We start from the raw sequence: 57671 nt of genomic DNA, 5'->3' as shown, positions 1-57671 counted from the left end.
CTGAGCCCCTGAAAGGCTGTCACCGGTCTTCCCGAACACCACGGCCCGCCAACCTTAGGTGCCGCCCGTCAACCGCTGCAAGCCTGCACAGTTGCGCAGGTATCGAAGATCACAGTGCCGCCTGGAAGAATGCCGTCATGCATCTCGTCCCCGCCGACCGTGCCGACCGGCGCACCATCGACGGCCACCGGGTCTGCGACGCCGTCGCCGCCATCGGCGAGCCCGCGGCCGTACGCGCCTGGGCCGACCGCTTCTCGCTGCTCGCCGACCCCGGCAGGCTGGCGCTCCTGCTGGCGCTGCACCGGGCCGGGCCCCTGGCGGTGTCCGACCTGGCGATCGCGACCGGCATGAACGACCCCGCCGTGTCGCAGGCGTTGCGCCTGCTGCGGACGGCCGAGGTCGTCGTCGGCGAGCGGGAGGGACGCGTCGTGCGGTACCGCCTGACGGACGGGCCGGTCGCCGCGCTGCTGGCGCACTGCGGTACGGGTATCGCCTGATTCCGGACGTGCTTCCGCGAGCCGTGCCGCAAGGAGAGCTGTCGCGGACCGTGTCGCTGTTCGGCCGAACGGGTGACCATGGGTAAGAATTGCCTGGTGCAGACAACCATGGCGAGCCAGGGCGGGGATGGCCAGTGAACAGCCACGACGTCACCGATGAACAGTGGGAAGGGCTCGCCCAGGTCGTTCCGTTGCGCGGCCGGGACGCGTGGCCGTCGGCCGTCGGCCACCGGTCGATACCCGAGGCCCCGACCGAGGCGCGGCGCCGCTTCGTGGTCCTGCGGGTCAACGTGTTCGCGGACGCCCGTGAGGTCGCCGAAACACTGATGGGCGGCACCCCCGTGCTGCTCGACCTGACGGGCGCGGAGACCGATGTCGCCAAGCGGGTACTGGACTTCAGCACGGGCGTGGTCTTCGGCCTGGCGAGCGGGATGCACCGGGTCGACCGGAACGTGTTCCTGCTGACGCCGCCCGGTACCGAGGTGCAGGGGCTGATGGAGAGCGCGGGGGTCCCCGGGCTGTGACCGGGGGTGACGTCCCCGGGGTGGCCGGCGTCCCCGGGGACGCCATCAACGGGCGTGATCCCTCGAACGAAGGAAGATCGCCCGGCCGGAACGGTTCGCCTGGCGGCGGAGTCCTACCGTCCGGATATGACCGCGTCACCTCTGCCGCCGCTGCCGGCCCCGTCACCCTTGCCGGCCTTACCGTCCCCGGCGTCCCCCGCGTCCCCGGCGTCCGCGCCGTCCGCGCCGTCCGCTGAGCATCGGACGTCCGCCGGACACGGCACGGATGCCGGACACCGCACGTCCGCCGGACACCACACGGATGTCGAGGCCCGCCCGGATGCCGGGGTGCGCCTTGGCACCGGGGCTCGCCCGGGCGTCGGGGTGCGTCCGGACACCGGGGCCCGCCCGGATGTCGGGGCCCGCCCGGATGTCGGGGCCCGCCCAGGCACCGGCGTATGTCCGGACCGGCCCCTCGGCGCGGAGCCGGACACATGGGAGCGCGCTGCCGAGCCGGAGAGGCGGGAACGGGTTCCCGAACCGCGTGCCGCGGCCCCCGGGATCCTCGCAGCGCCCGTGGCGGCGCCGGGTGTTCCCGAGACGGCGCCGCCCGCGCCGAGAGCCCCGCACACGCGGCCGGACCGGCCGAGCGCGCCGCCCGCGCCGAGCGCCCCGCACACGCGGCCGGGCCGGCCGAGCGCGCCGCCCGCGCCGAGCGCCCCGCACACGCGGCCGGACCGGCCGAGCATCACGCGCCTCCGGCTCTCCGCCTTCGCGGGACACCGCGGCGCCGCCTTCGAGCTCGGGCCGCTGACACTCTTCGCGGGTCCCAGCGGCAGCGGCAAGTCCACGGCGCTGCGGGCGTACGAGGCACTGGCGCGGCTCGGCGGCGGGGCCGAACTGGGCGAGGTGTTCCCGGACCCGGCGGCCTGCGTTCCCGAAGGGGTCCGCCCGGACGCCCAGCGCCGGCGCGGTTTCCGTATCGGCTGTACGGCGGACGGTCCCGAGGGCCCCGTCCGCCTCGACCTCGCCGTACAGGCCGAGCCCGAACTGCGCATCGTCGGCGAACGGCTGACGGCGGGCGGCCTCGTCCTGCTGGAGACGGCGCTGCGGGATCCGAGCCGCTCCGTCGTCCAGGCGGCCTGGCACACGGCGGGCGCGTCGCCGGTCACCCGGGGCCCGCTCCCCGACGACCGCCTCGGTACCGCGCTGCTGCCCCTGCGGGTCGCGGGCAAGACCGACGGCCAGCGCCAAGTGCTCGCCGCCGCCGAGCAGATGGTGATCGCCCTGCGCTCCGTCTTCGCCTGCGACCCGCAACCCCCGTCCATGCGCGCACCCGTGCCGGCCGGCGGCGGGCGCCTGCTGCGCGGCTGTGACAACGTCGCCGATGTCCTCTGGCGGACCAGGACCGAATGCGCACGGCGCCACGGGCTGCTGGTGGCCGCGGTCCGGGCCGGCTGCGCGGGCCCGGTCGCCGAGCTGCTCGCCGAGCCGCTGCCCGACGGCGGGGTCCGCGGGCTGCTCGACCGGGGTGACGGCCGCCGCACGCACCTGGGACTGCTGGGGGACGGCGAGTTGAGGTATCTCGCGCTGGCCCTGGTGCTGCTCACCGGACCCGGGGTGCTGGAGGTGGACACCGCCGGAGAGGTCCCGGCGGCGCTGCAGACGCTGACGGTGCTGGCCGACGGCTTCGACCGTTCGCTTGATCCCCGGCAGGCCGGGGAACTCCTGCGGCTCGCGGCGCGGATGTGCGAGAGGGGACACATCCGGCTGGTGGGGGCCGTGAGCGACGCGTCGGGGGCCGCGGAGGTGGTCGGGGCCACGGTGGTAGACCTGGGGGCGTGACGGAACTGGACGTGTCGTACTTGCAGCGCCGGCTGGCCGGGTTCGCGGCCGCGCGGAACTGGCAGCCCTACCACACCCCCAAGAACCTGGCCGCCGCGCTCAGCGTGGAGGCGTCCGAACTGGTCGAGATCTTCCAGTGGCTGACGCCTGAGGAGTCGGCCCGGGTGATGGACGACCCGGACACCGCGCACCGCGTGAGCGACGAAGTCGCCGACGTGCTCGCCTATCTGCTCCAGTTGTGCACGGTGCTCGGCGTGGATCCGCTCGCGGCACTCGACGCGAAGATCGACCGCAACGAACGGAGGTTCCCGCCCCCGGAGGGCCGCTGACTGGCTCACGGGCCTTCACGCCCCACTCCGTCAATCACTCTCAGTAGTGGTCAAGTTGTCCACAGCCGATTCTGTGTCCACAGATTTCGGGCTACCTCTGGCTTTTCGTCCCGCGTGCCCTCACTCTGGGTAGTGGACGGCGGAGTTCGGGCAGACGTGCGAGAGCGCGTCGGACAGACGGGGGCAGCGCATGGATGCGATGCGGCTCATCGTGACGAGCAGGCGTGCCCTGGCGGGAAGCGGCGAGGTGCCGGAGATCATGAGGGAGGTGTGGCAGGCGCAGGCCCTGGCGCAGGCGATCGGCAGTCGCCTCGCCGTGTCCGGTCCCCCGGAATTACGCGGTGAGGCCCTGGGGCTCACGGAGTTGGCGGGCAGAGGCTGCGGCGTCCTGGACGCGCCGTCGCTCGGCGTGGGTGACCTGCGGGCCGCCCGGCTCACCGACCTGGGCGATGCCCGGCAGACCCTCCTCGATCTCGGGTGTCTGCTCGGCGAAGTGGGCATCGCGCTCGTCGGCATCGCCTGCGCGGCCGACGACGAGGGGACGTACTGGCAGTGCATGGAGGCGATCGACGCGGCGGACGAGTCCCGTGACCGGGTGCTGGAGATGCTGCGGCGCCTCGCGGTCCGGGAGGAGGAGATGGTGGAGCGGGACCGCGCGGCGGGATGAGGGGCCGGTGCGGCTTGCCGGCCGGGGCGGGGCGGGAGGTCTCCCCGGCCAGTAGCCCCGGCGGGCGGGCCGCCGGGAGTGACGCGCCGGTGACGGGTGCCCGGCGGTCCGGCTCCGCCCGAGCCGACGATCACCGGCGAACCGGGTCGCTGCCGCGGACCCGCACCGCACCCGGGGCCGACCGGTTCTCACCCGGCCGGGGGCGGGCGCGGCCGGCGGGACCGGCGGAGTCGGCCCCCCCGTTCGACCGTGCAGGATGGAGGCATGGATCTGCGCATCTTCACCGAGCCCCAGCAGGGCGCCACCTACGACACGCTGCTCACTGTCGCCAAGGCCACCGAAGACCTCGGCTTCGACGCCTTCTTCCGCTCCGACCACTATCTCCGCATGGGCGAGGCCGACGGGCTGCCCGGGCCGACCGACGCCTGGATCACCCTGGCGGGGCTCGCCCGCGAGACCAAGCGCATCCGGCTCGGCACGCTCATGACCGCCGGCACCTTCCGGCTGCCCGGCGTGCTCGCCATCCAGGTCGCGCAGGTCGACCAGATGTCGGGCGGCCGGGTCGAACTGGGCCTGGGAGCGGGCTGGTTCGAGGAGGAGCACAAGGCGTACGGCATTCCGTTCCCGAAGGAGAAGTTCGCCCGCCTGGAGGAGCAGCTGGCGATCGTCACGGGACTGTGGGCGACGGAGGTCGGCGCGACCTTCGATCACCACGGCACGTACTACGACCTCACCGGCTCGCCCGCGTTGCCGAAGCCGGCGCAGGCGAAGATCCCCGTGCTGATCGGCGGCCACGGCGCGACCCGCACGCCGCGCCTCGCCGCGCAGTACGCAGACGAGTTCAACATCCCGTTCGCGTCCGTCGAGGACAGTGAGCGCCAGTTCGGCCGGGTGCGTGCCGCGGCGGAGCGGGCCGGGCGCGAGGCCGGTGACCTGGTGTACTCCAACGCGCTGGTGGCCTGCGTCGGTAAGGACGACCAGGAGGTGGCGCGGCGCGCCGCCGCGATCGGCCGCGACGTGGACGAGCTGAAGGCCAACGGGCTGGCGGGCTCTCCGGCCGAGGTCGTCGACAGGATCGGCCGGTATGCGGAGATCGGCGCCGGGCGCATCTACCTCCAGATCCTCGACCTCGACGACCTGGACCACCTCGACCTGATTTCGGCGCAGGTGCAGTCGCAGCTGACGTGACGGCCTCGGCGCGGGCGCCGGTCCGGCGCCGGTTGTCCGCCTGGTGAAGCGGATATAGGGGGACATGGCGCGGGGGGCCGGCCCAGGGCCGAACTGGATGCATGCCCATGGACGGGCGGTTCCATCCGCGCTCCGCTCACGTTGGCCGAAGTGTGCCGACGAGGCTGCGGACGCGGGTAGAGGGCGGGGCGTCAGCGGCCGGCGGGAAGGTGACGGACCGCGCATTTCCGTAGGTGCCTGCTCCCGGGGCAATTGCCTGATGGGCAGGCCTGGTTGGAGGAGGCGTCAGGTCCGCTTCCGCTTGGGTCACTCGGCTCTCGTTACTGTCCGTTCGTGACCAGGTTGCGTGCCGCATCGCACATTTCAGCTCAGTTCGCAAGACGCAGAGTTTGAGTCAAAGAAGGCTGGCGATCTTGGCCGAGATGGATCGATAAGACGACAATCCTACAGACGGTCTGCCTGGAGGCGGAGAACCACTGCCGAAGGACGTCCCTCCACACCCGAACGGTCGTGGGGGCAGCGCGGAGGAGGGGTTGTGCAGCGGTACTTCACCACGAGATGGCACGAGGATCTGCGCCAGCGGGTACGCGAGTTCGCCGAACGCGAGGTGCGGCCCCGCATACCCGAGATGGAGGCGTCCCGGACCGTGGCGCACGAGGTGTCCCGGCTCATCGCCCGGCAGGGCTGGATCGGCGTCACCGTCGACCGGTCGTACGGCGGAATGGGGGCCGGCCACCTGGCCAAGACGATCATCATCGAGGAACTCGCCCGGGTCAGCGGGGCGATGGGTGCCATGGTGCAGGCGTCCCAGCTCGGCGTCGCGAAGGTCATCCACTATGGCAACGATGTCCAGAAGGCCACCTGGCTGCCGCGCATCGCCGCCGGCGACTGCCTGCCGACCATCGCGACCACCGAGGAGGAGTCCGGCGGCCACGTCCTCGCCATCCGTACCACCGCCGTGCGGGACGGCGACGACTACATCCTCAACGGGCACAAGGTCTTCGTCGGCAACTCCCACGTCGGAGACCTGCACGGCGTGATCGTCCGCACCGGTGAGGGGTCGCGGGGACTGTCCGCGTTCCTCGTCGAGGCGGACCGCCCCGGCTTCTCGCTCGCCGGACAGCAGCCCGCCATGGGACTGCACGGCTTCAGCTTCGGCAAGCTGATCTTCGACAACTGCCGTGTCCCCGCGGCGAATCTGCTCGGCAGGGAGGGCGACGGGCTCGCGGTCGCCTACTCGTCGAGCGTGCTCTACGGCCGCCCCAACCTGACCGCCGTCTCCCTCGGCATCCACCAGGCCGTCCTGGAGGAGACCACCGCGCTGTGCATCGAGCGCGAGCGGTACGGCGCGTCGCTCGGCGCGCTCAACAACATCAAGCTCAAGCTGGGCCGGATGCAGCACCGGCTGATGACCGCGCGGCTTGCGGCCTACCACGCCGTACACCAGCTGGACCAGGGCAGACCCTGCGACGCGGAGCTGATGAACGCGAAATACCTGAACGTCGAGTCGGCCATCGAGTCGGCCCGGGACGGCATGGAGATCCATGCCGCGAGCGGGCTGTTCACCGACCGGCCCATCGAGCGGTACCTGCGCGACGCCCACCACATCTACGCCCCCGCGGGCACCTCCGACATCCAGCTCCTGCGTCTGGGCGAGGTGGCGCTCGGCACGGCGAAGGGCGAGTGGTCCGAGCGGCTGGCCGACGTGGTGCGGCTCGGTCCGACGGACCACCTGGAAGAGGACGACCGGCTGGAGACGGCCGGGGTGTGAGAGCGCGGGGAGCCACGGACACAGTGCCGTGCCCGCGGCTCCCGTCCCTGATCCCGTGCCGCCGGGGCCGCCGGCCGCCGGGAGCGGCGCTCAGTGCCCGCCCCGCTGCTCCTCCATCTGACGGAGCCGGTCGACCATCGCCTGCGCGTTCGCCTTGATGATCTCCAGACCCTCCCGCCCCCACGGGCGGGTCTCCGGGGCGATGACGCAGATCGTGCCGAGGGCCATTCCCGAGTTCCAGTCGATCAGCGGCGCCCCCAGATAGGAGCGGATGCCGATCTCGTCGACGACGGGATTCCCGGCGAACCTCGGGTAGTCGCAGACGTCTTCCAGCACCAGGGCCTTGCGGCGCACGACGACGTGCGGACACCAGCCGTGGTCGCGCGCCATCACGCGGCTCGTACTGGCCTGCTGCGGCTCCAGCTCGACCCCGGGCTGGCCGTCGGCGGGCGTGTAGAGACCGGCGAAGAACTGGCGGTTCTCGTCGATGAAGTTGACCATCGCGTAGGGGGCGTTGAGGGTCCGGGCCAGATTGCGGGCGAACTCGTCGAACTCGGGGACGGGGGCGTTCCCGATGCCGAGCTCGCGCAGCCGGGCCACCCGGGCCGGGGCGTCCTTGTCCTCGGGCGTCACCAGCATCTGGCCGGTCGGGTCGTACTGCGTGTAGGGAACAGGCGCGGACATGCAGGCTCCATTCGGGGGCGCTGAGCGTGCGTCAGTGCAGCGGGGTGGGCTCCGCGGCCGACATGCCGGGAGCCGGGGTGAGCAGGTGCTCCACGAGTGCGATCAGCACCCGGGTGCCGGAATTGCACTGCCGGGCGTCGCACATCACCACGGGGATGTGGGGCTTGAGGTCGAGCGCGGCGCGGACCTCGTCGGGTTCGTAGAGATAGGCACCGTCGAACTCGTTGACGGCGACGACGAAGGAGATGCCGCGCCGCTCGAAGAAGTCGACGGCGGCGAAGCAGTCCTGGAGGCGGCGGGTGTCCGCGAGGACCACGGCTCCCAGCGCCCCGTTGGACAGTTCGTCCCACATGAACCAGAACCGCTCCTGCCCCGGCGTGCCGAAGAGGTACAGGACCTGGTCCGGGCTGAGCGTGATGCGGCCGAAGTCCATCGCCACGGTGGTGGTCGTCTTGTCCTCGACGCCGACCAGGCTGTCCGTGCGGGCGCTGACCTGCGTCAGCAGTTCCTCGGTGCTCAGCGGCGCGATCTCGCTGACCGCTCCGACGAAGGTGGTCTTGCCGACCCCGAATCCTCCGGCGATGAGGATCTTGAGGGCGGTGGGGAAGGGGTCAGAGCCGCTTGCGTAGGCCATGCAGCACCGCCTCCAGGAGGTTTCGGTCGGTCGGGGAGGCCGCCTCGATGGGGCGGGGCGCCCGCGTCGTGAGCGCCTTGTGCGAGACGAGGTCGGACAACAGGACTTTGGTGATGACGGCCGGCAGCCGCATGTGGGCGGCGACCTCCGCCACCGACAGCGGATGACCGCCGCACAGGCTGAGGACCTGGTCGTAGTCGGGGCCGAGGTAGGTGCTCGGCCTCGTGCCGGTGGCCATGACGAGGGTCAGCAGGTCGAAGTGGGCGGTGGGACGGGTGCGCCCGTTGCTGACGGCGTACGGCCGGACTAATCGTCCGGCCTCGTCGTCCAGCCACGAGTCGTCCTTCGCGTCCGACATGCTCAGCGCCCCGCATCACGCGGCACGTGGGTTCCCTGCTGCCGCGGAGCCGTGACGAGGTAGGGCCGGACGCTCTTGACCAGCATGGCCATCTCGTAGCCGAGCACCGCGGCGTCGGCCTCGCGGCGGGCCAGGACGGCCAGGACGGCGCCGGAGCCCGCCGAGGACACGAAGAGCAGGGAGGTGTTCAGCTCCACCACCACCTGGCGTACCTCGCCGCCACCGTCGAAGCGGTGGCCGGCGCCGCGGCCGAGCGAGTACAGACCCGAGGCCACGGCGGCCATGTGGTCGGCCTCGTCGGCGTCGAGCCCGTACACGGCCTTCTTCAGCCCGTCGGAGGACAGCAGCAGTGCGCTGCGGGTGTGGGGGACCTTCTCGACGAGGCCCTGCAGGAGCCAGTCGAGATTCTGGTTCGAGCTGGTACGGGTGTCGCTCACCATGGTGGTGCTCTTTCTCCTTGGGGGGTGAGTACGGGGCCTGCTAGCGAGAGTGGTCAGCGGGGTCCTCGTCCGACACGGCGTCGGCGAGGCTGACCCCTCTCTGGAACGCGGCCATCAGTCCCGGATCGTGTTCGCCTTCCGGCATGCCCCCCGACATGCGTGCGGTGGGCGCGTCCCGGAGCTCTGGGGCCAGGTGCTCCTGCGCTCGGCGCTGCGGCAGCGCCGGCCGCCCGGAGCGGCGGTCGTCGCTGTCGTACGGGCCTGGTACGTGGGGTGACGGGCTGTGCTGTGCGTGCTGCTGCGGGGCGTACGGCTGCGGCGGAGCGCCGTGGTGCCGCTGCGGGGTGTACGTGGCCTGCGGGGGCGCGGCCGCCGGCTGCTGCTGCGCGGGACGCTGCGGCAGCTGGGTCCGGGTCATCGGCTGCGCGGTGTCCAGCGGCGGAGGTGTGTACCGCGCCTCGGGGGCCGCCTGTACGGCGTGGGGCTGCGGCGGGGCGGCGTGGACCGGCCGGGCCGCCTCGTGCGCCGCCTGGTGGGGCGCCGGGGGAGAGTCGTCGCCGATGAGGCCGACCGGCAGGACCAGGATCGCCTGGACGCCGCCGTAGATGTTGCCCTGGATCCGCACCACGATGCCGTGGCGGCGGGCCAGCGCGGACACCACGTACAGGCCGATGCGGCCGTCCGCGAGCAGCTTGCTGATGTCGATGCGGTCGGGGTTCGCCAGCAGGGCGTTGATCCGGTCCTGCTCCTCCTGGGACATGCCGAGGCCGCGGTCCTCGACCTCCACGGCGATGCCCGCGGTCACGCGCTGGGCGCGCAGCAGCACCTGGGTGCCCGGGTCGGAGAACGCGGTGGCGTTCTCGACGAGTTCCGCGAGCAGGTGGATGACGTCGGCGACGGCGTGACCGCGCAGGGAGCCCTCGAGCGGCGGGACGAGCTTGACCCGGGAGTAGTGCTCGACCTCGGCGATCGAGGACCGCAGCACCTCCATCATCTTGACCGGCTTGGTCCACTGGCGGCGGGACACCGAGCCGCCGAGGACCGCCACGTTCTCCGCGTGCCGGCGGATACGGGTCGCGAGGTGGTCGACCTGGAAGAGGCCCTTGAGGAGTTCGGGGTCCTCGACCTCGTTCTCCAGGTTGTCGAGCATGTTGATCTGGCGGTGGACGAGGCTCTGCAGCCGGCGGGCGAGGTTGACGAAGACCTCGACCCGCTCCTCGCTGTCCGAGGGCGTCCCGTTCTGCGCGGCCTGCGCGATGGCCGCCCGGGTGTGCCAGACGCTCACCGTCAGGTCGTGGGCGAGCCGGCCGACGGGATCGTGCACGTCGGCCGGCGGGGCCGGCTCCTCGAAGTGCGGAAGCTCCACCGGCTCGCCCGTCGCCAGCCGGCGCGCCATCTCCTGCACCTCGGCCAGATGCTGTCCCACCTGGCGGCGCAGCGCGGACGCGTGGTGCTCGGCGGTCAGACGGGCGTCGGTGGAGCCGTCCCGTGCGGAGCGCCGTGCGTCGGCGGCGCCGGCCCGCGCGGCGAGGACCAGGACACCGCAGCCCAGTACGGCGGCACCGGCGAGTACGCCCCAGGTGGCGGCGTCGGCCGCGCCGGACTGGGCGAGCAGCACATAGCCGACGGTGGCCCCGGCGAGCAGTGCCATGAGGGCCGCGGGCAGCACCGCGAGGCGGACGGCGCGGGAGCGGGCCGCGGAGTCGGTGTCCCCGCCCTGCGCGGGGGGCCTGCCGTGCCTGTTTCGGGCCGGACTCGCAGCGGTCGTCCGACCGGAATCCGAGCGCACTGCATAGGCCGGGGATTCAGACATGGGAGTCCTCTCGGTCGGCGCGGGGGTACACAGCGGTACGCCGTCGGCCAACCGTCAACTCGGGTACGCGGACAGGCAGTTAATAGCACCGCCACCCTACGCCACTGTCATCAATGCACCGTACGCGCCCGAGGGTGCAAAACGTCGCGAACCGGCTGCTTAAACCCCCGGAAAGAAGGAGCGTTGATCCACCAGGGGTGACTCCGGCCTATGCCCGAGGTGTGTCTACGGCGCCAATAGACACATTTGCGACGAGCGGCACCATGCCGGTGATGAAGGGGATTCCCGGGGCGAAAAATCCCGGAGGGTACCCCGGGCCTTCGCTGTAAGTTGTGCGGGCGCGCCGGGAAACCGTGATCGACGGCGCGCTCTCCCATCGCGGCGGCTCGACGCGGCCCGCGCAGGTGCACCCGTCGTGCACGGCGACGGCCGATCCGACGGGTACGCGGCACGAACGACGTTTCGAGGCCACCCACCGTGTTCCTGACGATCAGTACCACCGGCACCGCAGAGCGCCCCGCCACCGACCTCGGCTTCCTGCTGCACAAGCACCCCGACAAGGCGCAGGCGTTCTCCACCTCCTACGGCAAGGCGCACGTCCTCTACCCCGAGGCGTCCGCCGAGCGGTGCACGGCCGCGCTGCTGCTGGAGGTGGACACGGTGGCGCTGATCCGGCGCGGCAAGGGCAAGGGCCGCGGCGGCGCCCCCGACGCCGCGCTCGCGCAGTACGTCAACGACCGCCCCTACGCGGCGTCCTCGCTGCTCGCCGTCGCGCTCAGCGCCGTGTTCGCCAGCGCCATGAAGGGACAGTGCAACGCCCGGCCCGACCTGCCGGCGCGGCCGCTGCCCCTGCGGATCGAGGTGCCCGCACTGCCCGCCCGCGGCGGCGCGGACCTCGTACGCAAGCTCTTCGAACCTCTCGGCTGGACGGTCACCCTCGAAGCGGTGCCGCTGGACGTCCGGTTCCCCGCCTGGGGCGACTCCCGCTACGTACGCCTCGTGCTGGAGTCCGCCGAGGTCGGACTGACGCTGGCCGAGGCGCTGCGCCACCTCTACGTGCTGCTTCCGGTGCTCGACGACGCCAAGCACTACTGGGTGGCGTCCGACGAGGTCGACAAGCTGCTGCGGGCCGGCGAGGGCTGGCTCCCGGACCACCCCGAGCAGCAGCTGATCACCAGCCGGTACCTCTCGAGGCGTTGGTCGCTGACGCGGGAGGCCATGGAGCGGCTGGAGCTCGTGCGGCTGGCCGAGGCCGACGACAGCGCGGTCGAGGAGATCGACAACGCGGTCGGGGAGATCGACAACGCGGTCGGGGACAAGCCGGACACCGACGGCTCTTCCGGCGCGGGCGCTTCGGCCGACGGCCGCTCCGGCACGGGCGTTTCGGCCGAAACGCCGGGGGCGGGCGCCGGCGTTTCGGCTGACGTCCCGTGGGCGGCCGCCGGCGGCGAGTCGGGTGGCACCGGGGAGGCGGGCGGTGCCGAAGCCGGCGCGTTTGCGGGGGCCGAAGCCTCCGCCTCCGCCTCCGCCTCCGCCTCCGCCTCCGCCGAGGCCAAGGCCAAGGCCGAGTCCGTGCCGCTTGCCGTGCTGCGCCGTGAGGCGATCCTCGCCGCGCTGCACGCCTCCGGTGCCGGACGCGTCCTCGATCTCGGCTGCGGACAGGGCCAGTTGGTGCAGGCGCTGCTCAAGGACCCGCGGTACACCGAGATCGTCGGGGTCGACGTGTCGATGCGGGCGCTCACCATCGCCTCGCGCCGGCTCCAGCTGGAGCGCCTGGGAGAGCGCCAGGCCGCGCGCGTCAAACTCCTCCAGGGCTCGCTCGCGTACACCGACAAGCGGCTCAAGGGCTACGACGCGGCGGTGCTGAGCGAGGTCGTCGAGCACGTCGACCTGCCCCGGCTGCCCGCACTGGAGTACGCCGTCTTCGGCTCGGCCCGTCCGAGGACCGTCCTGGTGACGACGCCGAACGTCGAGTACAACGTCCGCTGGGAGTCCCTCCCGGCGGGCCACTCCCGGCACGGTGACCACCGCTTCGAGTGGACCCGCGAGGAGTTCCGCGCCTGGGCGGCGGCGGTGGCCGAACGGCACGCCTACGACGTGGAGTTCGTCCCCGTCGGCACCGACGACCCCGAGGTCGGGCCGCCGACCCAGATGGCCGTGTTCACCCTGCGCGCCACCACACACGACGACCCGGCGAGGACCCCGGTCACGAAGGAGGAGAAGGCCGCATGACGGACAAGACCACCAAGGCGCGCACCCTGCCCGTCACCGACCTCTCCCTCGTGGTGCTGATCGGCGCGTCCGGCTCGGGCAAGTCGACCTTCGCCCGTCGGCACTTCAAGCCGACCGAGGTCATATCCAGCGACTTCTGCCGCGGCCTCGTCGCCGACGACGAGAACGACCAGGGCGCGAGCCGTGACGCCTTCGACGTGCTCCACTACATCGCGGGCAAGCGCCTCGCGAGCGGCCGGCGCACCGTCGTCGACGCGACCAACGTCCAGCAGGAGAGCCGCCGGCAGCTGATCGACCTGGCGAAGGAGCACGACGTGCTGCCCATCGCCATCGTGCTCGACGTGCCCGAGGACGTCTGCGCCGAGCGCAACGCCGCGCGCACCGACCGCGCCGACATGCCGCGCCGCGTCATCCAGCGCCACACCCGCGAACTGCGCCGCTCCCTGCGGCACTTGGAACGCGAGGGATTCCGCAAGGTGCACGTCCTGCGGGGCGTGGAGGAGATCGAGAGCGCGGAGGTCCGCACCGAGAAGCGGTACAACGACCTGACCCACCTCACCGGGCCCTTCGACATCATCGGCGACATCCACGGCTGCGCCTCCGAGCTGGAGACGCTGCTCACCCGGCTCGGCTACGTCGACGGCTCGCACCCCGAGGGCCGGACGGCCGTCTTCGTCGGCGACCTCGTCGACCGCGGCCCGGACACCCCGGGCGTCCTGCGCCGCGTGATGTCCATGGTCGCGTCCGGCGACGCGCTGTGCGTACCGGGCAACCACGAGAACAAGTACGGGCGCTACCTCAAGGGCCGCAAGGTCCAGCCCACGCACGGGCTCGCCGAGACGATCGAGCAGATGGAGGGTGAGAGCGAGGAGTTCAGGCGACAGGTCCGGGAATTCGTCGACGGGCTCGTCAGCCACTACGTCCTGGACGGCGGCCGCCTCGTCGTCTGCCACGCCGGGCTGCCCGAGAAGTACCACGGGCGTACGTCGGGACGGGTGCGCTCGCACGCCCTGTACGGCGACACGACCGGCGAGACCGACGAGTTCGGCCTGCCGGTGCGCTACCCGTGGGCGGAGGACTACCGGGGCAGCGCGGCCGTGGTCTACGGCCACACCCCGGTGCCCACGGCGACCTGGCTGAACAACACGATCTGCCTCGACACGGGCGCGGTCTTCGGCGGCCGGCTCACCGCGCTGCGCTGGCCGGAGCGCGAACTGGTCGACGTTCCCGCCGAACGGGTCTGGTACGAGCCCGCACGGCCGCTGGCCTCCGAGGCGCCCGGTGGGCACGAGGGCCGGCCGCTCGACCTGGCGGACGTGCACGGCAGGCGGGTCGTCGAGACGCGGCACGCCGGGCGCGTGTCCGTCCGCGAGGAGAACGCGGCCGCGGCGCTCGAGGTCATGAGCCGCTTCGCCGTGGACCCGAGGCTGCTTCCGTATCTGCCGCCCACTATGGCGCCGACCGCGACCTCGCACGTCGACGGCTATCTGGAGCACCCGGCCGAAACCTTCGCTCAGTACAAGGAGGACGGGGTCGCGCGGGTCGTGTGCGAGGAGAAGCACATGGGGTCGCGGGCGGTCGCGCTGGTCTGCCGGGACGCGGCGACGGCGCGCGAGCGGTTCGGCGTGGGCGCGGACGGGCCCACCGGGGCGCTGTACACCCGCACCGGCCGGCCCTTCTTCGACGACGGCGCGGTGACCGAGGAGATCCTCGGCCGGCTGCGGGCCGCCGCCGACGAGGCGGGGCTGTGGCAGGAGCTGGGGACCGACTGGCTGCTGCTGGACGCCGAGTTGATGCCGTGGTCGCTGAAGGCGTCCGGGCTGCTGCGGACGCAGTACGCGGCCGTCGGCGCCGCCTCGGGGGCGGTGTTCCCGGGGGTGCTAGCCGCGCTCGAAGGGGCGGCGGCGCGGGGTGTCGACGTGCGGGACCTCCTGGTCAAGCAGCGTGAACGGGCCGCCGACGCGGCGGCGTTCACGGACGCCTACCGGCGGTACTGCTGGACGACGGACGGACTGGAGGGCGTGCGTCTCGCGCCCTTCCAGATCCTCGCCGTCCAGGGCCGCAGCCTCGCCGCGCTCCCGCACGACGAGCAGCTCGCGCTGATCGACCGGCTCGTCGAGCACGACGGGAGCGGTCTGCTGCAGACCACCCGGCGGCTGTTCGTGGACACGGGCGACGCGGAGTCCGTGCGGGCCGGGGTCGACTGGTGGCTGGAGATGACCGGACGCGGGGGCGAGGGCATGGTCGTCAAGCCCGTACAGGCCGTGGTGCGGTCACCGCGGGGGCGGCTGGTGCAGCCCGGCATCAAGTGCCGGGGACGGGAGTACCTGCGGATCATCTACGGCGCCGAGTACACGCGGCCCGAGAACCTCGCGCGGCTGCGCGGCCGCTTCCTGAACCACAAGCGGTCGCTGGCGATCAGGGAGTACGCGCTCGGCCTCGAGGCGCTGGACCGGCTGGCCGAGGGGGAGCCGTTGTGGCGGGTGCACGAGGCGGTGTTCGGGGTGCTGGCGCTGGAGTCCGAACCGGTGGATCCCCGTCTCTGACGGGTCCGTCCTCCTCAACCCCTCCCCACGCTGGGGCTGCCCCGGGCCGGGGTTCCGTCCCGGGCCGGGGTTCCGTCCCGGGCCGGGGTTCCGTCCCGGGCCGGGGTTCCGTCCCGGGACCGAGCCTCTGCCCGGGCCCGGGACACGCGCTGGTCCGGGTCTCCGCACCGACGTGGGGTCTCCGCCCCGGACCCCGCTCCTCAAACGCCGAAGGGGCTGAACTGTCGGGGCTGAGGCTCACCCCACCAGCCGCAGCCGGGTCTGAGCCACCCCCACCCTTACCGTCTGGCCCCACGTCAGTTCCACCGCGTCGGTCTCCATGCCGTCGCCGAAGGCGATGAGGCGGTCGGACTCCGCGGTGAGGGTGAGGCGTGACCCGCTCGTGAGGGTGCCGGCCACGAGGGACGTGCCGGTGGCCGGTGACGGCCAGGCCTCGCGGACGAACCACAGCAGCCGGTCGTCCGAGGGCCCCGGCAGGGGAAGGCGGCCGCCGCGCTCCTGCCACACGGACCGCAGCCACCCGGTCGCCCCCGTCCCCGTCCCCACCAGGACCCCGGACGAGGCCTGGGGCTCGACGACACCCCTGTCGCCGTCGAGCCCCAGCCGGTAGCGGGCCGTCTGATGGCCCGCGGCTCCGAGGTAGATCTCGTTCAGGGCGACCAGCCGCTGGGTGTCGTCGGCCACCGCCTCGACCATGGTCAGTTCGTCGGTCCGCCCGCCGCGGCCGACCGCCGAGGCCAGCAACGCGCCCGCGTCACCGGGCCGGTGGCGCACCAGCACCGCCGGATTGCGCCCGGGATCGGTGTCGACGCCGACCACCGGCTGCCCCGCCAGGTACTTGGCGACGTTGGCCACCAGCCCGTCCTGGCCGACGACGACCACGACGTCCTCCGGACCGAACAGGAACCGGTCCAGATCGCGTCGTTCCACGCGGGCCTGACGCCAGGTCAGCGGGATGGCGGCGGCGACCTCGGCCAGCGCCTCGCGGGTGCGCCGGTGCCGGTCCGCGACCTCCGTGATGTCACGTCCCCGTGAGGCCAGGAAGAAGGCGGCCTGCCCGTGCGTGCCGTGCCGGGCCACCAACTCCTCGTACTCGGTGGTGCGGTGCACCAGCACGGCCCGGGGTGCCAGACTCACGCCGGTTCCTGCGGGGCGCCGCCGCCGAGCCTGGCCAGCAGACCCGTCAGCACGTCCGGCGACACCGTGACACTGTCGATCCGGGGCAGGTTCTCCGCCAGCCGGGTGCCCGTCAGGGCGTGCAGCGTGGCGATGTCCGCGTCCCCGTGGACCCGGAGCCAGGCGGCCTGTGCCTCGGCCCGCGCCTCGCCCACCTCCCGCGCCGCCCGGGCCTCCGCGCCGGCCAGCCGTACCGTGCGCGCGGCCTCCGCCTCGGCCAGGCGCACCGTGCGGGCCGCCTCCGCCGTGGCCCGCACGGCGTCCGCCGCCGCGTGCTCCTCGGCCTCGCGGCGCGCGTTCGTACCGCGCTGGTCGACCAACTGCTCCTCGCGCCGGGCGAGTTCGATCTGGCTGGCCAGTTCGTTCTCGGCGATCGCCCGCTCCCGCTCGACGGCCACGGCGCGCCGTTCGTACGTGGCCTTGTCCGCGTCCTGCTGGATCTGCTCCCGCGCCGGGGTGCGCAGCGCCCGCTCCACCTCGGGTTCGGGGCGCAGGGCCACGACCCGGACGGCTACCACCTCGATCCCGGTCGCGGGCAGCCGCGGCTCGGCCGCGAGTGCTCCCGCGATCCGCTCGCGCACCGCCGCCACCCCGTCCACCAGGGCCGACGCCAGCGGCGTACGGGCCAGGACGTCCAGCGCGTGCTGCTGGGCCGTCTCGGTCAGCAGGGTCCCCAGCTGTTCGAGCGGCGCACCGCGCCACACGCCCGTGTCGGGATCGATGGAGAAGTCGAGGCGGGCCGCGGCGAGGCCCGGGTCGCTGATCCGGTAGGTGACGGTCGCCTGCACGGCCACGTCCTGGAAGTCGGACGTACGGGCGTGGAAGGTCATCGCCAACTCGCGGTCGTCCACCGGGACTTCGGAGAGCGCCGCGCTCAGTGCGCGGTACCAGAAGCTGAGCCCCGGCCCGTCGTGCACCAGCCGGCCCGACCGGTGGTGCCGCACATGCGCGGTAGGTGCACCACGCAGGTGGCGCCAGCCGAAGCGCCGGGTGATGTCGGCCATGGAACTACCCCTTCGTCGCCGGGCGGGGGTTCCGAACCTCCGCCCGTTGTCGTCATTGAGACGATAACCGTGAAGTCCACTTATCGTCAAGGGGACGAAATCAAGTGGGCCCGGTTCGCGCGGATGGGCGGGTGAAACGCGTCCGGATGGTCAGGATGGAGTCATGGGATTCCATGTCGACTCCGAGGCCGGGCGGCTGCGCCGCGTCATCCTGCACCGGCCGGACCTCGAGCTCAAAAGGCTCACGCCCAGCAACAAGGACGCGCTGCTCTTCGACGACGTGCTCTGGGTGCGCCGGGCGCGCGCGGAGCACGACGGCTTCGCGGACGTCCTGCGCGACCGCGGGGTGGCCGTCCACCTCTTCGGCGACCTGCTCACCGAGGCCCTGGAGATCCCGGCGGCCCGCTCGCTCGTCCTCGACCGGGTGTTCGAGGAGAAGGAGTACGGCCCGCTGGCCACCGACCACCTGCGGGCCGCCTTCGAGGGCATGTCCGCCCCGGACCTGGCCGCCGCGCTGGTCGGCGGCATGACCAAGCGGGAGTTCCTGGAGGCGCACGCCGAGCCGACCTCCGTGCGCTTCCACGTCATGGACCTCGACGACTTCCTGCTCGGCCCGCTGCCCAACCACCTCTTCACCCGGGACACCTCCGCCTGGATCTACGACGGGGTGTCCATCAACGCCATGCGCTGGCCGGCGCGTCAGCGGGAGACCGTGCACTTCGAGGCGATCTACCGGCACCACCCGCTCTTCCGCGACGAGTCCTTCTCGCTCTGGTCCGAGGGGCAGGCGGACTATCCGTCCACCATCGAGGGCGGCGACGTGCTGGTCATCGGCAACGGCGCGGTCCTCATCGGCATGAGTGAGCGCACGACGCCGCAGGCCGTCGAGATGCTCGCGCACAAGCTGTTCGCGGCCGGCTCGGCCCGCACCATCGTGGCGCTCGACATGCCCAAGCGCCGGGCCTTCATGCACCTGGACACCGTGATGACGATGGTCGACGGCGACATCTTCACGCAGTACGCCGGGCTCGGCATGCTCCGCTCCTACACCATCGAGCCGGGCGTCGGGGACAAGGAGCTGAAGGTCACCGACCATCCGCCGGAGCACATGCACCGCGCGATCGCCGCCGCCCTCGGGCTCAGTGAGATCCGCGTGCTGACCGCCACGCAGGACGTGCACGCCGCCGAGCGCGAGCAGTGGGACGACGGCTGCAACGTCCTCGCGGTCGAGCCGGGCGTCGTCATCGCCTACGAGCGGAACTCGACGACCAACACCCATCTGCGCAAGCAGGGCATCGAGGTGATAGAGATCCCGGGCAGCGAACTCGGCCGGGGGAGGGGCGGCCCCCGCTGCATGAGCTGCCCCGTCGAGCGGGACGCCGTGTAGGGCGGCGGAGCGGACGGCCCGGGGCGGGCGGGGCGTGGGGCTCATGGACGGCCGGGGGCGGCAGGACGCAGGGCTCCCGGGCGGCCGGGCGGCCGGGCGGCCGGACGCAGGCCGTATAGAAATGTTGATGGTCGTATAGAATTCCAGAAGTCCCCGTCATCGTCACCCTGGAGCGCCCCCAATGGCGACAGTCCCGACCGCCCTCGCCGGCCGCCACTTCCTCAAGGAGCTGGACTTCACCGCGGAGGAGTTCCGCGCTCTGGTCCGGCTGGCCGCGGAGCTGAAGGCGGCCAAGAAGGCGGGCACGGAGAAGCGCCACCTGCAAGGGCGCAACATCGCGCTGATCTTCGAGAAGACCTCGACGCGCACCCGCTGCGCGTTCGAGGTCGCCGCCGCGGACCAGGGCGCCTCCACCACGTACCTCGACCCGTCCGGATCGCAGCTGGGCCACAAGGAGTCCGTGAAGGACACCGCCCGCGTGCTCGGCCGGATGTTCGACGCGGTCCAGTACCGGGGCGACAGTCAGGCCGGCGTCGAGGAGTTCGCCGCGTACGCCGGGGTGCCGGTCTACAACGGGCTGACCGACGACTGGCACCCCACCCAGATGCTGGCCGACGTCCTCACCATGACCGAGCACAGCGACAAACCGCTCGATGGGATCGCCCTCGCCTACCTCGGCGACGCCCGCTTCAACATGGGCAACTCCTACCTGGTCACCGGCGCCCTGCTCGGCATGGACGTGCGGATCGTCGCACCGCGGGCGTACTGGCCCGCCGAGGAGATCGTCACCCGGGCCCGCGAGCTCGCCGAGCACAGCGGCGCCTGCATCACGCTCACCGAGGACGTCACCGAGGGCGTCCGCGGCGCCGACTTCGTGGCCACCGACGTCTGGGTGTCCATGGGGGAGCCCAAGGACGTGTGGGACGAGCGCATCGCCGCCCTGTCGCCGTACGCCGTGACGATGGACGTGCTGCGCGCCACCGGCAACCCGGACGTCAGGTTCCTGCACTGCCTGCCGGCCTTCCACGACCTGGGCACGAAGGTCGGCCGGGACATCCACGAAGCGCACGGCCTGGACTCGCTCGAGGTCACCGACGAGGTCTTCGAGTCGGCGCACTCGGTCGTCTTCGACGAGGCGGAGAACCGGCTGCACACCATCAAGGCGATCCTGGTCGCGACCCTCGCCCGGCCTGACCGCCCCTGACCCGGTGACCTCACGGGACCTGGCCCGACCTGACCCCGCCCGGCCCGGCCCGGCCTGACCGCACCCCGCCCGGCCTGACGGCCTGACTGCCCCCTGCCCGTCTGACGGCCTGACCCGGCCTGAGGCCTGCTTCGGCCTGACGTGGCCCCGCCCGGGGCGGGCTTGTCCGTGCTCTCCGGCCGGTCACGGGCAGCCCCCGCCCGGCCTTGTGTACCGCTTCCGCCGCATCTCGCCGTACGATCCTCGGCGAGATGCGGAACCATCCCTTCCGCAGCCCGTCCTGCGACCGACCCCGTCGCGCCCCCGCTGCACCGAAATGAGCACCACCCGCATGCCCGCTCCACGCACCGAGCCCGCCGCCCGCGGCAAGCGCGCTCCCCGCATCAAGTCCACCGAGCTCCTGGTCGCCGAATCCGGCGCGGACCTCGAAGGCCATGGCCTCAAGCGCACCATGGGCCTCTTCCAGCTCGTCTGCTTCGGCGTCGGCGCGATCGTCGGCACCGGCATCTTCGTCGGCCTGTCCGACTCGGTCGGCCAGGCCGGACCCGCCGTGGTCGTCTCCTTCGTCCTCGCCGCACTCACCTGCGTCTTCACCGCGTTCTCCTTCGCGGAACTCGGCGGCGCGATCCCCGTCTCCGGATCCTCGTACTCCTTCGCCTACGCCGGACTGGGTGAGGGCACGGCGTTCCTCGTCGGCTGGTGTCTGCTCCTGGAGTACGGCGTCTCCGTGTCGGCCGTCGCCGTCGGCTGGAGCCAGTACGTGAACGAGCTGCTCAGGAGCCTGTTCGGCGTGCAACTGCCCGACGTGGTGTCCGCGGGTCCCGGCGACGGCGGGGTCGTCAACCTCCCGGCGGTCGTCGTGATCGCCCTGGCCTCGGTCCTGCTCGTCCGCGGCGTGCGTGAGAGCGCCCGGGCGACGGCCGCCATGGCGATCCTGAAGCTGGCCATCCTCGTGCTCTTCTGCGCCATCGGCTTCACCGCCTTCGAGGACGGCAACCTCAGCCCGTTCTCGCCGGCCGGCCTCGGCGGCATCGGCGCGGGCACCACGGCCGCCTTCTTCTCGTACATCGGCTTCGACGCGATCACCACGGCCGGCGAGGAGGCCAGGAACCCGCGCCGCAACATCCCGATCGCCATCCTGGTCTGCATCGGCCTGGTCACCCTGCTGTACTGCGCCGTGGCCCTCGCCGCGATCGGCGCCGTCGGCGCGGACCGGGTCGGCAACCGGGCCGCCGCGCTGTCCTACGTCGTCAACGAGGTCACCGGCTCCGCCGTCGGCGGCGGGATCGTGGCCTTCGGAGCGGTCGTCGCGATCGCCTCGGTCGTCCTCGCGGTGATGTACGGACAGACCCGCGTCCTCATGTCCATGTCCCGCGACGGACTCGTCCCGCGCGTCTTCGAGCGGGTCTCCCCGAAGACCTCGACCCCGGTCTCCGGGACGCTCATCGTCGCGGCGGTCTTCGCGGTCCCGGCCGCCTTCGCGTCGCTGGACGCGGTCGTCGACCTCACCACCATCGGCACCCTGGCCGTCATGGCGGTCGTCAACGTCGTGGTGATCGCCCTGCGGCGCCGCGAGCCCGGCCTCGCCCGCACCTTCCGCGTGCCGCTCTACCCCGTCATGCCGGTGCTCGGAGTCGGCTTCTGCCTCTACCTCATGTACGAGACCGGCTGGAGGACCTGGCTCCAGTTCGCCGCGTTCCTCGTGGCCGGATTCCTGGTGTACGTGGGCTACGGTCGCCGCCACTCGCGGCTCGCCCAGGGCGCGACTAGCGCGCGTACCGGCGCTGCGGCGGCACGACGGGAAGCCTGAACCAGACCGCCTTGCCGGACTCGGTGGGGCGGTGGCCGCAGGAGGAGCTGAGGGTGCGGATGAGGAGAAGGCCGCGCCCGTGCTCCTGCCAGGGGTCGGGCGGCCCGGCCTGCCGCGGGATCGTGAGGTCGCCGGGCGGTGCCGGGTCCGGGTCGTGGACCTCGACCTGACAGCCCGACGGCAGCAGCTCCACCACCAGCTCTATCGGACCGTCCCCCGCGGCGTGCTCCACGGCGTTGGCGACCAGCTCCGCCGTCAGCAGCTCGGCGGTGTCGCTGTCGGCCGCGTGCTCCAGCTCGGCGAGCGCCGTCCGGACCAGCGCGCGGGCGACCGGCACCGCCGCAGCCGTGTGCGGCAGCGCGATGCGCCAGGAGGCGGGGGCGGAGGGCGGCTCGTGCAAGGCGGGTCCGTTCATCAGCAGGCTGTCCTGCTTTCAACACAGGAATGGTACGGCTTCCCGCCCGGAGGCGGTCGACGGGCGGCGGCGGGGACGTCCGCCCCGCGTACCGGGCCGTGTACCCGGGCGAACGGGCCGTCGCGCACGGATGCTCCCGCCGTTACGGGGCTATCGACGATCCGTGACTCCGTGACGGCGCCTGCCGGCTCCCTGGCCGCAGGCCGTCCGAACGCTCTATCGCGCGGTCGTGACGACAGTCACAGACAGGTGATAACTTCGTGGAGCGGCCGCACGCAACCGCGGGCGGCCGCCGCCCGGCACCGCCGCCCGCCGCCCCCGTCCGAGGAGGCCGCACGCCATGAGTCCGTTCACGGGTTCCGCCGCCCGCACCCCCGACTGGCAGCACGTGAGGTGCCGGATCGCCGACGGCGTCGCCACCGTCACCCTGGCCCGCCCCGAGAAGCTGAACGCGCTCACCTTCGGCGCCTACGCGGACCTGCGCGACCTGCTCGCCGAGCTGTCCCGCGAGAGGTCCGTGCGTGCCCTGGTGCTGGCCGGAGAGGGCCGCGGGTTCTGCTCCGGCGGCGACGTCGACGAGATCATCGGCGCGACCCTCTCCATGGACACCGCCCGGCTGCTCGACTTCAACCGGATGACCGGGCAGGTCGTGCGCGCGCTGCGGGAGTGCCCGTTCCCGGTGATCGCGGCCGTGCACGGGGTCGCGGCCGGGGCGGGAGCCGTCCTCGCCCTGGCCGCCGACTTCCGGGTCGCCGAGCCCTCCGCCCGCTTCGCCTTCCTCTTCACCCGCGTCGGACTGTCCGGCGGCGACATGGGCGCCGCCTATCTGCTGCCCCGGGTGGTCGGGCTCGGGCACGCCACCCGGCTGCTGATGCTCGGGGAACCGGTGCGGGCACCCGAGGCCGAACGGATCGGCCTGATCAGCGAACTCGCCGGGGAGGGCCGCGCCGACGAGGCCGCGCAGCGGCTCGCCCGGCGCCTCGCCGGGGGCCCGGCGCTCGCGTACGCGCAGACCAAGGCGCTGCTCACCGCCGAGCTGGACATGCCGCTCGCCGCCTCGGTGGAACTCGACGCCGCCACCCAGGCACTGCTCATGCACGGCGAGGACTACGCGGAGTTCCACGCGGCGTTCACCGAGAAGCGGCCGCCCGAGTGGCGGGGGCGGTGACCGTGCGGGACGAACACGGCACGCGAGAGGCGCCCGACGGGGGCCGGCGCGGTCTGCGGGTCGCCGTCATCGGGGGCGGGCCCGGCGGTCTGTACGCCGCCGCCCTCCTCAAGCGGCTGCGCCCCGACCGCGAGATCACCGTCTGGGAGCGCAACGCTCCCGACGACACCTTCGGCTTCGGTGTCGTGCTCTCCGACGAGACGCTCGGCGGCATCGAGCACGCCGACCCCGTCGTGTACGAGGCGCTGCGGGCCGAGTTCGTGCGCTGGGACGACATCGACATCGTGCGCCGCGGGGTGCGCCACACCTGCGGCGGCCACGGCTTCGCGGCGCTCGGCAGACGCCGGCTCCTGGAGATCCTGCACGCACGCTGCCGTGCGCTCGGCGTGGAGCTGCGCTTTCGGACCGAGGCCCCGCCCGCGGCGGAGCTGATGACCACCCACGATCTCGTCGTCGCCGCCGACGGCGTGCACAGCCTCACCCGCCGGACGCACGCCGACGTGTTCGGACCCTCCGTCGAGGAACACCGCTGCCGTTACATCTGGCTCGCGGCCGACTTCGCCCTCGACGCGTTCCGCTTCGAGATCGCCGAGACCGAGCACGGCGTGCTGCAGCTGCACGGCTACCCGTACGCGGCCGATGCCTCGACCGTCATCGTCGAGATGCGCGAAGAGGTGTGGCGGGCGGCCGGGTTCGCCGGACTGGACGAGCGGGAGTCCGTCGAGCGGTGCGCCAAGATCTTCGCGGACGCCCTCGGCGGCCGGCCCCTGCGCTCCCACAGGTCCGCCTGGACCACCTTCCGCACCGTCGTCAACGACCGCTGGTCGCACCGCAATCTGGTCCTCCTCGGCGACGCCGCCCACACCGCCCACTTCTCCATCGGCTCCGGTACGAAGCTCGCGGTCGAGGACGCCCTCGCACTGGCCGCCTGTCTCGACGAACAGCCGGCGCTCGGCGAGGCCCTGGCCGCGTACGAGGCCGAGCGGCGCCCCGTCGTCGCCTCCACGCAGCGCGCCGCCCGCGCCAGCCTGGAGTGGTTCGAGAACCTCGGGCTCCATCTCGGCCGCCCCGACCGCCGGTTCGCGTTCGACCTGCTCACCCGCAGCCGGCGCGTCACGCACGACAACCTGCGGCTGCGGGACCCGCACTTCGTGGCGGCCGCGGAACGCGAGTTCGGCTGTCCGCCGGGCACGCCCCCGATGTTCACGCCGTTCCGGCTGCGCGGACTGAGCCTGCGCAACCGGGTCGTCGTCTCGCCGATGGACATGTACTCGGCGGTGGACGGCGTGCCGGGCGACTTCCACCTCGTCCACCTCGGGGCGCGGGCACTGGGCGGCGCCGGACTGGTCATGACCGAGATGGTGTGCGTCAGCGCCGAGGGCCGCATCACCCCGGGCTGCGCCGGCCTCTACACACCCCGGCAGGCCGAGTCGTGGCGCCGGATCACCGACTTCGTGCACCGCAGGTCACCGGGTACGGCGATCGGCGTCCAGCTCGGCCACTGTGGCCGCAAGGGTTCGACGAAGCTGATGTGGGAGGGCATCGACGAGCCGCTGGAGGACGGCAACTGGCCGCTCGTGGCCGCCTCCCCGATCCCGTACCGGCCGGACGCCCAGCTGCCCCGCGCGCTCAGCCGTTCGCAACTCACCGACGTCCGCGAGCAGTTCGCCGCCGCTGCGCGGCGCGCCGCCCGGTGCGGATTCGACCTGCTCGAACTGCACTGCGCCCACGGCTATCTGCTCTCCGGGTTCCTCTCGCCCCTCACCAACCACCGGAGTGACGGGTACGGCGGTTCCCTCGCCGGGCGGCTGCGGTTCCCGCTCGAAGTCTTCGACGCCGTACGGGCCGGGTGGCCCCAGGAGCGGCCCATGACGGTGCGGATCTCCGCCACCGACTGGGCCGAGGGCGGCACCACCGCCGACGAGGCGGTCGCGATCGCCCGTGCCTTCGCCGCCCACGGCGCCGACGCGATCGACGTCTCGACCGGGCAGGTCGTCGCGGACGAGCACCCCGACTTCGGACGCTCCTACCAGACGCCGTTCGCCGACCGCATCCGCAACGAGGCCGGGATCCCGGTGATCGCCGTCGGCGCGATCTCCTCCTGGGACGACGTCAACTCCCTGATCCTGGCCGGGCGCACGGACCTGTGCGCCCTCGGCCGGCCGCACCTCTACGACCCGCACTGGACCCTGCACGCGGCGGCCGAGCAGGGGTACGCCGGGCCGGGCGTCGTCTGGCCGGAGCCGTACCGGGCGGGCAGCCGGCCCCCGCGGACCGGACGCACGGACGGCCCCAAGCCCCGCCTGAGGCTCAGCACCTGAGGGCGGGCACGCCCACGGGGCCACGGCCGTACGAGTCCCCGCGCCGCAGGCGACGGGGGTCGCGCCTCGCGAACTGCCTCACTCCGTCACGGAGATGCCCGCGAACTCGGCCCCGGCGTCCCGCAGCCGCTCGTGCAGCGCTCGGAAGACGGCGGCCGACCGGCCCCCCGGCCAGTCCTTCGGCAGCAGTGCGGCGGGCAGTCCCGGGTCGGTGTACGGCAGATGACGCCAGGAGTCCAGGGCCAGCAGATAGTCGCGGTACGCCTCTTCGGGCGAGGTGTCCGTGCGGTGCTCCCAACCGTGCAGCACGAGGGCGTGGCGGTCCAGGAAGGCCTCGTGCTGCCTGGCGATCGCGGCGAGGTCCCACCAGCGGGCGACGGCCTCCGTGGTCGCCGCGAAGCCCAGGTGCTCACCGCGGAAGAGGTCCACGTACGGGTCCAGCCGCAGCCGCGCCAGGGTGTGCCGGGTCTCCTCGTACAGCCGCGCGGGCGCGATCCACACGCCCGGGGCCGCCGCACCGAAGCCGAGCCCGGCCAGCCGGGAGCGCAGCACGTGCCGCTTCTGCCGCTCCGACTCCGGGACGGAGAACACCGCCAGCACCCAGCCCTCGTCGTGCGGGGCCGCGGACGCGTACACGCGCCGGTCGCCGTCGTCGAGCAACTGCCGGGCGTCGGGCGACAGCGCGTACCCGGCCGCACCGCCCGCCGTGCGCTCCGGCAGGAGCAGCCCCCGCCGCTTGAGCCGCGACACCGATGACCGTACGGAGGGCGCGTCGACGCCGACCGCGGCGAGGAGCCGGATCAGTTCGGCCACCGGCACCGGACCGGGTGCGAAGCGGCCGTAGGCGCCGTAGAAGGTGACGATGAGGGACCGGGGGGCGTGCTGCTCGGACACGTCGATCACTCTAAAGCGTAGATCATTCCTGCTGGCCCTCCCGGGGGCCGCGAGCGCCGTCCCCGGGGACGGACGAGGCGTCGGCGGGGACGGACGAGGCGTCGGCGGGGACGGACGGGCTGTCGGCGGGGACGGGGGCGGCGTCCACGAGAGCCGGCGCGGGGGCGCCGTCCACGACAGCCGCCCCGGGAGCGCCGCCCGGCGGGCGAGCCGCGCCGTCCGGGGCGGCCGGACCGGCGCCGACGGCCGCGCCCCCATCCGTCGCACGCAGCCGGAACCGCTGGAGCTTCCCCGTCGCCGTGCGCGGCAACGCGTCCAGGAAGACGATCCGGCGCGGGCACTTGTACGGCGCCAGCTCGGACTTGAGGAACGCGCGCAGCGCCTCCGCGTCCCGCCGCGCGCCCGGCCGCAGCACCGCGTAGGCCACCGCGACCTGCCCGCGCGCCTCGTCGGGATGCCCCACCACCGCCGTCTCCAGCACGTCGGGGTGGCGCAGCAGCGCCTCCTCGACCTCGGGCCCGGCGATGTTGTACCCGGCCGAGATGATCATGTCGTCGGCGCGGGCGACGTAGCGGAAGTAGCCGTCCGGGTCCCGCACGTAGGTGTCGCCGGTGAGGTTCCAGCCGTCGCGGACGTACTCCCGCTGTCGCGGGTCGGCGAGGTAGCGGCAGCCGACCGGCCCCCGCACGGCGAGCAGTCCCGGCCGGCCGTCGGGGACGGGGACCCCCGAGTCGTCCACCACGCGCGCCTCCCAGCCCGGTACGGGCAGCCCCGTCGCGCCGGGCCGGGCGTGCTCGTCGGCGGCGGAGACGAAGATGTGCAGCAGCTCGGTGGAGCCGATGCCGTTGATGATCCGCAGGCCAGTGCGCTCGTGCCAGGCGTGCCAGGTCGCGGCGGGCAGGTTCTCGCCCGCCGAGACGCACCGGCGCAGCGACCCGGTGTCGTGGGCGTCCAGGCCGTCCAGCATCGCGCGGTACGCCGTCGGCGCCGTGAAGAGCACCGACACCCGGTGCTCGGCGATGGCGGGCAACAGCTGTCTGGGGCCCGCCTGTTCGAGCAGCAGTGAGCTGGCACCGGCCCGCATGGGGAAGACCACGAGCCCGCCGAGCCCGAACGTGAACCCCAGCGGGGGACTTCCGGTGAAGACGTCGTCCGCGTGCGGCTTCAGTACGTGCGCGGAGAAGGTGTCCGCGATCGCCAGCACATCACGGTGGAAGTGCAGACAGCCCTTGGGCCGCCCGGTGGTGCCGGAGGTGAACGCGATCAGCGCGACGTCGTCCGCGGCGGTACCGGCCGGGGCGTACGGCTCCGGGGGCGCGCCCGTGATCCGCAGCAGCAGGTCGTCAGGCACGTCCCCGCCGTACGTCGTCACGCGCAGTCCGTCGATCTCCGCTGTCACCAGGTCGTCCACGGAACGGCTGTCGCAGAGCGCGTGGGTCGCCCGGGCGATGCCGCACATCGTGCGCAGTTCCCGCGGCCGTTGCAGTGCCGGCACCGTGACGGCGACCGCACCCGCCTTCAGCACCGCGAGCCAGCACGCGGCCAGCCACGGGGTGGTCGGCCCGCGCAGCAGCACGCGGTTGCCCGGTACGACGTCCAGTTCACGGGTGAGGACATGGGCGATCCGGTCCACACGGTCGAGCAGCTGCCCGTACGTCCACGCGGTGCCGGACCCGGTGCGGAACACCGGGCGCCCGGCGCCGAACCGTTCCACCGTGCGGTCCAGCAGCTCGACGGCGCAGTTCAGCCGGTCGGGGTAGCGCAGCCCGGGCAGCTCGAAACGGAGGTCGGGCCACTGGTCCGGGGGCGGCAGGTGGTCGCGCGTGAAGGTGTCCACGTGGGCCGAGAGCGACAGCCGTACGGCGCCGGCCGTGCCCGTGGCGTCCGTCGCGGTCCTGTCCCCGGGCGTCCTGGGTTCCATGGCCGTTCGCCCCCTTGTCGTGGTGGGCTCGCCCCACGAGCGTATCGTGTTGGTGACGACAGTCAACGGTCCGCGATACGCTCGTCGGAGTGGGCTCTCGGGCCGCTCGCCGCCCGGGTGCGCGCCGTCGAGGGCGGCGAGGTGCGTCCCGGGTGAACCCGCTGGCCCGTACGGCTCGTTCGGCGGCCCGTGCCCCACGTACGGGCGCTCGACAGGGGAGGGGACCGGTAGTGACCGCTTTCTCGCTCGATCCCGAACAGGCCGACTGGTGCGCCGAGTTGCGCGCCGCGGGGATGCGGCTGCGGCCCCTGGCGGACCGGGCCGAACCGGGCCGCGTCAACCGCCCGCTCGTCGCGGAGCTCGGCCGACTCGGCCTGCTCGCCCGGCTGTTCACCTCGGGCGCGCTCGATCTGTGCCTGATGCGCGAGTCCCTGGCGCAGGCCTGCACCGAGGCCGAGACGGCCCTCGCACTGCAGGGCCTCGGTGCCCACCCGGTGCACGCGTACGGCACGGACGTGCAGCGGGACCGCTGGCTGCCGGGCGTGCGCGAGGGCACGGCCGTGGCCGCGTTCGCGCTGAGCGAGCCGGGCGCGGGCTCCGACGCGGCGGCGCTGGCCCTGCGCGCCGACGCGGACGGTCCAGGCCGCTGGCGGCTCACCGGAGAGAAGTGCTGGATCTCCAACGCCCCCGAGGCCGACTTCTACACCGTCTTCGCCCGGACCACCCAGGACGCCGGCGCCCGTGGTGTCACCGCGTTCCTCGTCCCCGCCGACCGCCCCGGACTCACCGGCACCCCGCTCGACCTGCTGTCCCCGCACCCCGTCGGAGCACTCGACTTCGACGGCGTACCCGTGACGGCCGCCGACGTCCTCGGCGAGAGCGACCGTGGATTCCGGGTGGCCATGGGCACCCTCAACCTCTTCCGGCCGAGCGTGGGGGCCTTCGCGGTCGGCATGGCCCAGGCGGCCCTGGACGCGGCTCTCGCGCACACCGCCCGCCGTGAGGCGTTCGGCGGCACCCTGCGGGACCTGCAGACAGTGGCGCACCAGGTCGCCGAGATGGCCCTGCGCACCGAGGCGGCCCGCCTCATGGTCTACGCGGCGGCCGCGGCCTACGACGAAGGTGCGCCGGACGTGCCCCGGCGGGCCGCGATGGCGAAGCTGCTGGCCACCGAGACCGCCCAGTACGTGGTCGACGCGGCCGTCCAGCTGCACGGCGCCCGCGCCCTGCGCCGCGGCCACCTGCTCGAACACCTCTACCGCGAGGTGCGCGCGCCCCGTATCTACGAAGGCGCGAGCGAGGTCCAACGGGAAGTCATCGCCAAGGAGTTGTACAGGCAACGGCCCTCCGGCACCGCCCGCCGGAGCGAGTGCGGGGAAGGGGACGCGCCGTGACCGCCGAGCGCATCAACCCGCCCGGGCTCTCGCCGCCCACCGGCTTCTCGCACGCGGTCGTCGCCACCGGCGGCCGGGTGGTCTTCCTCGCCGGGCAGACCGCGCTCGACGCCGAGGGGAAGGTGGTGGGCGAAACGCTCACGGAGCAGTTCGCGACGGCGCTCGCCAACCTGCTCACCGCACTTCGCGCCGCGGGTGGCACCCCCGCCGACCTGGCGCGCGTCACCGTCTACACGACCGACGTCGCGGGCTACCGCGCCCTGGCCGCCGAAATCGGCCGCGTCTGGCGCGATCTGGCGGGCCGTGACTATCCCGCGATGGCCGTCATCGGCGCCGTCCGGCTCTGGGACGAACAGGCCCTGGTCGAACTCGACGGGTTCGCGGTGCTGCCGTAGACCGCGGCTGCCGGGCCGGGGGCCGGGTGTCAGGCGGCGACGGTCAGCTGCTCGACGCAGACGCGGCGGGGTGCGACCACGCTGCCGTCGGGCAGCAGCTCCCCGGTGTCGTCGAAGACGATCGCCCCGTCGCACCTGAGGCTCCACCCCTGCTCGGGGTGGGCGGCGACGATGTGCGGGGCCTCGCGGCCGGGTTTGTCCGAGGACTGGTGGGAACACATGGCGCACCTCCACGTCGGATGCGATCGGTGGGCGGCGGCTTTGCCGCGGCCTCGCATGGGTAGACCATCCTCCCGTGGCGAAGCCGGCGGAACAGCCGGCCGTGAAGCGTGACAACACGCGGACAACACGGGTACGCCGCGAAGACGGCCGCGGCGCATCCGGCACCGGGGGAGGCGCGTGGGGCACAAGGGGAGATGCGGCCGCCGGCCAGGGAGAGGGGCGTTTCGCCGGGCCGGGGAGGCGGTCCCGCCGCCGGGGAGACGGGCGTCGGTACACGGGTAATGAGCGTCGGCGCACGGGGGGCGCGGCGCGCTCGCTCCCGCGCTCTGAACGGTCGCCCCGCCCGGGGCGCCCAGTGCGCGCGGGCGCAGGCCGGAGAGGTGGGCCGCCGCCGGGCCCGCCACCGATGGGGTGACAGTCGCGCCCCGGGGCGGCGGCCGACCGGTACGGGTGGAAGACCCCTTGGAGACCCTTCGCGGGCCCCCACTTCAGGAGGTACTCCATGTCTTTCCGTCAGGCCGTCGGCGCGGCCACCGGTGCCGCGCTGCTCCTGCTCCTCGCCCCCGCCGCGCACGCCCTCGACGAACCGCTCGTCCCGAGCACCCCGGTCCCGCCCGCGGACTCAGCCGCTCCGACGGCTTCCACCGCCTCGGCCGACTCGGTCACCGTGGAAGCGGCGGGCCGGCTCGGCTCCGACGGCACCGTCACCCTGTCCGGCACCTACCGCTGCTCGGCCGCGACCGGACCGGTCTTCGTGAGCTCGTCCCTGGTGCAGGGCGACAGCAACGTCAGGCACGGCATCGGCGGCACCCGCGCGGTCTGCGACGGCGCGGAACACCGCTGGGCGAACGCGTCCCGCCCCGCGTCGGCCACCTTCAAGGCGGGCGACGCGCACGTCGAGGCCACGCTGATGGAACTGCGGCCCGGCTTCATGGGCCTCCCGCTGCCGCACATCCACGCGGTCGGCCGGCAGCAGGTCATGCTCGCCCAGAGCTGAGGACCGGGCGGGCACACCGGCGTCGGGCCCACCGCTCCGGCGTGACGGTGCGGGAGGGGAGCGGCACCGCCAGGGTGACGCCGACGGTGCGGGAGGGGAGCGGCACCGCCGGGGTGACGCCGACGGTGCGGGAGGGGAGCGGCACCGCCGGGGTGACGCCGAGGACGGCCACGTGCCGGGAGAGCCGTACCGTCCTGAGCCAAACGTCTCGTTCGGATGGTCCAGGCTCGCGTCCTTCCGCGGCCCCTTCCGCCGGGCCGCGGAGTGGGCGGCGCGGTACGGCAGCGGTGCCGTACCGCTGCCGTGCCGCTCAGATGTCCCGGAAGATCTCGATCTGCGCGCCGATCGTGTTGAGCCGCTCGGCGAGGTCCTCGTAACCGCGGTTGATGACGTACACGTTCCGCAGGACGGACGTGCCCTCGGCCGCCATCATGGCGAGGAGCACGACCACGGCGGGCCGCAGCGCGGGCGGGCACATCATCTCGGCGGCCCGCCAGCGGGTCGGGCCCTCGACCAGGACGCGGTGCGGGTCCAGCAACTGGAGCCGCCCGCCGAGGCGGTTGAGGTCCGTGAGGTAGATCGCCCGGTTGTCGTAGACCCAGTCGTGGATCAGTGTCTTGCCCTGCGCGGACGCCGCGATGGCCGCGAAGAACGGCACGTTGTCGATGTTCAGGCCGGGGAACGGCATCGGGTGGATCTTGTCGATCGGCGCCTCCAGCTTGGAGGGCCGCACCGTCAGGTCCACCAGGCGCGTACGCCCGTTGTCGGCGAAGTACTCGGCCGTGCGGTCGTGGTCCAGGCCCATCTCCTCCAGGACCGCGAGCTCGATCTCCAGGAACTCGATCGGCACCCGGCACACCTTCAGCTCGGACTCCGTGACCACGGCGGCGGCGAGCAGGCTCATCGCCTCGACCGGGTCCTCGGAGGGCGAGTAGTCGACGTCGACGTCGATGTTCGGCACGCCGTGCACGGTGAGCGTCGTCGTGCCGATGCCCTCGACCCGCACGCCCAGGGCCTCCAGGAAGAAGCACAGGTCCTGGACCATGTAGTTCGAGGAGGCGTTGCGGATGACGGTCACGCCGTCGTGGCGGGCGGCGGCCAGCAGCGCGTTCTCGGTCACGGTGTCGCCGCGCTCGGTCAGCACGATCGGCCGGCCGGGGGAGACCGACCGGTCGACCTGCGCGTGGTAGAGCCCCTCGGTGGCCGCGATGTCCAGGCCGAACCGGCGCAGCGCGATCATGTGCGGCTCGATCGTGCGCGTACCGAGGTCGCAGCCGCCCGCGTACGGCAGCTTGAAGTTGTCCAGGCGGTGCAGCAGCGGGCCCAGGAACATGATGATCGAGCGGGTGCGGCGGGCCGCGTCCGCGTCGATGGTGTCCATGTCGAGGTCGGCCGACGGCACGATCTCCAGGTCCACGCCGTCGTTGATCCACCGGGTGCGTACGCCGATGGAGCCCAGCACCTCCAGAAGGCGGTACACCTCCTCGATGCGGGCGACCCGGCGCAGTACGGTGCGGCCCTTGTTGAGCAGCGTGGCGCACAGCAGCGCCACGCAGGCGTTCTTGCTGGTCTTGACGTCGATGGAGCCGGACAGGCGACGGCCGCCGACCACCCGCAGATGCATCGGACCCGCGTAGCCCAGGGAGACGATCTCGCTGTCCAGCGCCTCACCGATTCGGGCGATCATCTCAAGGCTGATGTTTTGATTGCCGCGCTCGATGCGGTTGACGGCACTCTGGCTGGTGCCGAGCGCCTCGGCGAGCTGCGACTGTGTCCAGCCCCGGTGCTGCCGGGCGTCACGGATGAGCTTGCCGATGCGTACGAGGTAGTCGTCTGCCATGAGGTCGAGGTTATCTCAGATATGAGATGGTGCCTTTCGGGGGGTCCCTTCAGGTGACACGCTCTCAGCCGTGGGCCCCTCGGCGGGGGTGACGTGCCGTCGGCCCGGACCTACCGCCGCTTGGAGGTACGGGTGCGCCGCCAGCCGAACGGGCCCGGGAGGTCCATCGACGTCGTGCGCCGGCCGGTGCTGCTGTGCGTCTGACGCGGCCCGTTCGCGCCGCCCGTGGTGATGGACCAGGAGTGGCGGTTGATGTTCAGACGGACGCCGGGGAGGATGCGGAAGCTCTTGCGGAAAGTGATAGCCATGCCGTGCGGATACCCGCGCCTCCCGCGATCAGTCGACGCGAAACCCCGCGGACCGGGGCCGAGTTGGCCACCGCGCCCGGTAACTCCGATCTGTTCGCCCTGCGCGCTGCGGGTCCGGTCCTTCCGCTCTTGACGACGGCAAGAGCGAAACCGTTACGGTAGGCGAATTCGTGGCCGCGAGGACCAGACGGGGGCGGCCGTTGAACCGGTGGGGACTCATGTCGTTCGACGAGGAATGGGCCGAACTACGGGACGCGGCGGCGGCACGCCACGGCGCCATGGAGCTCAACAGCCCGTCGGCGGAGGGCGGAGGGGGTGGCGGAACGGCCGACCTGGTGGCCCACCGGGATGAACTGGGGCGTATCGGAAATGACGCGTACGAGCTGCGTACCCGGCTCTCCAAGGACGGCGACCAGGCCAGGCCCGCCACCTTCGACGCGGCCATCGCGCTGACCAACGGCGAGTTCGTCAGCGGTGCCGCCCTGCTCAAGGTGCACGACCGCTGGAACACCCACTTGAAGACGCTGCTCGACGCCTGTGCGCAGATCTCGAATCACCTGGACTACACCAAGGCCCAGCACGCCAAGGACGATGTGCAGGTCCAGGGCGATCTGACCTCCATTTCCAAGCTCACCGAATATCTGCAGTAGGGGCCCGGGGAATTCCGACATGCTCAAGTACGAGGACATCATCGACGCGCCGGTGGGGAAGCTGAAGACCGCCGTCGACGACTGGACCGAGATGGCGGGCAACCTGGACCGGCTGGCGGGTCAGGCCGAGGACGGAATGCCGGCCCGGGCGAACAAGGCCGACTGGGAGGGCGTCAACGCGGGTGTCGGCAAGGCGTTCATCGGCAAGACCGCCAAGGAGTTCAGGGACGCCGCCGCCGAGGCCAAGGGCGTGAAGCTGATCCTGGAGGAAGGTCACGCGGCCATCAAGAAGGCCAGGGACGAGCTGATCGACATCCGCGACCACCAGGGGCCGGCGGCCGGCATCCGAGTGGACGGCAGGGGCAAGGTCAGCGCGCTGCACCCGATGGCGGACGTGCCGCCCGCCCTGCGCCACCATGACCCGGACTACCCCGAGCTGGTGCGGCAGGAGAAGGAGAACATCGCCGCCTGGCAGCGCAGGATCGACGCCGTCGTGGACAACTGCAACGACACCGACGTGTCCTTCAGGAACTCCCTGGAGGCCAACGTCACCGACCGCAAGGACTTCAGCGCTCCGAAGTACACGAAGATGGACCAGGAGGAGGCTGCCCGCGCCGCCGACCTGGCCGCCAAGGGCCGCGACATCACCCACACCGAACTCCAGGCCCTCAACGAACTCCTGAAGGACAACGGGACGTCACCGGAGTTCGCCAAAAACTTCTACGAGAAGCTCGGCCCCGAGAAGTCCCTCGCGTTCTTCGGCCAGCTCTCCACCGACACGTACGAGTACGGAAAGGTCGACAAGGAGCGTCTCGCGGACGTCCAGGAACTCCAGCGCAATCTGGGACTGAACCTCGCGACCGCCTCCCACGACAAGGAGTTCAGCGACAAGTGGGGCCCGGAACTGCGCAAGCTGGGTACGGAGCGCATCCCCCTGGCCAAGAACGACTACGGCGGCCCCTACGGGTACCAGCTCCTCGGCGGCATCATGCGGTACGGGAACTACGACAAGCAGTTCCTCAACCCGATCGCCGAGCACGTGGCGCAGCTCCACCAGAAGGACCCGTATCTGTTCGCCGGCAACAAGGTGGTGAACAGCCCGTTCAAGAACCCGTTCAACCCCTCCGGAGTCAACGGCGCGGGCTACGACCCGACCACCGCCATGCTGGAAGCCCTCGGCAACAGCCCCGACGCGGCCAAGCACTTCTTCGCCGACCCGCCGACCGCGTACAACGAGGACGGCACGGTCAACCGCGGCGCGACCGCCGACCTCGGCAAGGCCGACGGGCAGCCGGTCGACAACTACCTCGACTTCTTCGGCAACGAGAAGTGGGAAACCTTCGGCGACGTCAACTCGCTGGACCAGACGGAGTTGCAGGGCTCGCTCAACCACATGCCCGACGCGCTGGGCAAGGCGCTGGAGGCCGCGACCCTCGGCTACCCCGCCGGGCACCCCGACGCGGGCGTGGCCAAGGACGAGGACAACGCCGCGGTCATGCAGCAGGTCATGGAGAAGTACGGCTCGGACGCGGGCCTGCTCAAGACGCAGGAAGCCCTCTCCGACAGCCTCGGCACGATGGGCGCCGGATACATCGACGACATCAACTGGGCCCTCGACAAGAACAGGACGGACAGCCCCTTCGCGCCCGGCCCGAACGCGGAAGGGCGCATCGACTTCACCGGCACCCTCGATGGCGACGGCCGCAGCGTTGTCCGTGGCTTCCTCAGCTCGCTCGGCCAGCATCCCGACGCCTACGCTACGGTCTCGACCGCCGAGCAGGCCTACACCCGCAGTGTCCTGGAGGGCACGGTCGGCCCCGACGGCAAGATCGATGAAGGCTCGGCCAGGGCCACGGTGCGCCTCGGCGCCGAAGTGCAGGGCATGCTCGACCAGTCCCGCGCCGACCAGGTCGAGGCCACCAACCTCAAGACCCACGAGGACTACGAGAAGGCGGTCGCCAAGCGGGCCGGCTGGATTGAGTTCGGGGCGACCGCCGGGGTGGCGGCGGGTGTGGCCTTCCTGCCCGCGACCGCGGCGGTGGGTACGGCCGCGGTCCTTATTCCGCTCGCGACCGACACCGCGAGCGGCGTAATGGAGCAGGGCATCAGTCAGTTCGTCGGTGACCTCTCGGACAGCTCGGTCGACGAGCACAAGGAGAAGGTCGAGGAGCTCAACGCGGATCAGAGGAAGATGATCTACACCGCGGGTGAGAGGCGGGCCGAATCTCCGATGGAGGAGTTCTTGGCGCTCCACAGCCAGAAGTCGAGCACCGCGTTCGGTGAGGACCTCAGGCAGGCCGTGGAGCTTGGCTACGGCGTTGGCAATGACCGCCAGAAGCAGCAGGGCAACGACCCGGAAACGGACTGAACACACAAGGACTACCGGAAACGGACTGAACACACAAGGACTAAGAGAACTCTGATGATGACCAACCCCACCAGGACGCACGGGGTCCGCTGTGCGCTCATGGCCAGCCTTCTCGCACTTGCGGTCGTCGGCTGCGATTCAGGAGGCGGCGCAGAGAAGCCCGCCCCTTCCGTCCGGGCTCAGCAGTTGTGCGGTGGCAAGGCGGTGACCGAGGAGGCGGCCAAGGCCCTCGAAGAAATCTTCGGCACCGACCGGTTCGAGGCCACGAACAAGAAGACCACCGTCGCGGCCGCCGCCGCGGAGCTGTCCCGCACGGCTGTCTCCACGACCATCGGGAGAGGGGAGATCTGCCGCATCTTCCCCCCTGTCGGCTCCAGGGCCGAGGCCGACGACCTGCGTGTGCGTTGGTACATGTACGACACCGGCCCGGATCAGGACCACCACCCGAAGTACACCCTGTTCCCGATGGGCGAGCAGGCCGGTGGTGCGACCGATGGCGGCTACCTCTACTTCGAGTGCCGCGCCAACGGCCATGCCACCGTGACGCCGAACCACATCTCCGTCAACGTAGAGAACCCGGACCCGTTCGAGGAACCCGAGGGCGACCCCCGGAAGCTGAAGCGCGCCTACGCGACCGTCGCCCACTCCTTCTCCCTGGCGATGGCGAAGGAGCTGCGCTGCGCCGACGACGGCGGGCTGAAGGCCGCCCCGTCGCTGTAGCGCTGGTGCACCCGTGCGCCCCGTACGACGATGAGGGGGCGTGACAGGGGTACGCGCTTGGTTGCGCGCAGGGGTCATGTACTAGAGTTATCTCGACATCGAGATAACTGCCGGGGCGCCCCGTAGCCGCCACGTCAGGTGAGGGTGACCTAACTTAGCCTTACCTTAGCGGATCGGCCGGCCGTCGTGGCGGCAGGATTGCGGTGGGTACGCGCACATATATGAAGGAGACTGTCGTGTCGGCGAACAGCTTCGACGCCCGCAGCACGCTGCAGGTGGGCGACGAGTCGTACGAGATCTTCCGGCTGGACAAGGTGGAGGGTTCGGCCCGCCTGCCGTACAGCCTGAAGGTGCTGCTGGAGAACCTCCTCCGCACCGAGGACGGCGCGAACATCACCGCCGACCACATCCGGGCGATCGGCGGCTGGGACTCCCAGGCGCAGCCGTCGCAGGAGATCCAGTTCACGCCGGCGCGCGTGATCATGCAGGACTTCACCGGCGTGCCCTGTGTCGTCGACCTCGCCACCATGCGCGAGGCCGTGAAGGAGCTCGGCGGCGACCCGGCGAAGGTCAACCCGCTCTCCCCGGCCGAGCTGGTCATCGACCACTCCGTCATCGCCGACAAGTTCGGCACGCACGAGGCCTTCGCGCAGAACGTCGAGCTGGAGTACGGCCGCAACAAGGAGCGCTACCAGTTCCTGCGCTGGGGCCAGACCGCCTTCGACGACTTCAAGGTCGTCCCCCCGGGCACCGGCATCGTCCACCAGGTCAACATCGAGCACCTGGCCCGCACGGTCATGGTCCGCGGCGGTCAGGCGTACCCCGACACCCTCGTCGGCACCGACTCGCACACGACCATGGTCAACGGCCTCGGTGTGCTGGGCTGGGGCGTCGGCGGCATCGAGGCCGAGGCCGCGATGCTCGGCCAGCCGGTCTCGATGCTCATCCCGCGCGTCGTCGGCTTCAAGCTGACCGGCGAGCTCCCGGCCGGCACCACCGCCACCGACCTGGTCCTCACGATCACCGAGATGCTGCGCAAGCACGGTGTCGTCGGCAAGTTCGTCGAGTTCTACGGCGAGGGCGTCGCCGCCACCTCGCTCGCCAACCGCGCGACCATCGGCAACATGTCGCCGGAGTTCGGCTCCACCGCCGCGATCTTCCCGATCGACGACGAGACGCTGAAGTACCTGCGCCTGACCGGCCGCGACGCGCAGCAGGTCGCCCTCGTCGAGGCGTACGCCAAGGAGCAGGGCCTCTGGCTCGACCCGGCCGCCGAGCCCGACTTCTCCGAGAAGCTGGAGCTCGACCTCTCCACGGTGGTCCCCTCGATCGCCGGCCCGAAGCGCCCGCAGGACCGCATCGTCCTCGCCAACGCCGCCGAGCAGTTCGCGCAGGACGTCCTCAACTACGTCGAGGCCGGCGTGACCGGCGGCGACGACCGCAAGCCGGGCGTGCCCGCGCAGGAGAAGCCGCACGGTGTGGCCTCCCCGGTTGACGAGGCGAGCTCCGAGTCCTTCCCGGCCAGCGACGCCCCGGCCTACGGCAACGACGACAACGGCGCCGGCGCCCCCGAGCACGCCGCCGTCACCGGTGCCTCCGTGCCGTCCAGCCCGGTCACGGTGACCGCCCCCGACGGCTCGACGTACGAGATCGACCACGGCGCCGTCACCGTCGCCGCGATCACCTCCTGCACCAACACCTCGAACCCGTACGTGATGGTCGCCGCCGCGCTCGTCGCGAAGAAGGCCGTCGAGAGGGGCCTGACCCGCAAGCCGTGGGTCAAGACCACTCTCGCGCCGGGCTCCAAGGTCGTCACCGACTACTTCGACAAGGCGGGCCTGACCCCCTACCTCGACAAGGTCGGCTTCAACCTCGTCGGTTACGGCTGCACCACCTGCATCGGCAACTCCGGCCCGCTGCCGGACGAGGTCTCCAAGGCCGTCAACGACCATGACCTGGCCGTGACCTCGGTGCTCTCCGGCAACCGCAACTTCGAGGGCCGGATCAACCCCGACGTCAAGATGAACTACCTGGCGTCCCCGCCGCTGGTCGTCGCGTACGCCCTCGCGGGTTCCATGACGGTGGACATCACCAAGGACGCGCTCGGCACCGACCAGGACGGCAAGCCGGTCTTCCTCGAGGACATCTGGCCGACCGAGGCCGAGGTCGACGAGGTCGTGGCGAGCGCCATCGGCGAGGACATGTTCAACAAGTCCTACCAGGACGTCTTCGCCGGCGACGCCCAGTGGCAGGCGCTGTCGATCCCGACCGGCAACACCTTCGAGTGGGACCCGCAGTCCACCTACGTCCGCAAGCCCCCGTACTTCGAGGGCATGACGATGGAGACCACCCCGGTCTCCGACATCACGGGCGCGCGCGTCCTCGCCAAGCTGGGCGACTCGGTCACCACCGACCACATCTCCCCGGCCGGTGCGATCAAGGCCGACACCCCGGCGGGCCAGTACCTCACCGAGCACGGTGTGGAGCGTCGTGACTTCAACTCCTACGGCTCGCGCCGAGGCAACCACGAGGTCATGATCCGCGGCACGTTCGCCAACATCCGCCTGCGCAACCAGATCGCGCCGGGCACCGAGGGCGGCTACACCCGCGACTTCACCAAGTCCGCCGAAGGTGATGGAGGGGCCCCGGTGTCGTTCATCTACGACGCCTCGCGCAACTACATCGAGCAGGGCATCCCGCTCGTCGTGCTCGCGGGCAAGGAGTACGGTTCCGGCTCGTCCCGCGACTGGGCCGCCAAGGGCACCGCGCTCCTCGGCGTCAAGGCCGTCATCGCCGAGTCGTACGAGCGCATCCACCGCTCGAACCTCATCGGCATGGGCGTCCTGCCGCTCCAGTTCCCGGAGGGCGTCACCGCCGAGTCCCTCGGTCTCACCGGCGAGGAGACCTTCTCCTTCACCGGCGTCGAGGAGCTGAACAACGGCACGACGCCGCGCACCGTCAAGGTCACCACCGACACGGGCGTCGACTTCGACGCGGTCGTCCGCATCGACACCCCCGGCGAGGCGGACTACTACCGCAACGGCGGCATCATGCAGTACGTGCTGCGCAGCCTGATCCGCAAGTAGGCGGACCGGGAGGCCCGCCACGAGGCTTCTCCGCACGCAGTCGAGGGCCGCATCCCCGCAGGACGGGGGTGCGGCCCTCGCCGCTCGCCGGGACGGCTTCGCCCGGCCGGCGGGAGCGGTTCCCGTGCGTTCCGGTGCGAGACGCGTGCAGGTGGGGTTCCATCGTGTGACAGCCGTTTACAGCGGTGCCCGTGCGCGCTAACTTCCCCGTGGGGTGGGAGCGCTCCCATGGTGGCGGACCGGAACCCGCCCCGAGGGGCCGTCCCCGCCTCGCCCGTCCGCACCGCCCCTCGGGCGGTCGGCGGCTCGGGGCGGACCGGGTGGTTGCTTGGACTCACCCGGTCCGCGAGCCCGGGCCGGCCGAAGGGGGGAGTGCCGGCCCGGGGTGGTGCGTGGCTTGTGGCGACCGTGGTGTGCGACAACGTTGTCGAATGGTCTGTACATGACTCTACCGCCCCAACGGACAACGATGTCAAGCCAGTTGCGGCGAAGATCACCGACGGCCCTCCGCCGAAGGGGTGGCCGCCGGACCCGCGGAGGGTGCGCCCCGCGCGCCGGGCGGTCCGGACGCGGTCTTCCGTGGTACCGGTGGCGCACGTTACTGTCCCTGCGGCTTGTGCGACCCGTGGTGCGCGACCCGTCCGAAGGAGGAGGGGCCGCGTCATGCGTTTCCGTCCGTCATCCGTGCTGCTCGCCGTCGCCCTGGCGGCAGGCGGTGCCACTCCGGCCCTGGCCGCGCCCGCGTCCGGCCCACCGGACCTCGTCCGCGACCCGACCGCCTACGTCGACCCGCTCATCGGCACCAGGAACGGCGGCAACGTCTTCCCCGGCGCCGTCGTCCCCTTCGGCATGCTCTCCTGGAGCCCCGAGAACACCCGCGGCGACGCCACCCGCACCACCGCGCCAGGCGGGTACCACTACGACGCCACCCGCATCCGGGGCTTCAGCCTCACCCACATGTCCGGCACGGGCTGTGCGGGCGGCAGCGGTGACATCCCGTTCTTCCCGTACGCCGGCAAGATGACGTCCTCCCCGGCGAGCGACACCAAGGACGCGGTGTACGCCGCCGACTTCAAGCACACCGACGAGAGAGCCGAACCCGGCCACTACAAGGCCGCCCTCGCCTCCGGTGTCACCGCCGACCTCACCGCGACCGCGCGCACCGGCTCCGGCCGCTTCACCTTCCCGGCGGACAAACCCGCCTCCATGCTCATCCGCACCGCCAACTCCGAGGTCGGGTCCACCGACTCGGACCTGCACATCGACCCGGCGACGCGCACGGTCTCCGGGTCCGTCACGTCCGGCAACTTCTGCGGCTACCTCGACCCGGAGGGCCGCCGCAGCTACTACACCCTGTACTTCACCGCCCGCTTCGACCGGGACTTCGAGGAGACGGGCACCTGGAAGGACGACAGGCTGAGCCCGGGCGCCACCGAGGCGAGCGGCGGCACCGGAGGATTCGCCGACGGCGGACGGCCCGTCGCGGGCAAGGGGGCGGGCGGCTACGTGGAGTTCGCGCCCGGCTCGGGCCCCGTGCGCGTCAAGGTCGGCATCTCGTACGTGGACCGGGCGGGCGCGGCGGCGAACCTCGCGGCGGAGAACCCGCCGTCGCGGTCCTTCGCGTCCGTGCGGGAGGCCGCCCGGCGCGCCTGGCGGGAACGCCTCGGCGCGATCAGGGTCGGCGGCGGCAGCGACACCGACCGCACCACCTTCTACACCGCGCTGTACCACTCCCTCCTGCACCCGAACGTCATCAGTGACGCCGACCGCAGATACCGGGGCGGCGACGACGAGGTCCATGTCGTCGGCCGGGGTCACCGGGCCCAGTACGGCACCTTCTCCGGCTGGGACGTCTACCGCTCCCAGGTCCAGCTGCTGACCCTCCTCGACCCGGACGTCGGCTCCGACATCGCGCAGTCACTGCTCCAGCTGGCCCGGCAGAACGGCGGGGTCTGGGACCGCTGGCTGCACGGCGCGAGCGGGACCCACGTCATGAACGGCGACCCCTCGCCGGCCGCGCTCGCCGGGATCCGTGCCTTCGGCGGCACCCGTTTCGACCTGCGCGGGGCACTGGACTCGCTGGTGAGGGCGGCGACCGTGCCGACGGAGAAGGATCTGTCGCCCGCGGGCAAGCCGGTGCTGTCGGTGGGCCAGCGGCCCTCCCTCGACAAGTACCTGAAGCACCACTACATGCCGTCCGTCTCCAACGCCTGGGGCGGTGCGGCCGAGACCCTGGAGATGTCCGGAGCGGACTTCGCGATCTCCCAACTGGCCGCCGCGGCGGGGGAGAAGCGGACCGCGAAGACCTTCGCCGGCCGGTCCCAGTGGTGGCAGAACAACTTCAACCTCGCGGCCGACACCACCGGCGGCTACATCGCCAACCGCAAGGCGGACGGCAGCTGGGTCACCGGTTTCACCCCGGCCACCGGCAACGGCTTCGTCGAGGGGACGGCCGCCCAGTACACCTGGATGGTGCAGCACGACCCGGCCGGTCTCTTCGCGGCGATGGGCGGCCGGGCCGAGGCGCTCGACCGCCTCGACGCCTTCTTCCACGACGCCGACGGCGGCTGGGCCCTCACGGGCAGCGGCGGCGACAAGTCCGAGCTGGACAACGAGCCGTCGATCAACGTCCCCTACCTGTACGCCTACGCGGGCGCGCCGTACAAGACGCAGGAGACCGTCCGGGCCGCCGTGCGGCAGCTCTGGTCGACGCGGCCGGGCGGCATCCCCGGCAACGACGACCTGGGGGAGATGTCCTCCTGGTACGTCTTCTCCTCGCTCGGCATGTATCCGCAGGTCCCCTCCCGGTCCGAACTGGTGCTGGCGTCACCGCTGTTCCCGCGCGTCGAGATCTCCCGCCCCGGCGGTGGGGACATCAGGATCCGCGCGGCCGGAGCGGCGCCGGACGCTCCGTACGTGCACGCGCTGAAGGTCGACGGCCGCTCCAGTGACCGTCCTTGGCTGCCCGCCTCCTTCGTCCGCACGGGCGGCACCCTCGACTACACACTGAGCGGCACCCCCGACACGGCGTGGGGCAGCGCCGCGGCCGACGCCCCGCCGTCCTTCCGTACGGGCGAGCAGCCGTACCAGATCGGCGTCGGCCCCACGAAGGCGACACTCGCGCCGGGCGGCAGCACCGAACTCGGTGTCAGGGCGCTGGCGCTGAGCGGCGGCGCGGGCCCGCAGGTGCGCTTCCGGGTGGACGTGCCGGACGGCGTGACGGCCACCCCGGCCCGGGGAACGGTGACCGACGGCGCCCAGCGGATCGTCCTGACCGCGGCGGACACCGCCCGGCAGGGCTTCTACGACGTCAAGGTCACCGTGACCTCCGGCAGCACCTCGCACGAGCAGCCGGTGGCCCTGACGGTGGCGGCGCCCGGTTCGCTCCTCGCCGCCTACGACAACACCGGTGTCTCGGACGACGAGGGGGACCACGACGAGGCGGACTACGACGGCGGCGGCTGGAGCTACTCCCGCCAGGCGCTGGCCGCCGCGGGGCTGACGCCGGGCGGGCGGGGCACGGTGTCCGGGGGCCTCTCCTTCACCTGGCCCGACTCCCCGGCCGGCCGCCCCGACAACGCGACGGCGGCCGGCCAGACCGTACGGCTTCCCGACGCGGTCGCCAGGCTGAGCTTCGTCGGGAGCGCGGTCAACGGCAACCAGCGGGCCGAGGCGACCGTCACCTACACCGACGGCGGCACGGACACCGTCGGCCTCGCCCTCACCGACTGGACCGTCGGCGGCGGAGGCGGCACCGTCCAGTACGGCAACGAGGTCGTCGCCAAGACCCAGTACCGGAACGTCGCGGGCGCCGGCAAGGACCCGGTGGCGACGTACGTCTTCGCCACGAAGCCCTTCGAGGCACCGGCCGGGCGGACCATCAGGAGCGTGCGGCTGCCGGACAACGGCGACCTGCACGTCTTCACGGTCGCCGTCGGCTGACCCACGAGCGGTCCGGCCCACCCCGGGTGCGCCCGGCACGCGGCGGGGGGGGGGGGGGGGGGGGGGGGGGGGGGGGGGGGGGGAGATGGGGGGGGGGGGGGGGGGGGGGGGGGGGGGGGGGCTCCGTGGGAGGCAGGGGGAAGGGGGGGCCCCCCTTCCCCCCCCCCCCCCCCCCCCCTCCCCCCCCCCCCCCATCCCCCCCCCCCCCCCCCCCCCCCCCCCCCGCTCCCGTGGGGGAGGTGCGTCAGGACAGGAGTTCCACCTCCGCCAGCGTCGCCTCACCGGTCAGGACCAGGCGGTAGTGCGTGTACGACCGCGGGGCCGCCACCGAGAACGCCCGCGTCTGCCTGTCCCAGCCGAAGGATTCGCCGGACCGCCTGTCGAGGGTCGACCAGCGGGTGCCGTCCGAGGAGCCCTGCAGGGTCCAGCCGGTCGGCGCCTTCGTGCGGTCCGCCGAGGTCAGGGTGTACTGAACCCCCCTGGTGCGCGCGGAGACCGGCAGCTCCACCGACGTCACACTCGCGTCCGTCGCCGAGGTGTTGTCGAAGAGCGCGCCGTCACCCTTCAGCGCGTCCGCCCGCGGTGAGGGCACCTTGTCGTCCTGGGTGACGGACACCGGAGCGTCCTTCTTGCCGCTACCCCAGGCGGACGGCTTCGAGCCCATGTCGAACTCCAGCACCCCGCCCCTGGCGATCAGCGAGTGCGGCAGGGAGGTCGACTTCCAGGTCTTGCCGTTGACCTCGAGACCCTGCACGTACACGTTCTTCGCGCTGTTCCCCGGCGCCTTGACCACCAGGTCCCGGCCGTTCTCCAGGTGCACGGTCGCCTTGGTGAACAGCGGGGAGCCGACGGCGTACTCGCCGCTTCCCATCACCAGCGGATAGAAGCCGAGGGAGGAGAAGAGGTACCAGGCCGACTGCTCGCCGTTGTCCTCGTCGCCGTGGTAGCCCTGGCCGATCTCGCTGCCGGTGTAGAGGCGTGAGAGCACCTCGCGGACGTTCTTCTGCGTCTTCCAGGGCCGGCCCGCCGCGTCGTACATGTAGTTGACGTGGTGCGCCACCTGGTTGGAGTGCCCGTACATGCCCATCCGCACGTCACGGGCCTCCGTCATCTCGTGGATGACACCGCCGTACGAGCCGACGAACTCCGGCGAGGCAGTCTCGGGCGTCGCGAAGTAGGTGTCGAGCTTGTCCGCGAGGCCGTCGCGGCCGCCGTACAGGTTCGCCAGGCCCCGGCTGTCCTGGGGCGCGGTGAACGCGTAGCCCCAGCCGTTCGTCTCGGTGTAGTCGTAGCCCCACACGCGCGGGTCGTACTTCGAGGACTCGACCCGCCAGTCGCCCTTGGCGTCGCGGCCCTGGAAGAAGCCGGCCTCGGAGTCGAAGAGGTTGACGTAGTCCTGCGCGCGGTTGAGGAAGTACGCGGCCTCTTCCTTGTACCGCTTCTTGCCGGTCTTCTTGTAGAGGGCCTGGCCCATCTTCGCGATGCCGTAGTCGTTGAGGTAGCCCTCCAGCGCCCACGACAGGCCCTCGTGCGTGTCCGTGCTCGTGTAGCCGAGGAAGGGCGAGGTCGACATGCCCTTGCGGCCCACGCCGGAGGAGGGCGGCACCACGGTGGCGTTCTTCACGGCCGCCTGGTACGCCGACTCCGCGTCGAAGTCGACACCCTTCACGTACGCGTCCGCGAACGCCACGTCCGACGAGGTGCCGGTCATCAGGTCCGCGTAGCCGGGCGAGGACCAGCGCGAGGTCCAGCCGCCGTCCTTGTACTGCTGCACGAAGCCGTCGACCATCTCACCGGCCTGACCGGGCGTCAGCAGCGAGTACGCCGGCCAGGTCGTCCGGTAGGTGTCCCAGAAGCCGTTGTTGACGTACACCTTGCCGTCGACGATCTTCGCCCCGGTGTGCGTCGGCGTGTCCGGGTTCGGCATCGCCGAGAACGGCGACGCGTACTGGTACTTCGAACCGACCTTCTCGAAACCGGAGTTGGGGTAGAGGTAGAGGCGGTACAGGCTGGAGTAGAGCGTGGTCAGCTGGTCGGGGGTCGCGCCCTCGACCTCGACCTTGCCGAGGATCCTGTCCCACTGCTGCTGCGCCCGCGTCTTCACGGCGCCGAACGAGGTGCCGTCCGGGATCTCCTGGCGCAGGTTGTCCTTCGCCTGGTCGATGCTGATGAGCGAGGTGGCCAGCCGCAGGGTGACCGAGCGGTCGGCGCCCGGCTCGAACCTCAGGTAACCCTTGACGCCCGCCGAGCTCCCGTCCGTCACCGGCGCGTCGAAGACGCCGTACACGAACAGCCGGGTCGCACCGGTGGACAGCCCCGACTTCACGTCCGAGTAGCCGGTGAAGGTCCCGCTCTCCTTGTCGAGGGTGAGACCGGCCTGGTCGGTGACGTTGTCGAAGACGACGCTCGCGTCGTCGCCGGGATAGGTGAACCTCAGCGCGGCGGCGTGGTCCGTCGGCGCCATCTCCGCCTTGAGCCCGTTCTCGAACGTGACCCCGTAGTAGTAGGGGCGGGCCGTCTCGTTCTCGTGCCGGAAGGCGAGCGCGCGGGCGGTGCGGCCGGTGTCCGGGGCGCCGGACGCCGCGGACGGCATCACCTGGAAGGTCTGCCGGTCGCCCATCCAGGGACTGGGCTCGTGACTCGCGCTGAACGCCTGGATGGTGGGCAGGTTGTCCGCGTTGTTCGCGCGGGCGTAGTCGTAGAGCCAGCTCAGGGAGCCCGCGTTGGTGACGGGCGTCCAGAAGTTGAAGCCGTGCGGCACGGCCGTCGCCGGGAAGTTGTTGCCGCGCGAGAAGCCGCCGCTGGAGTTGGTGCCGCGGGTCGTCAGCGCGTAGTCCGACAGGTGTGCCTTCGGCTTCTCGGGCGCCCCCGCCCGCACCGCGATGTCGTCCAGCCAGCCGCGGAACTTCGCCGGCCCCTTGGCGGAGTCGTAGGCGACGAGTATGCGGTCCACCGTCCGGCCCGCGGCGACCGACCCGATGCGCGAGCGGACGTTGTTCCACTGGTTGACGTACAGGGCCTTCGATGCGCCCTGGCCCTGCGGGGTCAGCGCGAACCCGTGCTGGTCGGTCGCCTTCAGGCCGCTGAGGTGGGTGCCGTCCGTGAACGCGAGGTCCACGGAGACGTTGGTGGCGTCGTAGTCCCGGTCGCCGTCCGCCATCGACGGGAAGATCCGGTACGACAACTCGGTGTTCCGGCCCACCGCGACGTTCACGTCGAAGACCTTGTTGTACGAGTAGGCGCGGCCGTCCGCCTTGTGCGTACCCGCGTAGCGCAGGGCCCGCTTGCCGGTGAAGCCCGCGCCCGCCTTCGCGGTCGGGGAGCCGCTCGGGCCGCGGTCCACCAGCGACAGCATGTCCCTCGGCGCCGGGTCGTCGCTGCCGCCGACGGAGAACTGCAGGTCGGAGAGCTGCGTGGCGTCCGAGGCGCCGTTGTTCCTCGTGACCTGCCACCGGAAGTGCCGGTATTCGGCCGGTGCCGCGAGGTCGTACGACTTCGTCTGGAACCGGGCGGAGAAGGACTCGCCCGAGCGGCTGTCCAGGTCCTTCCAGTCCTTGCCGTCCGCCGAGCCCTGCAGGGTCCAGTCCTTCGGGTCGCGCTCCTCATGGTCGTTGGCGGACGTCAGCGCGTACGTGACCAGCCTGACCGGGGCGTCCAGGTCGAACTCCACCCAGCCGGTGGGCGCGAAGGTGAGCCACTTGGTGCTCGACTCCCCGTCGACGAGGTTCTCCTTCACCTCGCCGCCGCCCGCGTTCTCGCCGCTGGCCCGGACGTCCGTGACGTGATCGCTGACGTTGCCCGGGATGCCGCTGCTGTAGCCGCCGTCGACCCCGGAGGCGCGTTTCGTCCCGTCCGGTGCGGTATCGACCGTGTTCAGCCAGTCCGGTGTGGGATCAGCTGTTTCGAAAGAGGAGGCGAACTCCTGGTCGGCGGCCGCCTTTTCGGCCGGCCGCGCGACGGCGGCGCCTTGCGAGGCCACCACCAGAGCGAAGGCGGCCGTTGCGACGACCGCCGTGGAACCCCGTCTGAGCCGAGCTCTCTGCATGCGCGAGCACCCTCCCTGCGCTTGGACAACGTTGTCAAATTCGCTGCGCAAGGACCAGTAGGGAGTCAAGTTGCCAGAGATGTCAAGGGTGTTGGATGCGGCATTCGGGCCTGATGTCAAGGATTTCCCTCTGGGGGAGTGCACAGGCGCCCCATATTTCCGTGAGGTCTCAACTCGGAAAAGACCCACGGGCAAACCTGCATTCGATCTTGCTCCGTCGACGGGAAGTGGACTATACCTGTCGGCATCTGCTCCGCCGTCTCCGATGGTCGGGAGGCAGGCAGGCCCCGGGGGAATCTCGATGTCGCGGACCGCGCCCAGTGCGCCGAATGCCGTGCCGTCCAGCTGAATCCCCCACGCACAACCCCAGCTTCACCACACCGCGGTGCCGGGGAGGATCCGGTTCACCGCCTGAGTCCTGGAGAAGGCGAGGACTTGAGCATGGGATCCACTTCCGCCGAGAACAGCAACACCGAGGGTGTCGGCCGCCGCGCACTGATCAAGCGGTCCGCCGCGCTCGGCCTGATCTCCGTCCCGACGATGAGCTTCCTGTCCGCGTGTGCCAGCGGGGACAGCGGTTCCGAGGACAAGGCCAAGACCGGCAAGAAGACGACGAAGAACCCGCTGGGCGTCAACGCGACCGCCCCGCTCGCCGTCGTCATCTTCGACGGTGGTTTCGGTACGAAGTACGCGACGGACGCGAACGCCGAGTACAAGAAGGCGTACCCGAAGGTCAAGATCGATTTCCACAAGACCCAGAAGATCCAGTCCGAGCTGCAGCCCAAGTTCAACGGGGGCACGCCGCCGGACCTGATCGACAACTCGGGCGCCCAGCAGATGGACATGGGCGTGCTCGTCGGCAAGAAGCAGCTGACCGACCTCACCCCGCTCCTCGACGCGCCGTCGCTCGACGACCCGGCGAAGAAGGTCCGCGACACGCTGCGTCCCGGCATCGTCGAGATGGGCCAGTTCGACGGCGACCCCGTCTGGATCATGTACTACGCGTACACGGTCTACGGCGTCTGGTACTCGCAGACCGCCCTGGAGAAGCTCGACTCCGAGTATCCCGAGGACTGGGACGCCATGCTCGCGCTGTGCGCGAAGGCGAAGAAGAAGGGCATCGCCGGCTGGACGTACGCGGGCAAGTACCCGTACTACCTGCCGTTCTCGCTGTACCCCTTCATCGCGAAGATCGGTGGCCGGGAGGTCCTCGACAGAATCGACAACCTGGAGCCGAACGCCTGGAAGGACCCGGCCGTCAAGGCCGCGTTCGAGGCGTACTACGAGCTCTACAAGAAGGGCTACATCCTCAAGGGCACCCCGGGCATCGACCACATCCAGTCGCAGACCGCGTGGGCCAAGGGCAAGGCGCTCTTCATCCCCAACGGTTCCTGGGTGGAGAACGAGTCCGCGAAGGTCATCCCCGCGGACTTCAACCTGGCCGTCAGCGGTCCGTCCGGCCTGGACAGCTCGGACAAGATGCCGTTCGGCACCATCTGGGCGTCCGGCGGTGAACCCTTCATCGTGCCCGCCAAGGCGAACAACCCCGAGGGCGGCATGGAGCAGCTGCGCATCATGCTCAGCGAGGCCTCGTCGAAGAACTTCACCAGCCAGGTCAAGTCGCTCACCGCGTTCAACGGCGGCACCGACGGAATCGAGCTGACTCCGGGTCTCAAGTCCGGCGTCGCCGCCCTGGACAAGGCCGGCGACAACGTGGTCAACCCGCGTCTGCAGGACTGGTACGTGAAGCTCCAGAAGGAGCAGATCGGTGTCTCCGGTCTCGGCGAGATGATGGCAGGGCGGCTGACCCCGGTCGAGGCCATCAAGAAGATCCAGGCGTACGCGGACGCGGCGGCCGGGGACCAGTCCATCAAGCACTACAAGCACCAGTAACAGCACGTGCGGACGCGTCATCAGCGGCGGCACCCGCGAAACGATCTGGGTCGGTGACCATGCAACACGGCAAGTACCGGTTCATCACGGGGTTCTTGGTGACCCCTCTGGCCTTGTATGCGATCTTCGTGATCTGGCCGTTCATCCAGGCGATCTACTACTCGTTCACGGACTGGACCGGCCTGAGCCCCGACTTCAAGATGGTCGGTTTCGCGAACTACACCAGAATGCTGGACGACGACGTCTTCTGGAAGTCGCTGCAGCACAGCCTCGTATTCGCGTTGTTGCTGCCGCTGGTGACGCTGGGCCTCGCGCTCTTCTTCGCCTTCATGCTCAATGTCGGCGGGCGGCGCCGCAAAGGCGCCGCCATCACCGGAGTGCGGGGTTCGGGTTTCTACAAGATCGCCTACTTCTTCCCGCAGGTGCTCTCGATCGCGATCGTCGCCCTTCTCTTCCAGTTCGCGTACAACCCGAATGACGGCGTGATCAACGGGACGTTCAAGGCCATCGGTCTCGGGAGTATTCAGCCCGACTGGCTGGGCGATCCCGGGCTCGCCCTCTGGTGCGTGATGTCGGTACTCCTGTGGAGCACCGTCGGATTCTTCGTGGTGCTGTTCTCGGCGGGAATGGCCTCCATTCCGAAGGACTTCTACGAAGCCGCTCTCCTCGACGGCGCGAGTCGCTTCACCACGTTCTTCCGTATCACCCTGCCGCTGCTCTGGGACACCGTGCAGTCCGGCTGGGTCTACATGGGCATCCTGTCCCTCGGCGCCGAGGCGTTCGCCGCCGTGCAGATCATGACGGTGGGCCCCGGCGGACCGGACTACTCGACCACGGTCCTTCCGCTGTACGTGTACCAATCGGCGTTCCGCGACGCGAACGCCGCCTACGCCACAACGATCGGGGTCGCCCTGCTCGTCGTCACGCTGCTGTTCGCGGCTGTCGTGATGCGGCTGGGCCGGCGCGAGCGGCTGGAGTTCTGATGAAAACCACTGAGATCCCGCCGCCGGTGGGCCCGGTCCAGGACCACCCCCCGGTGACCAGGGCGCCGGGCGCGCCCCAGCCGGCGAAGAGCAGTGAGCGAGGCGTCCTCAACGTCTTCTCCCACGGCGTCCTCGTCCTCTGGGCGATCATGGTCGTGATGCCGCTGCTGTGGGCGGTGATGACGTCCTTCAAGGATGACGACTCGATCTTCAGTTCCCCCTGGTCGCTGCCCGACAAGCTGCACTTCGACAACTGGTCGCGTGCCTGGTCGCAGGCGCACATGAGCGACTACTTCGCCAACACTCTGATCGTGGTGGGCTTCTCGCTGGCCGGCACGCTCGTGCTCGGCTCGATGGCGGCCTACGTCCTCGCCCGTTTCGACTTCCCGGGCAACCGCTTCGTCTACTACCTCTTCGTCGGGGGCATGAGCTTCCCCGTGATGCTGGCCCTGGTGCCGCTGTTCTACGTGCTGAACAACATGCGGCTGCTGAACACGCTCCCGGGTCTGATCCTCGTCTACATCGCCTACTCGCTGCCCTTCACGGTGTTCTTCCTGACCTCGTTCTTCAGGACGCTGCCGAGCTCCATCGCCGAGGCGGCGTTCGTCGACGGGGCGTCGCACACCAGGACCTTCTTCCAGATCATGCTGCCGATGGCCAAGCCGGGCCTGATCAGCGTCGGGATCTTCAACTTCCTCGGGCAGTGGAACCAGTACATGCTCCCGACGGTGCTGAACACCGACCCGGACAAGAAGGTGCTCTCCCAGGGACTGGTGGAGCTCGCGACCAGCCAGGGATACAAGGGTGACTGGTCGGGGCTGTTCGCGGGACTCGTGATGGCGATGCTGCCCGTCCTCGCCGCCTACATCGTCTTCCAGCGCCAGGTGGTGCAGGGTCTGACCGCGGGAGCGCTGAAGTAGCGGTGTGACCACGCAGCGTCCGTCGGCGCGGATCAGCAGCCCGGCGGTGTCCTGAGGGGCCGTGTGCCCTCACGTGTCGGCGTCGTGCCCGTGAACCCGGGCCGGCGCCGACACGTCCGTGTGCGGTCCGGCAGGTTGCACCCGATTTCCGTCAAGGACTTGACTGCGGTAACCCGTTCAGCGGAGCTTGGAGTTCACAACTTGTAAGTGACCCGGGTCCCGCTGCTGTGGCCCGGGTCACACGGGCGGCATCGTAGCCGTCCGGCTGAGGGCAGGAGTGGATGAGTCGATGGAGACTCCGGGGTCGCAGTCGTCGCTGCACCGAGCAAATCTGGAGCGCGTCGTACGTGCGGTGCGCCTTGCCGGGTCGCTCACGCAGGCGGAGATCGCGAGGACGACGGGCCTGTCCGCAGCGACGGTCTCCAACATCGTGCGGGAGCTCAAGGACGGGGGAACGGTCGAGGTCACGCCCACGTCGGCGGGCGGCCGCAGAGCCCGCAGCGTGTCGCTCAGCGGCGACGCCGGCATCGTCATCGGCGTGGACTTCGGGCACACGCATTTGCGCGTCGCGATCGGGAATCTGGCCCACCAGGTGCTCGCCGAGGAGTCCGAGCCGCTGGATGTAGACGCCTCCGCGCCGCAGGGTTTCGACCGGGCCGAGGAACTGGTCAGCCGCCTGATCGCGGCGACAGGAGTCGACCGCTCGAAGATCGCCGGCGTGGGCCTCGGCGTGCCCGGCCCGATCGACGTGGAGTCCGGCACGCTGGGCTCCACGTCGATCCTGCCGGGCTGGACCGGCGCGCGGCCCGCCGAGGAGCTGCGGGGGCGGCTCGGCGTGCCCGTGCACGTGGACAACGACGCGAACCTGGGCGCCCTCGGCGAGCTGGTGTGGGGGAGCGGCCGGGGCGTCAGGGACCTGGCGTACATCAAGGTCGCCAGCGGTGTCGGAGCCGGTCTGGTGATCAGCGGCAAGATCTACCGCGGCCCGGGTGGCACAGCGGGAGAAATCGGGCATATTACTCTTGACGAGTCCGGCCCGGTCTGCCGTTGCGGTAACCGCGGCTGCCTGGAGACCTTCGCGGCGGCGCGCTATGTGCTGCCGCTCCTCCAGTCCAGTCACGGTACGGATCTGACCATGGAAGGCGTCGTCAGGCTGGCGCGGGACGGTGATCCGGGCTGCCGTCGGGTGATCGCCGACGTCGGCCGCCACATCGGCAGTGGAGTCGCGAATCTCTGTAACTTGCTGAACCCGAGCCGGGTGGTTCTCGGCGGCGATCTCGCCGAGGCCGGGGAGCTGGTGCTCGGGCCCATCAGGGAGTCGGTCGGCCGGTACGCGATCCCCAGCGCCGCGCGTCAACTCTCGGTGTTGCCAGGGGCTCTTGGAGGCCGTGCGGAGGTCCTCGGGGCACTCGCTCTCGCGCTCAGCGAGATGGGTGATTCGACCCTTTTGGACGGGTCTCTGACGGCCGCCACGCCTGCCTTCACTTAGAGAACGGATGGCACCGTTGCCATCTCGTTAAGGATTTACTTCTTGACGTCGCACGTGCGGCCGAGTTGACTTCCAGCCACCTCGGCCGCAACGTCGCGGCCTCGTCAGGGAGGTTCTGAAGTGAACACGCGTATGCGTAGTGCAGCTGTAGCCGTTGCCGCTGGTGCGATGGCCGTTTCGCTGGCCGCTTGTGGCAGTGCGGACAAGGCCGACGGCGGGAGTGACAGTTCGAGCTCCGCCAAGAAGGGCGACGCGATCAAGGTCGGTCTGCTCCTCCCGGAGAACCAGACCGCGCGTTACGAGAAGTTCGACAAGCCCCTGATCGAGAAGAAGATCAAGGAGCTGACGAACAACAAGGGCGAGGTCGTCTACGCCAACGCCAAGCAGGACGCGACCACCCAGTCGCAGCAGGTCGACACGATGATCACCAACAAGGTGGACGTCCTCATCGTCGACGCCGTCGACTCCAAGGCCATCGCCAACTCGGTGAAGAAGGCCGACGAGGCCGGCATCCCGGTCGTCGCGTACGACCGCCTCGCCGAGGGCCCGATCAAGGCCTACACCTCCTTCGACAACGAAGAGGTCGGTCACGTCCAGGGCAAGGCGCTCCTGGAGGCCCTGGGTGACAAGGCCAAGCCCTCCGCCAAGATCGTCATGATGAACGGCGCGATCACCGACCCGAACGCCGCCCTCTTCAAGAAGGGCGCGCTGGCCGAGCTCAAGGGCAAGGTCGACATCGCGAAGTCGTACGACACCAAGGAGTGGAAGCCGGAGAACGCCAACAGCAACATGGACGCGGCGATCTCCGCCGTCGGCAAGAAGAACATCGTCGGCGTGTACTCCGCGAACGACGGCATGGCGGGCGGCATCATCACCGCCCTCAAGGCCGCGGGCGTCACCCCGCTCCCGCCGGTCACCGGCCAGGACGCCGAGCTCGCGGGCGTGCAGCGCATCATCGCGGGTGAGCAGTACATGAGCGTCTACAAGCCCTACGCGCCCGAGGCCGACGCCGCCGCCGAGATGGCCGTCGCGCTCGCCCAGGGCAAGGACCTCGGTGACATCGCCAAGGACTCGGTCGACAGCCCGACCACCAAGGGTGTCCCGTCGGTGCTCGTCCCCGTCACCTCGCTGACCAAGGACAACGTCAAGGACACCGTCGTCAAGGACGGCGTCTACACGGTCAACGACATCTGCACCGCCAAGTACAAGGCCGCCTGCGACAAGGCCGGCCTGAAGTAACCAGCGGCAGGTTCCTTCCCGTACGGGGGAATCCGCTCCCGGATTCCCGCACGGGACCTGCGCACCAGAACTCCTCCGGCGCCCCGCACTCACCAGCCCCGCAAGCTCGGGCGGGGCGCCGGAGCGAACAAACACCCCCCTCCCACACTTCTGCACAACCTCCCGCCCGGCCAGGCGGCGAAGGAGATGGTTCACGTGTCCGCTACGCCCGTGCTGGCGTTGCGCGGGGTCTCCAAGCGGTTCGGTGCCGTCCAGGCGCTCACCGACGTAGAGCTTGAGGTCCACGCCGGTGAAGTGGTCGCCCTGGTGGGCGACAACGGCGCCGGAAAGTCCACGCTGGTCAAGACGATCGCCGGCGTGCATCCCATCGATGAAGGCGTCATCGAGTGGGACGGCAAGGCCGTACAGATCAACAAGCCGCACGACGCGCAGAACCTGGGCGTCGCGACGGTCTACCAGGACCTCGCGCTGTGCGACAACATCGATGTCGTCGGCAACCTCTACCTGGGCCGCGAGCTGAAGAAGCGCGGCATCCTGAACGAGGTCGAGATGGAGCGCCGCTCCCGCGAGCTGCTCCAGACGCTGTCGATCCGCATCCCCAGCGTGCGCATCCCGATCGCCTCGCTCTCCGGCGGTCAGCGCCAGACCGTGGCCATCGCCCGTTCCATGCTCGGCGAGCCCAAGCTGGTCATCCTCGACGAGCCCACCGCGGCCCTCGGTGTGGAACAGACGGCACAGGTCCTCGACCTGGTCGAGCGGCTGCGCGAGCGCGGCCACGCAGTCCTCCTCATCAGCCACAACATGGCCGACGTGAAGGCTGTCGCCGACAAGGTCGCCGTGCTCCGGCTCGGCCGGAACAACGGCATCTTCGAGGTCAAGACGACCTCGCAGGAAGAGATCATCTCCGCCATCACCGGTGCCACGGACAACGCCGTGACCCGTCGTGCGGCGCGCAGCAACGGGGAGGCTCAGAAGTGAGCATCGACAAGACCTCCGCCACCTCCGACGAGCACGCCGTCGAGAACCCCGAGGCCGCCGCCGCCGCGGTGACCGCCGTCGACCCCCGGCTGCTCGTGCGCGAGCGCGGCTTCGCCGGCTACCTCGACGAGTTCAAGCGCAAGATGCGCGCCGGCGACCTGGGCTCCCTCCCGGTCGTCGTCGGTCTGATCGTCATCTGCGCGATCTTCCAGAGCCTGAACTCGGCGTTCCTCTCCTCCGAGAACCTCAACAACATCGCGGTCGCGATGGTCGCCACCGGCATGATGTCCGTCGGCATCATCTTCGTGCTGCTGCTCGGCGAGATCGACCTGTCGGTCGGCTCGGTCAGCGGTGTCGCGGGCGCCATCACCGCCGTGCTCAGCGTCACGCACGGCATGAACGAGTGGCTCGCGGTGGTCATCGCCCTCGCCAGCGGCGCGGCCATCGGCGCGATCCACGGCTTCTTCTTCGCCAGGATCGGGGCGCCCGCGTTCGCGGTCACCCTGGCCGGCCTGCTGTTCTGGCTCGGCTTCATGCTCCAGATCCTGGGCGAGAACGGCACGATCAACATCGACAGCGACGGCGTGGTCGGCAAGCTGACCACGTACTACTTCTCGGACGTCGCGGTGGCCTACGGCCTCGCCACGGTCGCGGTCGTGGTCTTCTTCGTCACCTCGTTCCTGGACAGCCGGCGCCGCGAGGCCGCGGGCGTCCCGTCCCGGCCGCTCAGCGAGATCGTGCTGCGCACGGTGCTGCTCGCGATCGTCGGATACGCCGCGGCGGTCATGTTCAACCAGTACAAGGGCCTGCCCCTGGCCCTGCTGCTCTTCCTGCTGGTCCTGGTCGGCTCCGACTTCCTGCTGCGCCGCACGGGATACGGCCGCAAGATCTTCGCGCTCGGCGGCAGCGTCGAGGCCTCACGCCGTGCCGGTATCAACGTCACGGCCGTGCGGATCTCGGTCTTCGCGATCGCGGGCTTCTTCGCCGCCGTCGGCGGTCTGTTCTGGTCGTCCAAGATCGCCGCGGCCAACCAGAGCGCCGGTGCCGGTGACCTCCTGATGAACGTCATCGCGGCGGCCGTCATCGGCGGCACCAGCCTCTTCGGCGGCCGCGGCCGCACGTGGAACGCCCTGCTCGGCGTCATGGTGATCACCTCGATCCAGTACGGCCTGGCCCTCGAAGGCATCGCCACGCCGATCCAGTACATGATCACCGGTGGTGTTCTGCTGGCGACCGTCGTCATCGACTCCGTCACCCGCAAGACCCAGAAGACCGCGGGCCGCGCCTAGGGTCTGTCGTCTGGATCAGGCTGGCTGTGACCGACGGTTCGTCCTGACCGGCCCGAGCGGGGTCTGGCGCGTGCAGCTGCAAGGCGGAGGAGGGAGTCGACGCGGA

44 protein-coding genes and 1 riboswitch (1 of these 45 running past the window's edge) are annotated in these 57671 nt (G+C 71.2%); of the genes, 29 read left to right on the top strand and 15 right to left on the bottom strand.

Features of this window, described 5'->3' with window-relative positions:
- Positions 1-58: riboswitch (cobalamin riboswitch) on the bottom strand (it extends 181 nt beyond the left edge of the window).
- 79 nt (positions 59-137) lie between these two features.
- The 4 genes from AC069T_RS07955 (at position 138) to AC069T_RS07940 (ending at position 3174) form a co-directional block, all read left to right on the top strand.
- Complete coding sequence (locus AC069T_RS07955) at positions 138-497, top strand: ArsR/SmtB family transcription factor (RefSeq protein ID WP_478781902.1); 360 nt, start codon at positions 138-140, stop codon at positions 495-497.
- A 134-nt stretch (positions 498-631) separates the two neighbouring features.
- Entirely contained in the window at positions 632-1021 is a 390-nt protein-coding gene (locus AC069T_RS07950; protein WP_476750058.1) for a cell division protein SepF, read from the top strand.
- A gap of 726 nt (positions 1022-1747) precedes the next feature.
- On the top strand, positions 1748-2845 hold the full coding sequence (locus AC069T_RS07945; RefSeq protein WP_478782082.1) for an AAA family ATPase: 1098 nt from the start codon (positions 1748-1750) through the stop codon (positions 2843-2845).
- Positions 2842-3174 (top strand): nucleotide pyrophosphohydrolase, encoded by a 333-nt coding sequence (locus AC069T_RS07940; protein ID WP_478781901.1) that lies wholly within the window; start codon positions 2842-2844, stop codon positions 3172-3174. Before AC069T_RS07945 ends, AC069T_RS07940 begins: the two co-directional genes overlap by 4 nt.
- A gap of 120 nt (positions 3175-3294) precedes the next feature.
- Here the strand turns inward: AC069T_RS07940 and AC069T_RS07935 are convergent, their stop codons facing one another.
- Positions 3295-3435, bottom strand: coding sequence for a hypothetical protein (locus AC069T_RS07935; RefSeq protein ID WP_478782097.1), 141 nt, complete (start codon positions 3433-3435; stop codon positions 3295-3297).
- Here AC069T_RS07935 and AC069T_RS07930 point away from each other — a divergent pair.
- The 3 genes from AC069T_RS07930 (at position 3374) to AC069T_RS07920 (ending at position 6800) form a co-directional block, all read left to right on the top strand.
- Entirely contained in the window at positions 3374-3841 is a 468-nt protein-coding gene (locus tag AC069T_RS07930; protein WP_388782664.1) for a DUF6099 family protein, read from the top strand. The genes AC069T_RS07935 and AC069T_RS07930 overlap by 62 nt on opposite strands.
- A 264-nt stretch (positions 3842-4105) precedes the next feature.
- Entirely contained in the window at positions 4106-5029 is a 924-nt protein-coding gene (locus AC069T_RS07925) for an LLM class F420-dependent oxidoreductase (RefSeq protein ID WP_478781900.1), read from the top strand.
- A 535-nt stretch (positions 5030-5564) separates the two neighbouring features.
- On the top strand, positions 5565-6800 hold the full coding sequence (locus AC069T_RS07920) for an acyl-CoA dehydrogenase family protein (protein WP_478781899.1): 1236 nt from the start codon (positions 5565-5567) through the stop codon (positions 6798-6800).
- A gap of 90 nt (positions 6801-6890) precedes the next feature.
- Here AC069T_RS07920 and AC069T_RS07915 read toward each other — a convergent pair whose 3' ends face one another.
- The 5 genes from AC069T_RS07915 to AC069T_RS07895 are packed head-to-tail and all read right to left on the bottom strand — an operon-like array spanning position 6891 to position 10729.
- Positions 6891-7484 carry a GAF domain-containing protein gene (locus AC069T_RS07915; protein ID WP_478781898.1) on the bottom strand — a complete coding sequence of 198 codons (594 nt, stop codon included), beginning with the start codon at positions 7482-7484 and terminating at the stop codon, positions 6891-6893.
- Between the two features lie 31 nt (positions 7485-7515).
- Complete coding sequence (locus AC069T_RS07910; protein ID WP_478781897.1) at positions 7516-8118, bottom strand: GTP-binding protein; 603 nt, start codon at positions 8116-8118, stop codon at positions 7516-7518.
- The gene (locus AC069T_RS07905) at positions 8096-8476 is read right to left on the bottom strand and encodes a DUF742 domain-containing protein (protein ID WP_358850326.1); all 381 of its coding nucleotides are present in this window, start codon (positions 8474-8476) and stop codon (positions 8096-8098) included. Before AC069T_RS07905 ends, AC069T_RS07910 begins: the two co-directional genes overlap by 23 nt.
- A gap of 2 nt (positions 8477-8478) precedes the next feature.
- Positions 8479-8916, bottom strand: a complete 438-nt coding sequence (locus AC069T_RS07900; protein ID WP_358850325.1) for a roadblock/LC7 domain-containing protein — start codon at positions 8914-8916, stop codon at positions 8479-8481.
- Between the two features lie 40 nt (positions 8917-8956).
- Positions 8957-10729 carry a sensor histidine kinase gene (locus tag AC069T_RS07895; protein WP_478781896.1) on the bottom strand — a complete coding sequence of 591 codons (1773 nt, stop codon included), beginning with the start codon at positions 10727-10729 and terminating at the stop codon, positions 8957-8959.
- A gap of 477 nt (positions 10730-11206) precedes the next feature.
- Between AC069T_RS07895 and AC069T_RS07890 the strand changes: the two genes are divergently transcribed.
- Together AC069T_RS07890 and AC069T_RS07885 are read left to right on the top strand one after the other, a co-directional pair.
- The gene (locus tag AC069T_RS07890; protein WP_478781895.1) at positions 11207-12961 is read left to right on the top strand and encodes a 3' terminal RNA ribose 2'-O-methyltransferase Hen1; all 1755 of its coding nucleotides are present in this window, start codon (positions 11207-11209) and stop codon (positions 12959-12961) included.
- The gene (locus AC069T_RS07885; RefSeq protein WP_478781894.1) at positions 12958-15507 is read left to right on the top strand and encodes a polynucleotide kinase-phosphatase; all 2550 of its coding nucleotides are present in this window, start codon (positions 12958-12960) and stop codon (positions 15505-15507) included. The genes AC069T_RS07890 and AC069T_RS07885 overlap by 4 nt, the downstream gene beginning before the upstream one ends.
- Before the next feature lie 237 nt (positions 15508-15744).
- Here the strand turns inward: AC069T_RS07885 and AC069T_RS07880 are convergent, their stop codons facing one another.
- Together AC069T_RS07880 and AC069T_RS07875 are read right to left on the bottom strand one after the other, a co-directional pair.
- Positions 15745-16644, bottom strand: coding sequence for an NAD(+)/NADH kinase (locus AC069T_RS07880; protein ID WP_478781893.1), 900 nt, complete (start codon positions 16642-16644; stop codon positions 15745-15747).
- Positions 16641-17687 carry an SPFH domain-containing protein gene (locus AC069T_RS07875; protein WP_388781602.1) on the bottom strand — a complete coding sequence of 349 codons (1047 nt, stop codon included), beginning with the start codon at positions 17685-17687 and terminating at the stop codon, positions 16641-16643. The genes AC069T_RS07880 and AC069T_RS07875 overlap by 4 nt, the downstream gene beginning before the upstream one ends.
- A 163-nt stretch (positions 17688-17850) precedes the next feature.
- Here AC069T_RS07875 and AC069T_RS07870 point away from each other — a divergent pair, with 163 nt between their 5' ends.
- The 3 genes from AC069T_RS07870 to AC069T_RS07860 all read left to right on the top strand — a co-directional run bounded on the left by AC069T_RS07870 (position 17851) and on the right by AC069T_RS07860 (position 22088).
- Complete coding sequence (locus AC069T_RS07870; RefSeq protein ID WP_478781892.1) at positions 17851-19074, top strand: arginine deiminase; 1224 nt, start codon at positions 17851-17853, stop codon at positions 19072-19074.
- 181 nt (positions 19075-19255) lie between these two features.
- Positions 19256-20278, top strand: coding sequence for an ornithine carbamoyltransferase (gene argF, locus AC069T_RS07865; protein WP_478781891.1), 1023 nt, complete (start codon positions 19256-19258; stop codon positions 20276-20278).
- 331 nt (positions 20279-20609) lie between these two features.
- Positions 20610-22088, top strand: a complete 1479-nt coding sequence (locus AC069T_RS07860) for an amino acid permease (protein ID WP_478781890.1) — start codon at positions 20610-20612, stop codon at positions 22086-22088.
- Here AC069T_RS07860 and AC069T_RS07855 read toward each other — a convergent pair.
- Positions 22045-22503: an ATP-binding protein gene (locus AC069T_RS07855; protein ID WP_478781889.1), complete on the bottom strand. Its 459-nt coding sequence runs from the start codon at positions 22501-22503 to the stop codon at positions 22045-22047. The genes AC069T_RS07860 and AC069T_RS07855 overlap by 44 nt on opposite strands.
- A 340-nt stretch (positions 22504-22843) precedes the next feature.
- Here AC069T_RS07855 and AC069T_RS07850 point away from each other — a divergent pair, with 340 nt between their 5' ends.
- Positions 22844-23671 carry an enoyl-CoA hydratase family protein gene (locus tag AC069T_RS07850; protein WP_478781888.1) on the top strand — a complete coding sequence of 276 codons (828 nt, stop codon included), beginning with the start codon at positions 22844-22846 and terminating at the stop codon, positions 23669-23671.
- Between the two features lie 2 nt (positions 23672-23673).
- On the top strand, positions 23674-25992 hold the full coding sequence (locus AC069T_RS07845) for a bifunctional salicylyl-CoA 5-hydroxylase/oxidoreductase (protein WP_478781887.1): 2319 nt from the start codon (positions 23674-23676) through the stop codon (positions 25990-25992).
- 78 nt (positions 25993-26070) lie between these two features.
- On the opposite strand, the gene AC069T_RS07840 is transcribed toward AC069T_RS07845, so the two are convergent.
- Both AC069T_RS07840 and AC069T_RS07835 read right to left on the bottom strand, forming a co-directional pair.
- A complete protein-coding gene (locus AC069T_RS07840; protein WP_478781886.1) occupies positions 26071-26895 on the bottom strand; it encodes a PaaX family transcriptional regulator in 825 nt (274 codons plus the stop codon).
- 13 nt (positions 26896-26908) lie between these two features.
- Positions 26909-28741, bottom strand: a complete 1833-nt coding sequence (locus tag AC069T_RS07835; protein ID WP_478782081.1) for an AMP-binding protein — start codon at positions 28739-28741, stop codon at positions 26909-26911.
- Positions 28742-29037: 296 nt separating this feature from the next.
- Between AC069T_RS07835 and AC069T_RS07830 the strand changes: the two genes are divergently transcribed.
- Together AC069T_RS07830 and AC069T_RS07825 are read left to right on the top strand one after the other, a co-directional pair.
- Positions 29038-30201, top strand: coding sequence for an acyl-CoA dehydrogenase family protein (locus AC069T_RS07830; RefSeq protein WP_478781885.1), 1164 nt, complete (start codon positions 29038-29040; stop codon positions 30199-30201).
- Positions 30198-30596 carry a RidA family protein gene (locus tag AC069T_RS07825; RefSeq protein WP_478781884.1) on the top strand — a complete coding sequence of 133 codons (399 nt, stop codon included), beginning with the start codon at positions 30198-30200 and terminating at the stop codon, positions 30594-30596. Before AC069T_RS07830 ends, AC069T_RS07825 begins: the two co-directional genes overlap by 4 nt.
- A 29-nt stretch (positions 30597-30625) precedes the next feature.
- Here AC069T_RS07825 and AC069T_RS07820 read toward each other — a convergent pair whose 3' ends face one another.
- On the bottom strand, positions 30626-30817 hold the full coding sequence (locus tag AC069T_RS07820; RefSeq protein ID WP_478781883.1) for a DUF5999 family protein: 192 nt from the start codon (positions 30815-30817) through the stop codon (positions 30626-30628).
- Positions 30818-31320: 503 nt separating this feature from the next.
- On the opposite strand from AC069T_RS07820, the gene AC069T_RS07815 reads away from it, so the two are divergent.
- Complete coding sequence (locus AC069T_RS07815) at positions 31321-31815, top strand: DUF6299 family protein (protein WP_478781882.1); 495 nt, start codon at positions 31321-31323, stop codon at positions 31813-31815.
- Positions 31816-32125: 310 nt separating this feature from the next.
- Here AC069T_RS07815 and AC069T_RS07810 read toward each other — a convergent pair whose 3' ends face one another.
- The gene (locus tag AC069T_RS07810) at positions 32126-33655 is read right to left on the bottom strand and encodes a helix-turn-helix domain-containing protein (RefSeq protein WP_476750030.1); all 1530 of its coding nucleotides are present in this window, start codon (positions 33653-33655) and stop codon (positions 32126-32128) included.
- 110 nt (positions 33656-33765) lie between these two features.
- Positions 33766-33963, bottom strand: a complete 198-nt coding sequence (locus tag AC069T_RS07805; RefSeq protein WP_476750029.1) for a DUF4236 domain-containing protein — start codon at positions 33961-33963, stop codon at positions 33766-33768.
- Positions 33964-34181: 218 nt separating this feature from the next.
- Here AC069T_RS07805 and AC069T_RS07800 point away from each other — a divergent pair, with 218 nt between their 5' ends.
- From AC069T_RS07800 to AC069T_RS07780, 5 genes are all read left to right on the top strand, one after another.
- Entirely contained in the window at positions 34182-34613 is a 432-nt protein-coding gene (locus AC069T_RS07800; protein ID WP_478781881.1) for a hypothetical protein, read from the top strand.
- Positions 34614-34632: 19 nt separating this feature from the next.
- On the top strand, positions 34633-36981 hold the full coding sequence (locus tag AC069T_RS07795; protein WP_478781880.1) for a hypothetical protein: 2349 nt from the start codon (positions 34633-34635) through the stop codon (positions 36979-36981).
- Between the two features lie 54 nt (positions 36982-37035).
- Positions 37036-37701: a hypothetical protein gene (locus AC069T_RS07790; protein ID WP_478781879.1), complete on the top strand. Its 666-nt coding sequence runs from the start codon at positions 37036-37038 to the stop codon at positions 37699-37701.
- A gap of 236 nt (positions 37702-37937) precedes the next feature.
- Complete coding sequence (locus tag AC069T_RS07785) at positions 37938-40787, top strand: aconitate hydratase (RefSeq protein ID WP_478781878.1); 2850 nt, start codon at positions 37938-37940, stop codon at positions 40785-40787.
- A 663-nt stretch (positions 40788-41450) separates the two neighbouring features.
- A complete protein-coding gene (locus AC069T_RS07780) occupies positions 41451-44729 on the top strand; it encodes a GH92 family glycosyl hydrolase (RefSeq protein ID WP_478781877.1) in 3279 nt (1092 codons plus the stop codon).
- Between the two features lie 244 nt (positions 44730-44973).
- Here AC069T_RS07780 and AC069T_RS07775 read toward each other — a convergent pair whose 3' ends face one another.
- Positions 44974-48774: a GH92 family glycosyl hydrolase gene (locus tag AC069T_RS07775; protein ID WP_478781876.1), complete on the bottom strand. Its 3801-nt coding sequence runs from the start codon at positions 48772-48774 to the stop codon at positions 44974-44976.
- Between the two features lie 441 nt (positions 48775-49215).
- Between AC069T_RS07775 and ngcE the strand changes: the two genes are divergently transcribed.
- The 7 genes from ngcE (at position 49216) to AC069T_RS07740 (ending at position 57565) form a co-directional block, all read left to right on the top strand.
- Positions 49216-50667 carry an N-acetylglucosamine/diacetylchitobiose ABC transporter substrate-binding protein gene (gene ngcE / locus AC069T_RS07770; RefSeq protein ID WP_478781875.1) on the top strand — a complete coding sequence of 484 codons (1452 nt, stop codon included), beginning with the start codon at positions 49216-49218 and terminating at the stop codon, positions 50665-50667.
- 59 nt (positions 50668-50726) lie between these two features.
- Positions 50727-51650: a carbohydrate ABC transporter permease gene (locus AC069T_RS07765; protein ID WP_478782080.1), complete on the top strand. Its 924-nt coding sequence runs from the start codon at positions 50727-50729 to the stop codon at positions 51648-51650.
- Positions 51650-52570, top strand: a complete 921-nt coding sequence (locus AC069T_RS07760) for a carbohydrate ABC transporter permease (protein WP_478781874.1) — start codon at positions 51650-51652, stop codon at positions 52568-52570. The genes AC069T_RS07765 and AC069T_RS07760 overlap by 1 nt, the downstream gene beginning before the upstream one ends.
- A gap of 289 nt (positions 52571-52859) precedes the next feature.
- Positions 52860-54059 (top strand): ROK family transcriptional regulator, encoded by a 1200-nt coding sequence (locus tag AC069T_RS07755; protein WP_358853101.1) that lies wholly within the window; start codon positions 52860-52862, stop codon positions 54057-54059.
- A 132-nt stretch (positions 54060-54191) separates the two neighbouring features.
- Complete coding sequence (locus tag AC069T_RS07750; RefSeq protein ID WP_478781873.1) at positions 54192-55298, top strand: substrate-binding domain-containing protein; 1107 nt, start codon at positions 54192-54194, stop codon at positions 55296-55298.
- A gap of 186 nt (positions 55299-55484) precedes the next feature.
- Entirely contained in the window at positions 55485-56276 is a 792-nt protein-coding gene (locus tag AC069T_RS07745; protein ID WP_476750019.1) for an ATP-binding cassette domain-containing protein, read from the top strand.
- The gene (locus AC069T_RS07740) at positions 56273-57565 is read left to right on the top strand and encodes a sugar ABC transporter permease (protein WP_478781872.1); all 1293 of its coding nucleotides are present in this window, start codon (positions 56273-56275) and stop codon (positions 57563-57565) included. The genes AC069T_RS07745 and AC069T_RS07740 overlap by 4 nt, the downstream gene beginning before the upstream one ends.
- The last annotated feature ends 106 nt before the right edge of the window (positions 57566-57671 follow it).

Source organism: Streptomyces sp. NPDC043867, assembly GCF_056435845.1.
The sequence above is the reverse complement of the archived record's forward strand: the minus strand, read 5'-3'. Positions and strand labels throughout refer to the sequence as shown.

Bases quoted from the DNA above. Each gene is read 5' to 3' on its own strand.
- AC069T_RS07955 (WP_478781902.1), top strand. From the start codon at position 138: ATGCATCTCGTCCCCGCCGACCGTGCCGACCGGCGCACCATCGACGGC.
- AC069T_RS07930 (WP_388782664.1), top strand. From the start codon at position 3,374: ATGCGGCTCATCGTGACGAGCAGGCGTGCCCTGGCGGGAAGCGGCGAG.
- AC069T_RS07935 (WP_478782097.1), bottom strand. From the start codon at position 3,435: ATGATCTCCGGCACCTCGCCGCTTCCCGCCAGGGCACGCCTGCTCGTC.
- AC069T_RS07925 (WP_478781900.1), top strand. From the start codon at position 4,106: ATGGATCTGCGCATCTTCACCGAGCCCCAGCAGGGCGCCACCTACGAC.
- AC069T_RS07915 (WP_478781898.1), bottom strand. From the start codon at position 7,484: ATGTCCGCGCCTGTTCCCTACACGCAGTACGACCCGACCGGCCAGATG.
- AC069T_RS07910 (WP_478781897.1), bottom strand. From the start codon at position 8,118: ATGGCCTACGCAAGCGGCTCTGACCCCTTCCCCACCGCCCTCAAGATC.
- AC069T_RS07905 (WP_358850326.1), bottom strand. From the start codon at position 8,476: ATGTCGGACGCGAAGGACGACTCGTGGCTGGACGACGAGGCCGGACGA.
- AC069T_RS07900 (WP_358850325.1), bottom strand. From the start codon at position 8,916: ATGGTGAGCGACACCCGTACCAGCTCGAACCAGAATCTCGACTGGCTC.
- AC069T_RS07895 (WP_478781896.1), bottom strand. From the start codon at position 10,729: ATGTCTGAATCCCCGGCCTATGCAGTGCGCTCGGATTCCGGTCGGACG.
- AC069T_RS07885 (WP_478781894.1), top strand. From the start codon at position 12,958: ATGACGGACAAGACCACCAAGGCGCGCACCCTGCCCGTCACCGACCTC.
- AC069T_RS07875 (WP_388781602.1), bottom strand. From the start codon at position 17,687: ATGGCCGACATCACCCGGCGCTTCGGCTGGCGCCACCTGCGTGGTGCA.
- AC069T_RS07870 (WP_478781892.1), top strand. From the start codon at position 17,851: ATGGGATTCCATGTCGACTCCGAGGCCGGGCGGCTGCGCCGCGTCATC.
- argF (WP_478781891.1), top strand. From the start codon at position 19,256: ATGGCGACAGTCCCGACCGCCCTCGCCGGCCGCCACTTCCTCAAGGAG.
- AC069T_RS07860 (WP_478781890.1), top strand. From the start codon at position 20,610: ATGCCCGCTCCACGCACCGAGCCCGCCGCCCGCGGCAAGCGCGCTCCC.
- AC069T_RS07855 (WP_478781889.1), bottom strand. From the start codon at position 22,503: ATGAACGGACCCGCCTTGCACGAGCCGCCCTCCGCCCCCGCCTCCTGG.
- AC069T_RS07850 (WP_478781888.1), top strand. From the start codon at position 22,844: ATGAGTCCGTTCACGGGTTCCGCCGCCCGCACCCCCGACTGGCAGCAC.
- AC069T_RS07820 (WP_478781883.1), bottom strand. From the start codon at position 30,817: ATGTGTTCCCACCAGTCCTCGGACAAACCCGGCCGCGAGGCCCCGCAC.
- AC069T_RS07815 (WP_478781882.1), top strand. From the start codon at position 31,321: ATGTCTTTCCGTCAGGCCGTCGGCGCGGCCACCGGTGCCGCGCTGCTC.
- AC069T_RS07810 (WP_476750030.1), bottom strand. From the start codon at position 33,655: ATGGCAGACGACTACCTCGTACGCATCGGCAAGCTCATCCGTGACGCC.
- AC069T_RS07805 (WP_476750029.1), bottom strand. From the start codon at position 33,963: ATGGCTATCACTTTCCGCAAGAGCTTCCGCATCCTCCCCGGCGTCCGT.
- AC069T_RS07800 (WP_478781881.1), top strand. From the start codon at position 34,182: ATGTCGTTCGACGAGGAATGGGCCGAACTACGGGACGCGGCGGCGGCA.
- AC069T_RS07795 (WP_478781880.1), top strand. From the start codon at position 34,633: ATGCTCAAGTACGAGGACATCATCGACGCGCCGGTGGGGAAGCTGAAG.
- AC069T_RS07790 (WP_478781879.1), top strand. From the start codon at position 37,036: ATGATGACCAACCCCACCAGGACGCACGGGGTCCGCTGTGCGCTCATG.
- AC069T_RS07780 (WP_478781877.1), top strand. From the start codon at position 41,451: ATGCGTTTCCGTCCGTCATCCGTGCTGCTCGCCGTCGCCCTGGCGGCA.
- AC069T_RS07775 (WP_478781876.1), bottom strand. From the start codon at position 48,774: ATGCAGAGAGCTCGGCTCAGACGGGGTTCCACGGCGGTCGTCGCAACG.
- ngcE (WP_478781875.1), top strand. From the start codon at position 49,216: ATGGGATCCACTTCCGCCGAGAACAGCAACACCGAGGGTGTCGGCCGC.
- AC069T_RS07765 (WP_478782080.1), top strand. From the start codon at position 50,727: ATGCAACACGGCAAGTACCGGTTCATCACGGGGTTCTTGGTGACCCCT.
- AC069T_RS07760 (WP_478781874.1), top strand. From the start codon at position 51,650: ATGAAAACCACTGAGATCCCGCCGCCGGTGGGCCCGGTCCAGGACCAC.
- AC069T_RS07755 (WP_358853101.1), top strand. From the start codon at position 52,860: ATGGAGACTCCGGGGTCGCAGTCGTCGCTGCACCGAGCAAATCTGGAG.
- AC069T_RS07750 (WP_478781873.1), top strand. From the start codon at position 54,192: ATGCGTAGTGCAGCTGTAGCCGTTGCCGCTGGTGCGATGGCCGTTTCG.
- AC069T_RS07745 (WP_476750019.1), top strand. From the start codon at position 55,485: ATGGTTCACGTGTCCGCTACGCCCGTGCTGGCGTTGCGCGGGGTCTCC.